This is a genomic window from Acinetobacter sp. AOR43_HL, from assembly GCF_027854635.1.
In the GTDB taxonomy this organism is placed as follows: domain Bacteria; phylum Pseudomonadota; class Gammaproteobacteria; order Pseudomonadales; family Moraxellaceae; genus Acinetobacter; species Acinetobacter pittii.
In genome coordinates this window covers 1-57,671 of record NZ_JAKTHX010000032.1, presented here as the reverse complement: position 1 = coordinate 57,671, position 57,671 = coordinate 1, and the positions used below count along the sequence as shown (strand labels likewise).

General features: G+C 38.6%; 53 protein-coding genes and 3 pseudogenes (1 of these 56 running past the window's edge). 36 read left to right on the top strand and 20 right to left on the bottom strand.

The genetic code is table 11. The features are described 5' to 3' along the window. From aroB to MKL33_RS15405, 10 genes are all read left to right on the top strand, one after another. Window positions 1-282 carry the end of a 3-dehydroquinate synthase gene (gene aroB / locus MKL33_RS15450; RefSeq protein ID WP_270907301.1) on the top strand. 801 nt of this gene lie to the left of the window's left edge, so the window shows 282 of its 1,083 coding nt (coding positions 802-1,083); its start codon lies beyond the left edge, outside the window; it ends in the stop codon at window positions 280-282. A gap of 16 nt (window positions 283-298) precedes the next feature. After that, a complete protein-coding gene (locus MKL33_RS15445) occupies window positions 299-1,168 on the top strand; it encodes a hypothetical protein (RefSeq protein WP_002117066.1) in 870 nt (289 codons plus the stop codon). 461 nt (window positions 1,169-1,629) lie between these two features. Then, a complete protein-coding gene (gene gltB, locus MKL33_RS15440; protein ID WP_171259326.1) occupies window positions 1,630-6,105 on the top strand; it encodes a glutamate synthase large subunit in 4,476 nt (1,491 codons plus the stop codon). Window positions 6,106-6,174: 69 nt separating this feature from the next. Further along, complete coding sequence (locus MKL33_RS15435) at window positions 6,175-7,596, top strand: glutamate synthase subunit beta (RefSeq protein WP_002117101.1); 1,422 nt, start codon at window positions 6,175-6,177, stop codon at window positions 7,594-7,596. 176 nt (window positions 7,597-7,772) lie between these two features. After that, on the top strand, window positions 7,773-8,648 hold the full coding sequence (locus tag MKL33_RS15430; RefSeq protein WP_069037146.1) for a metal-dependent hydrolase: 876 nt from the start codon (window positions 7,773-7,775) through the stop codon (window positions 8,646-8,648). A gap of 143 nt (window positions 8,649-8,791) precedes the next feature. Further along, window positions 8,792-9,382 carry a LemA family protein gene (locus MKL33_RS15425; RefSeq protein WP_002117090.1) on the top strand — a complete coding sequence of 197 codons (591 nt, stop codon included), beginning with the start codon at window positions 8,792-8,794 and terminating at the stop codon, window positions 9,380-9,382. 24 nt (window positions 9,383-9,406) lie between these two features. Next, on the top strand, window positions 9,407-10,489 hold the full coding sequence (locus tag MKL33_RS15420; RefSeq protein WP_069037144.1) for a TPM domain-containing protein: 1,083 nt from the start codon (window positions 9,407-9,409) through the stop codon (window positions 10,487-10,489). Further along, the gene (locus MKL33_RS15415) at window positions 10,483-11,043 is read left to right on the top strand and encodes a TPM domain-containing protein (RefSeq protein WP_069037143.1); all 561 of its coding nucleotides are present in this window, start codon (window positions 10,483-10,485) and stop codon (window positions 11,041-11,043) included. Before MKL33_RS15420 ends, MKL33_RS15415 begins: the two co-directional genes overlap by 7 nt. Window positions 11,044-11,391: 348 nt before the next feature. Beyond that, complete coding sequence (locus MKL33_RS15410; RefSeq protein ID WP_069037142.1) at window positions 11,392-11,904, top strand: pilin; 513 nt, start codon at window positions 11,392-11,394, stop codon at window positions 11,902-11,904. Between the two features lie 293 nt (window positions 11,905-12,197). Beyond that, window positions 12,198-13,826, top strand: a complete 1,629-nt coding sequence (locus MKL33_RS15405) for a PglL family O-oligosaccharyltransferase (RefSeq protein ID WP_069037141.1) — start codon at window positions 12,198-12,200, stop codon at window positions 13,824-13,826. Between the two features lie 43 nt (window positions 13,827-13,869). On the opposite strand, the gene bfr is transcribed toward MKL33_RS15405, so the two are convergent. Together bfr and MKL33_RS15395 are read right to left on the bottom strand one after the other, a co-directional pair. Continuing rightward, the gene (gene bfr, locus MKL33_RS15400) at window positions 13,870-14,334 is read right to left on the bottom strand and encodes a heteropolymeric bacterioferritin subunit Bfr (RefSeq protein ID WP_005067113.1); all 465 of its coding nucleotides are present in this window, start codon (window positions 14,332-14,334) and stop codon (window positions 13,870-13,872) included. 243 nt (window positions 14,335-14,577) lie between these two features. Next, window positions 14,578-14,772 (bottom strand): bacterioferritin-associated ferredoxin, encoded by a 195-nt coding sequence (locus MKL33_RS15395; protein WP_009392016.1) that lies wholly within the window; start codon window positions 14,770-14,772, stop codon window positions 14,578-14,580. Window positions 14,773-14,874: 102 nt separating this feature from the next. Here MKL33_RS15395 and MKL33_RS15390 point away from each other — a divergent pair. Then, a pseudogene (locus MKL33_RS15390) lies at window positions 14,875-14,952 on the top strand (hypothetical protein); the annotation flags it as partial. 39 nt (window positions 14,953-14,991) lie between these two features. Here the strand turns inward: MKL33_RS15390 and MKL33_RS15385 are convergent. The 5 genes and pseudogenes from MKL33_RS15385 to gmk form a co-directional block, all read right to left on the bottom strand. Next, entirely contained in the window at window positions 14,992-15,375 is a 384-nt protein-coding gene (locus tag MKL33_RS15385) for a RidA family protein (RefSeq protein ID WP_002116996.1), read from the bottom strand. A gap of 144 nt (window positions 15,376-15,519) precedes the next feature. Then, window positions 15,520-17,625: a RelA/SpoT family protein gene (locus MKL33_RS15380; protein WP_002116807.1), complete on the bottom strand. Its 2,106-nt coding sequence runs from the start codon at window positions 17,623-17,625 to the stop codon at window positions 15,520-15,522. A 15-nt stretch (window positions 17,626-17,640) separates the two neighbouring features. Continuing rightward, window positions 17,641-17,796 (bottom strand): annotated as a pseudogene (locus MKL33_RS15375) (hypothetical protein). A 38-nt stretch (window positions 17,797-17,834) separates the two neighbouring features. Then, window positions 17,835-18,113: a DNA-directed RNA polymerase subunit omega gene (gene rpoZ / locus MKL33_RS15370; protein WP_002116990.1), complete on the bottom strand. Its 279-nt coding sequence runs from the start codon at window positions 18,111-18,113 to the stop codon at window positions 17,835-17,837. Window positions 18,114-18,185: 72 nt separating this feature from the next. Further along, window positions 18,186-18,815, bottom strand: a complete 630-nt coding sequence (gene gmk / locus MKL33_RS15365) for a guanylate kinase (RefSeq protein WP_005804544.1) — start codon at window positions 18,813-18,815, stop codon at window positions 18,186-18,188. 122 nt (window positions 18,816-18,937) lie between these two features. On the opposite strand from gmk, the gene ispH reads away from it, so the two are divergent. The 12 genes and pseudogenes from ispH to rplS all read left to right on the top strand — a co-directional run bounded on the left by ispH (window position 18,938) and on the right by rplS (window position 30,321). Beyond that, complete coding sequence (gene ispH / locus MKL33_RS15360; protein ID WP_002116992.1) at window positions 18,938-19,888, top strand: 4-hydroxy-3-methylbut-2-enyl diphosphate reductase; 951 nt, start codon at window positions 18,938-18,940, stop codon at window positions 19,886-19,888. 169 nt (window positions 19,889-20,057) lie between these two features. Continuing rightward, window positions 20,058-20,531 carry a pilus assembly FimT family protein gene (locus MKL33_RS15355; RefSeq protein WP_069037140.1) on the top strand — a complete coding sequence of 158 codons (474 nt, stop codon included), beginning with the start codon at window positions 20,058-20,060 and terminating at the stop codon, window positions 20,529-20,531. Next, the gene (gene pilV, locus MKL33_RS15350) at window positions 20,525-21,085 is read left to right on the top strand and encodes a type IV pilus modification protein PilV (protein WP_081313918.1); all 561 of its coding nucleotides are present in this window, start codon (window positions 20,525-20,527) and stop codon (window positions 21,083-21,085) included. The genes MKL33_RS15355 and pilV overlap by 7 nt, the downstream gene beginning before the upstream one ends. Beyond that, on the top strand, window positions 21,085-22,086 hold the full coding sequence (locus tag MKL33_RS15345; RefSeq protein WP_069037138.1) for a PilW family protein: 1,002 nt from the start codon (window positions 21,085-21,087) through the stop codon (window positions 22,084-22,086). Before pilV ends, MKL33_RS15345 begins: the two co-directional genes overlap by 1 nt. Then, on the top strand, window positions 22,083-22,892 hold the full coding sequence (locus MKL33_RS15340) for a PilX N-terminal domain-containing pilus assembly protein (protein ID WP_068526925.1): 810 nt from the start codon (window positions 22,083-22,085) through the stop codon (window positions 22,890-22,892). The genes MKL33_RS15345 and MKL33_RS15340 overlap by 4 nt, the downstream gene beginning before the upstream one ends. Window positions 22,893-22,981: 89 nt before the next feature. Beyond that, window positions 22,982-27,052, top strand: a pseudogene (locus MKL33_RS15335) (pilus assembly protein); the annotation flags it as partial. A gap of 10 nt (window positions 27,053-27,062) precedes the next feature. After that, window positions 27,063-27,545 carry a type IV pilin protein gene (locus MKL33_RS15330; RefSeq protein ID WP_086399355.1) on the top strand — a complete coding sequence of 161 codons (483 nt, stop codon included), beginning with the start codon at window positions 27,063-27,065 and terminating at the stop codon, window positions 27,543-27,545. Next, window positions 27,542-27,967: a type IV pilin protein gene (locus MKL33_RS15325; protein ID WP_014207809.1), complete on the top strand. Its 426-nt coding sequence runs from the start codon at window positions 27,542-27,544 to the stop codon at window positions 27,965-27,967. The genes MKL33_RS15330 and MKL33_RS15325 overlap by 4 nt, the downstream gene beginning before the upstream one ends. A 147-nt stretch (window positions 27,968-28,114) precedes the next feature. Beyond that, the gene (gene rpsP, locus MKL33_RS15320) at window positions 28,115-28,366 is read left to right on the top strand and encodes a 30S ribosomal protein S16 (RefSeq protein WP_000260334.1); all 252 of its coding nucleotides are present in this window, start codon (window positions 28,115-28,117) and stop codon (window positions 28,364-28,366) included. Window positions 28,367-28,386: 20 nt separating this feature from the next. After that, a complete protein-coding gene (rimM, locus tag MKL33_RS15315) occupies window positions 28,387-28,935 on the top strand; it encodes a ribosome maturation factor RimM (protein WP_002116736.1) in 549 nt (182 codons plus the stop codon). 42 nt (window positions 28,936-28,977) lie between these two features. Then, window positions 28,978-29,733, top strand: coding sequence for a tRNA (guanosine(37)-N1)-methyltransferase TrmD (trmD, locus tag MKL33_RS15310; RefSeq protein WP_086399354.1), 756 nt, complete (start codon window positions 28,978-28,980; stop codon window positions 29,731-29,733). A 219-nt stretch (window positions 29,734-29,952) separates the two neighbouring features. Then, entirely contained in the window at window positions 29,953-30,321 is a 369-nt protein-coding gene (rplS, locus tag MKL33_RS15305; RefSeq protein WP_002116654.1) for a 50S ribosomal protein L19, read from the top strand. Between the two features lie 52 nt (window positions 30,322-30,373). Here the strand turns inward: rplS and MKL33_RS15300 are convergent, their stop codons facing one another. Together MKL33_RS15300 and MKL33_RS15295 are read right to left on the bottom strand one after the other, a co-directional pair. Further along, window positions 30,374-31,315 (bottom strand): lipase family alpha/beta hydrolase, encoded by a 942-nt coding sequence (locus MKL33_RS15300; RefSeq protein ID WP_080591800.1) that lies wholly within the window; start codon window positions 31,313-31,315, stop codon window positions 30,374-30,376. A 115-nt stretch (window positions 31,316-31,430) separates the two neighbouring features. After that, window positions 31,431-32,462: a lipase secretion chaperone gene (locus MKL33_RS15295; RefSeq protein WP_086394124.1), complete on the bottom strand. Its 1,032-nt coding sequence runs from the start codon at window positions 32,460-32,462 to the stop codon at window positions 31,431-31,433. Between the two features lie 153 nt (window positions 32,463-32,615). On the opposite strand from MKL33_RS15295, the gene truB reads away from it, so the two are divergent. From truB to MKL33_RS15280, 3 genes are all read left to right on the top strand, one after another. Next, complete coding sequence (truB, locus tag MKL33_RS15290) at window positions 32,616-33,521, top strand: tRNA pseudouridine(55) synthase TruB (protein ID WP_086355293.1); 906 nt, start codon at window positions 32,616-32,618, stop codon at window positions 33,519-33,521. 19 nt (window positions 33,522-33,540) lie between these two features. After that, the gene (locus MKL33_RS15285; RefSeq protein ID WP_000525218.1) at window positions 33,541-34,317 is read left to right on the top strand and encodes a sulfite exporter TauE/SafE family protein; all 777 of its coding nucleotides are present in this window, start codon (window positions 33,541-33,543) and stop codon (window positions 34,315-34,317) included. Window positions 34,318-34,528: 211 nt separating this feature from the next. Further along, window positions 34,529-34,972, top strand: coding sequence for a hemerythrin domain-containing protein (locus MKL33_RS15280; RefSeq protein WP_001019905.1), 444 nt, complete (start codon window positions 34,529-34,531; stop codon window positions 34,970-34,972). Between the two features lie 7 nt (window positions 34,973-34,979). On the opposite strand, the gene MKL33_RS15275 is transcribed toward MKL33_RS15280, so the two are convergent. The 3 genes from MKL33_RS15275 to serA all read right to left on the bottom strand — a co-directional run bounded on the left by MKL33_RS15275 (window position 34,980) and on the right by serA (window position 38,149). After that, window positions 34,980-35,843 carry an EamA family transporter gene (locus MKL33_RS15275; RefSeq protein ID WP_005067148.1) on the bottom strand — a complete coding sequence of 288 codons (864 nt, stop codon included), beginning with the start codon at window positions 35,841-35,843 and terminating at the stop codon, window positions 34,980-34,982. Between the two features lie 90 nt (window positions 35,844-35,933). After that, window positions 35,934-36,818, bottom strand: coding sequence for an EamA family transporter (locus MKL33_RS15270; RefSeq protein WP_032036643.1), 885 nt, complete (start codon window positions 36,816-36,818; stop codon window positions 35,934-35,936). 98 nt (window positions 36,819-36,916) lie between these two features. Continuing rightward, window positions 36,917-38,149, bottom strand: a complete 1,233-nt coding sequence (gene serA, locus MKL33_RS15265) for a phosphoglycerate dehydrogenase (protein ID WP_002116919.1) — start codon at window positions 38,147-38,149, stop codon at window positions 36,917-36,919. Window positions 38,150-38,527: 378 nt separating this feature from the next. Between serA and MKL33_RS15260 the strand changes: the two genes are divergently transcribed. Both MKL33_RS15260 and MKL33_RS15255 read left to right on the top strand, forming a co-directional pair. Then, entirely contained in the window at window positions 38,528-39,937 is a 1,410-nt protein-coding gene (locus MKL33_RS15260) for an FAD-binding oxidoreductase (RefSeq protein WP_002116692.1), read from the top strand. Window positions 39,938-40,031: 94 nt separating this feature from the next. Next, window positions 40,032-40,400 (top strand): hypothetical protein, encoded by a 369-nt coding sequence (locus MKL33_RS15255; RefSeq protein ID WP_016143627.1) that lies wholly within the window; start codon window positions 40,032-40,034, stop codon window positions 40,398-40,400. Window positions 40,401-40,445: 45 nt separating this feature from the next. Here MKL33_RS15255 and MKL33_RS15250 read toward each other — a convergent pair whose 3' ends face one another. Then, window positions 40,446-40,760 carry a putative quinol monooxygenase gene (locus MKL33_RS15250; protein ID WP_270907300.1) on the bottom strand — a complete coding sequence of 105 codons (315 nt, stop codon included), beginning with the start codon at window positions 40,758-40,760 and terminating at the stop codon, window positions 40,446-40,448. Window positions 40,761-40,773: 13 nt separating this feature from the next. After that, on the bottom strand, window positions 40,774-41,361 hold the full coding sequence (locus tag MKL33_RS15245; RefSeq protein ID WP_002117050.1) for an NAD(P)H-dependent oxidoreductase: 588 nt from the start codon (window positions 41,359-41,361) through the stop codon (window positions 40,774-40,776). Window positions 41,362-41,598: 237 nt separating this feature from the next. On the opposite strand from MKL33_RS15245, the gene MKL33_RS15240 reads away from it, so the two are divergent. Continuing rightward, window positions 41,599-41,967: a hypothetical protein gene (locus MKL33_RS15240; RefSeq protein ID WP_075383162.1), complete on the top strand. Its 369-nt coding sequence runs from the start codon at window positions 41,599-41,601 to the stop codon at window positions 41,965-41,967. 369 nt (window positions 41,968-42,336) lie between these two features. Then, on the top strand, window positions 42,337-43,566 hold the full coding sequence (gene craA, locus MKL33_RS15235; RefSeq protein WP_262451984.1) for a chloramphenicol efflux MFS transporter CraA: 1,230 nt from the start codon (window positions 42,337-42,339) through the stop codon (window positions 43,564-43,566). Window positions 43,567-43,605: 39 nt separating this feature from the next. On the opposite strand, the gene yccS is transcribed toward craA, so the two are convergent. From yccS to MKL33_RS15215, 4 genes are all read right to left on the bottom strand, one after another. Continuing rightward, window positions 43,606-45,756 (bottom strand): YccS family putative transporter, encoded by a 2,151-nt coding sequence (gene yccS, locus MKL33_RS15230; protein ID WP_270907299.1) that lies wholly within the window; start codon window positions 45,754-45,756, stop codon window positions 43,606-43,608. Window positions 45,757-45,959: 203 nt separating this feature from the next. Then, complete coding sequence (gene sodC / locus MKL33_RS15225; protein WP_075383285.1) at window positions 45,960-46,529, bottom strand: superoxide dismutase family protein; 570 nt, start codon at window positions 46,527-46,529, stop codon at window positions 45,960-45,962. A 125-nt stretch (window positions 46,530-46,654) separates the two neighbouring features. Then, on the bottom strand, window positions 46,655-47,773 hold the full coding sequence (locus MKL33_RS15220) for an AI-2E family transporter (protein ID WP_206258540.1): 1,119 nt from the start codon (window positions 47,771-47,773) through the stop codon (window positions 46,655-46,657). A 124-nt stretch (window positions 47,774-47,897) separates the two neighbouring features. Beyond that, window positions 47,898-48,542: a ParA family protein gene (locus tag MKL33_RS15215; protein ID WP_005804567.1), complete on the bottom strand. Its 645-nt coding sequence runs from the start codon at window positions 48,540-48,542 to the stop codon at window positions 47,898-47,900. Window positions 48,543-48,700: 158 nt separating this feature from the next. On the opposite strand from MKL33_RS15215, the gene MKL33_RS15210 reads away from it, so the two are divergent. Both MKL33_RS15210 and MKL33_RS15205 read left to right on the top strand, forming a co-directional pair. Further along, window positions 48,701-49,168, top strand: coding sequence for a Holliday junction resolvase-like protein (locus MKL33_RS15210; protein WP_002116954.1), 468 nt, complete (start codon window positions 48,701-48,703; stop codon window positions 49,166-49,168). 139 nt (window positions 49,169-49,307) lie between these two features. Continuing rightward, window positions 49,308-49,871 (top strand): hypothetical protein, encoded by a 564-nt coding sequence (locus MKL33_RS15205; protein WP_017387028.1) that lies wholly within the window; start codon window positions 49,308-49,310, stop codon window positions 49,869-49,871. Window positions 49,872-49,924: 53 nt separating this feature from the next. On the opposite strand, the gene MKL33_RS15200 is transcribed toward MKL33_RS15205, so the two are convergent. Then, the gene (locus tag MKL33_RS15200) at window positions 49,925-50,455 is read right to left on the bottom strand and encodes a hypothetical protein (protein ID WP_270907298.1); all 531 of its coding nucleotides are present in this window, start codon (window positions 50,453-50,455) and stop codon (window positions 49,925-49,927) included. Between the two features lie 26 nt (window positions 50,456-50,481). After that, window positions 50,482-51,270 carry a class I SAM-dependent methyltransferase gene (locus MKL33_RS15195; RefSeq protein ID WP_270907297.1) on the bottom strand — a complete coding sequence of 263 codons (789 nt, stop codon included), beginning with the start codon at window positions 51,268-51,270 and terminating at the stop codon, window positions 50,482-50,484. Between the two features lie 127 nt (window positions 51,271-51,397). Between MKL33_RS15195 and MKL33_RS15190 the strand changes: the two genes are divergently transcribed. The 4 genes from MKL33_RS15190 to MKL33_RS15175 all read left to right on the top strand — a co-directional run. Further along, window positions 51,398-52,675, top strand: a complete 1,278-nt coding sequence (locus tag MKL33_RS15190) for a hypothetical protein (protein WP_270907296.1) — start codon at window positions 51,398-51,400, stop codon at window positions 52,673-52,675. Window positions 52,676-53,088: 413 nt separating this feature from the next. Further along, window positions 53,089-54,516 carry an amino acid permease gene (locus MKL33_RS15185; protein WP_005078414.1) on the top strand — a complete coding sequence of 476 codons (1,428 nt, stop codon included), beginning with the start codon at window positions 53,089-53,091 and terminating at the stop codon, window positions 54,514-54,516. Window positions 54,517-55,553: 1,037 nt separating this feature from the next. Continuing rightward, window positions 55,554-56,825: a Glu/Leu/Phe/Val family dehydrogenase gene (locus MKL33_RS15180; protein WP_005078412.1), complete on the top strand. Its 1,272-nt coding sequence runs from the start codon at window positions 55,554-55,556 to the stop codon at window positions 56,823-56,825. A gap of 136 nt (window positions 56,826-56,961) precedes the next feature. Further along, window positions 56,962-57,671 (top strand): aminotransferase class III-fold pyridoxal phosphate-dependent enzyme (locus tag MKL33_RS15175; protein WP_270907295.1); only part of this gene is annotated, 710 nt, incomplete at its 3' end.

Genomic DNA, 57,671 nt, shown 5'->3' with positions numbered 1-57,671 from the left:
GCGACAGGCATGGTGATGGCGGCTGATTTATCACAACGTTTAGGTTTGATTTCAAACGATGATGTAGAGCGTACAAAAAAAATTATTCAACGCGCTAATTTGCCGATATCATGTCCAAAAATTCCATTGGATGAATTCCTTGGATATATGGCGCATGATAAAAAAGTTCTCAATGGTCAATTACGTTTAGTGCTGTTAAAGCAACTTGGGCAAGCAGTAATTACTAAAGACTTTGATGTTGAACTCATGAAACAAGCTATTTTGGCAAATCAACACGGATAATAAATTAAGGTAACACATGACTGTATCACGTACACTTTGGCAGAATGTTCAACAATATATCTGGTTGGTGGGTGGTATCGTCTGCTTGTTGCTCGCTTTTATTTTTTGGGTAATGACCGATAGTAAAAAGCTGGTTGAAGTTGAAAAATCAGCTGATTCGGATGCGCCAGTGCAAATTCAGCCAGAGAAGGTAGCAACAACGGCTAATTTAGGGGCTTTAGCTGATGAAGTTAGACCTCTTGATTTAACAACCCGTACGGTTGCTTCTGGTCAACATGAGGCAGAGTTCCGCGGTACAAAATTTATTAATGAAAACAAGAAACAATGGACGCTTGAGCTTTTCCGTGCGTCTGATGAAGATATTATTAAAAACTTTTTAAAAAATCGTCCAGAACGAAATAAATTTATCTACTTCCGTTTAAGTGGAGATAAGCAATCTGAACAATATGTTTTGACATATGGTGTATTTAAACGTTCTGAAGATGCAATTCAGCAGTTAACCCAACTTAATCTTGATTTACCTGAATCAATTAAACCTCAACCGCAACAATTTTCGACCTATGCGCCATTAGTCAATGATTTAGGGGCGGATGAAATGAAAGGTGGTATTAGCCAAACTTATGAAGTGCGGTTACGTCCAGCTGCTCTGCCCAAAATTGATGAGTCCTTACTCATAGGGGGCGGCGTGGCTACACAACCTAAAGTAACGGCTCCAGCAACAAATTCTACAACTCGTACAACGATTATTCGTCGAGATGCTGAGGGGAATGTTGTGGATGTACATCAGTCTAATTCGGCAGTTGATGTGGCTAAAAAGGCTCAACAGAATCGTACAACAGAACCTACAGCAAAAAATGCAACAAATGAGGGCACAAGAGGTAATTAATTATAAGGATGTATTGCACAAATATGGTGCAATAATAATAGTCATATATATTTTTTGATCAACTGTGGTGCATATTTAGTCATTTATTAAAATGATAACGCGAATAAAATCGACCTATTTTCAACAATTATAAATACTTAATTGCAAAAAATAACATTGGCATAGTTTTTGCTTTATTCTTGTGCTTATTAATGTGCTGTAAACTATTTTAGCGCTCTAAAGAGTAAATTCCATGCAGGATCGAGGGGTCGAACTGCTTTAAAAGAGTGCGAAATAAGTCAAAACATTTTTCTAGCAAAAACCAGTGTACGTAAAAATGGAACAGCGTATATTGGCTTATCAGCCCAAAAATTTTTTTTGTGAAACATTGAGCTAACTGTCGTCCGTAGGCACTATCGCAAAAAGAAGTTGTTTGTTTGACGCTCGAAAGAGCCTTATTGAAAGAAGGGTACGCTATGCACATGCCATCGCCTAATACTGTAGCTCCCGCTCAAGGTTTATATCAACCTGATGAGTTTAAGGATAACTGTGGTTTTGGACTGATTGCCCATATGAAGGGTGAATCAAGTCATCATCTAGTTGAAACCGCGATTCACAGTTTAAGTTGCATGACGCACCGTGGTGGTATTGCCGCAGATGGCAAGACGGGAGATGGTTGCGGCTTATTATTGGCGATGCCAAAGCAATTTTTCCGTGATGAAGCAAAAAAACTGAGTGATATTACACTGAGTGAAATTTTTGCTGTGGGTACTGTATTTTTAAATACTGATCCGGCATTAGCGCAACATTCTAAAAATATTTTAACGAAAGAAATCGAGTCAGATGGCCTGCGTGTACTGGCTTGGCGTGTTGTCCCTACAAATAACGATGCATTAGGTGAAATTGCGCTTCAATCTTTACCAGCTTTTGAACAGGTCATTGTGAACTGTCCAATGGGCGTGACTGAAGTCGAATTTAACCGTAAATTATTCTTGGCACGTCGTCGTGCAGAACAACAATTACAAAATGATCCGTCATTCTATGTGACTACGCTTTGTTCGACAGTAATCAGCTATAAAGGCTTGATGATGCCGGCTGCAATTGCTGAGTTCTATACAGACTTAGCTGATGAGCGTTTAAAATCACATATCGTGGTATTCCACCAACGCTTCTCTACTAATACATTACCGCGTTGGCCGTTGGCTCAACCATTCCGTTACCTTGCTCATAATGGTGAAATCAACACAATTACAGCAAACCGTAACTGGGCGTTGGCGCGTACTCCTAAATTTGAAAACCCATTATTACCAGGTCTTACTGAGCTTAACCCAATCGTTAACCGTACGGGTTCGGACTCTTCAAGCTTAGATAACATGCTTGAGATCTTAGTCGGTGGTGGTATGGATTTATTCCGTGCCTTACGTATGCTCGTACCACCAGCTTGGCAAAACGTAGAAACTTTAGATGCAGACTTACGCGCATTCTATGAGTTCAACTCTAAACACATGGAAGCTTGGGATGGCCCAGCTGGTCTTGTTATTCAAGATGGTCGTCATGCGATCTGTATGCTTGACCGTAACGGTTTGCGTCCTGCGCGTTGGGTAATTACCAAAAATGATTACATTACCTTGGCATCTGAAATCGGTGTTTGGGGTTATGAGCCTGAAGACGTAGTTTCTAAAGGTCGTGTAGGTCCTGGCCAAATTTTGGTAGTTGATACCTTAACAGGCAAAGTACTTGATACTAAAGATGTTAGTACACATTTGAAAAACATGCGTCCGTACCGTGAGTGGTTACGTGATCATGCGATTCGTTTAAATGCAAACCCAGAACTTGAAGAACAATTAGTCGATAAAGGCTTAACTGGTGATGCTTTAAAAGCAGCTCAAAAAATGTTTATGGTGACATTTGAAGAGCGTGATCAATTGCTGCGTCCTATTGCTGAAAGTGGACAAGAAGCTGTTGGTTCTATGGGTGATGATACGCCAATGGCTGTATTGTCTCGTCAAGTACGCCACGTAACAGATTACTTCCGTCAACAGTTCGCTCAAGTTACGAACCCGCCAATTGACCCGCTACGTGAGTCAATTGTAATGTCGCTTGAAACCTGTCTAGGTCGTGAGCAGAATGTATTTGAGCAAGGCCCTGAGCATGCTGACCGTATCATCATCTCTAGCCCTGTATTGTCAAATTCAAAAATGCAGCAAATCCGTAGCATCGAGCGTCCGGGTTATGAAGCAGTTGATATCAATTTAAACTATGCTGAAGAAGAAGGCTTGCAAGCTGCGATCACGCGTATTTGTGAAGAAGCGGCGCAAGCGGTTCGTGATGGCAAAACTTTAATTGTTTTAACAGATAAGAATATCCGTCAAGGTTTACTGCCAGCAAACGCAGCACTTGCAACAGGTGCGGTACATCATTACCTCATCAAAACTGGTCTGCGTACTGATGCAAACATCATGGTTGAAACTGGTTTTGCACGTGATCCGCATCAATTTGCAGTATTACTTGGTTTTGGTGCAACGGCTGTTTACCCATATCTTGCATATGACGTGATCAATGACTTGATCGCTAAAGGTGAGCTTTTAGGTGACCCAATCCATGCTCAAGCAAACTTCCGTAAAGGTATTGAGAAAGGCTTATTAAAAGTTCTTTCAAAAATGGGTATCTCTACAGTTGCTTCTTATCGTGGCGGTCAGCTATTTGAAGCAGTAGGTTTATCATCAGAAGTGGTAGATCAATGTTTCTTAGGTGTTCCAAGTCGTATTCAGGGTGCAACATTTGCTGATCTTGAAAAAGACCAGAAAAAATTAGCAGCGACAGCTTGGTCAAATCGTAAGCCAATTGATCAGGGTGGTTTGCTCAAATTCGTATTTGATAAAGAATACCATGCGTTTAACCCAGATGTGATTAACGCATTACACAAAGCCGTTCGCTCTGGTAAATACGAAGACTTTAAAGAATATGCTGAGCTGGTGAATAATCGTCCAGTAGCGACTATTCGTGACTTATTTAAGTTAAAAACAACGAACTCAATTCCAGTTGAACAAGTTGAATCAGTTGAAGATATCTTGCCTCGTTTTGACTCGGCAGGGATGTCTTTAGGCGCTCTTTCTCCAGAAGCACATGAAGCAATTGCAATCGCGATGAACACGATTGGTGGTCGTTCAAACTCTGGTGAAGGCGGTGAAGATCCTGTTCGTTACGGAACAATTCGTAACTCGAAAATCAAACAGATCGCATCTGGTCGTTTTGGTGTAACTCCTGCATACCTAACTTCTGCTGAAGTATTGCAAATTAAAGTTGCTCAGGGTGCGAAACCAGGTGAGGGTGGTCAGTTACCGGGTGGTAAAGTAAATGGCTTAATCGCACGTTTACGTTACTCAGTACCGGGTGTAACGCTAATTTCACCTCCGCCACACCACGACATTTACTCAATTGAAGATTTGTCTCAGTTAATTTTTGACTTGAAGCAAGTTAACCCGAAAGCAATGGTATCTGTGAAATTGGTATCTGAGCCGGGTGTAGGAACAATTGCAGCAGGTGTTGCTAAAGCATATGCGGACTTCATTACCATTTCTGGTTATGACGGTGGTACGGCGGCATCTCCACTTTCTTCAATTCACCATGCAGGTTCTCCATGGGAATTGGGTCTTAGCGAGGCGCATCAAGCACTTCGTGTAAACGACTTGCGTGGAAAAGTGCGTGTACAAACTGATGGTGGTTTAAAAACTGGTCTTGATGTAATCAAGGCAGCAATTTTAGGTGCTGAAAGTTTCGGCTTTGGTTCAACACCAATGATCGCTTTAGGTTGTAAATACCTCCGTATTTGTCACTTAAATAACTGTGCAACTGGTGTTGCAACTCAACAAGATCATTTACGTCAAGAGCACTACATTGGCGAGCCAGAAATGCTCATCAACTTCTTCCACTTTATTGCGGAAGAAACTCGTGAATGGTTGGCTGCACTAGGTGTTTCTTCATTGAAAGACTTAATTGGTCGTGTTGATTTGCTTGAAGTATTACCGGGCGAAACTGAAAAACATGCTCACCTTGATTTAAGTGCTCTGTTAACTTCTCATCCTTCTGCTGAAGGTAAAGCACAATACTGTCAAGTAGAAGGTAATGCACCATTCGATAAAGGTGTATTGGCTGAGAGAATGGTCACTGAAATGCTGCCTGCAATTGAGTCAAGCGCTGGTGGTCAGTTCAACTTCAACGTCGTGAACTGTGACCGCTCAATCGGTGCTCGTGTTTCGGGTGAAATTGCTCGTCGCTACGGCAACTTGGGTATGGAAGCACATCCAGTTGTAATGAACTTAACTGGTACAGCTGGTCAGTCTCTTGGTGTTTGGAATGCTGGTGGTTTACACATCCGTCTTGAAGGTGATGCAAACGACTATGTAGGTAAAGGTATGGCGGGTGGTCGTATTTCGATTTTCCCACCACAAGGTTCGCCTTTCCAAACACAAAACACAGCAATTATTGGTAATACCTGTTTGTATGGTGCGACTGGCGGTAAGCTTTTTGCAGCAGGTACAGCGGGTGAGCGTTTTGCAGTTCGTAACTCTGGCGCATTTGCTGTAATCGAAGGTGCGGGTGACCACTGCTGTGAATACATGACAGGTGGTGTTGTGACTGTACTTGGTAAAGTAGGCCATAACTTTGGTGCGGGCATGACTGGTGGTTTTGCTTATGTACTTGACCTCGATAATGACTTCGTAGATTACTACAACCATGAATTGATTGATTTAAATCGTATCTCAACAGAATCTATGGAAGATCATAAAGAGTTCTTGTTGCGTATTATCGATGAGCATATCAAAGAAACTGGTAGTGCTTGGGCTTATAAAATCCGCAATGAGTTCGATTTCTACAGCCGTAAATTCTGGCTTGTGAAACCAAAAGCTGCTAACTTGCAAACGCTTTTGAAAACAACACAAGCTGACCCACAATAATTCCACGACTGCAAAGACATAGGCAGGTGCGGGCAACAAGGAAATCCGCGCCTACCCACGGAGAGAGACATGGCAGAACGCCTAAATAATGACTTTCAATTTCTGGATGTACCACGCCAAGATCCAGAGAAAAAAGATATTACTGTCCGCAAAGCAGAATTTGTGGAAATTTATAAGCCTTTTACATCGGAAACTGTCACTAATCAGACACACCGTTGTTTAGGCTGTGGTAACCCATATTGCGAATGGAAATGTCCTGTACATAACTACATTCCAAACTGGTTAAAACTTATCGCTGAAGGCCAAATTTTCCAAGCTGCTGAGCTTTGTCATCAAACCAACACACTACCTGAGGTATGTGGTCGCGTATGCCCACAAGACCGTTTGTGTGAAGGTGCTTGTACCTTAAATGATGGTTTTGGTGCAGTAACCATTGGTAATGCTGAGAAATATATCAATGACACAGCCTTTGCTTTAGGCTGGCGTCCAGATATGTCAGGCGTAAAATGGACTGACAAAAAAGTTGCAATTATTGGTGCCGGTCCTGCTGGTTTAGGCTGCGCAGATATTCTAGCTCGCGGTGGCGTTAAACCAGTTGTATTTGATAAGCGTCCTGAAATTGGTGGTTTACTTACATTCGGTATTCCAGAATTTAAAATGGAAAAAGATGTGATGAAACGCCGCCGTGAAATTTTCACGGGTATGGGCATCGAATTCCGTTTGAATACTGAAATTGGTAAAGACATCACGATTGATGAATTACTTGCAGAATATGATGCGGTGTTCATGGGTATGGGAACTTATACCTACATGAAAGGTGGTTTCCCGGGTGAAGATCTTGATGGTGTTTATGATGCACTTGATTTCTTAATCTCTAACGTGAATCGTTGCCAAGGTTGGGAAAAAGATCCAAGTGAATACATTAGCCTAGATGGTAAAAAAGTTATTGTTCTTGGTGGTGGTGATACCGCTATGGACTGTAACCGTACTTCTTTACGCCAAGGTGCTCACGATGTAACTTGTGCATACCGTCGTGACGAAAGCAATATGCCGGGTTCTGCACGTGAAGTAAAAAATGCCTACGAAGAGGGTGTGAAATTCCTATTCAATCGTCAACCAGTCGAAATCGTTGGTGAAAACGGCAAAGTGACAGGCGTAAAAGTGGTAACGACACAAATGGGTGAACCAGATAGTCGTGGCCGTCGTAGCCCTGAGCCAATTCCGGGTTCTGAGGAAGTATTACCAGCTGATGCAGTTTTACTTGCTTTCGGTTTCCGCCCAAGCCCAGCAGACTGGTTTGGTAATGTGAATATTAATCTTGATGGTTCAGGCCGTGTTGTCGCAGCTGAAAAGCAAGAATTCAAATTCCAGACATCAAACCCGAAAATCTTTGCTGGTGGTGATATGGTACGTGGCTCAGACCTTGTCGTTACTGCGATCTGGGAAGGCCGTCAAGCTGCCGAAGGCATTTTGGATTATCTTGGTGTTTAATAAATTAATTTGTTAAATAACTGAAAAAAGCCTACTTCAAGTAGGCTTTTTTTTTATTGTCTACCATTAGTCACTTTGATGTTTTTGGCAAATATAATAAGCTTTTTTGCCCTTTTTAGCGTTTAAAGCTCGCGACATACTCGAAACTTCCTTCTTCAATACAGTAGGTGTTGAATATGAACATCGCAGGTATGACGGCAGAAAAATCATATTTAAATCGTCGAAAAGCGTTGGGTATTACAGTGCGTCGTCTTGAATTTAATCCAAAGGCGATTAAGCGGCACTATTTTGCAAATTCACCCCTCATGTCGCATTTTTTAACTGCACTCTCATCAACATTTCCTGTAGGAGAGCAGTTTTTTGTAAATAGCGTCCGTAATGTGCGTGATAAAGTCTCAGATCCTCAGCTACAAGCACAAATTGCAGCGTTTATCGGACAAGAGGCCATGCATTCCAAAGCACATGGTGAGTTTAATGAAGCTTGGCGACGGGATAATTATAATCTGGACAGTTTTCAAAATTGGCTAAATGAGCGCGATAAATATTTAAGAACAATTCCACCTAAGCTGCAATTGGCACTCACCTGTGCATTTGAACATTTCACTGCTTTACTTGGGGGATATGTTTTACAACATCCAGAGTTATTAAAAACCCTAGATGAAGATGCGCTAAAACTTTGGGTATGGCATGCGATTGAAGAAATTGAACACCGTTCGGTTGCATTTGATGTTTATCAACACATATATGGTGATGATCGTATCCGTCGCTTACTCATGCGTAGCGTCACTACTGGATTTGCGAGTCTCGCTTTTTATGGGACAACTCGTTTATTTTGGCAAGATAAATGGAATAGCTTACCTAAAATTGGGGGTAATTTATTTGGATTATATTTGCTGATGAAGATGTTTATTCAGTTAATGCCTGAATACTTCGCATATTACAAAAAAGACTTTCATCCGAGTCAGAAAGATTATGGCAGGATGGTTAATTATTGGAAAAGCTCTTTAGCAGAAGAATATCAAATGGCAAGTTTTGAACAAGAAAAAGATTAGCGATTGAGCTAATAGATAACCGGATTTAAAAATCCGGTTTTTTTTAAATCAATAAAATAAAAGCAACACAATAATGCCTAATTCATCATACAATCAGGTAAAGAGGTTAAAAATATAAAGAAAAACTTGAGGATAATGTGACGATGAAAACGTTGAAACAATTTGCGATCGCAACAACACTTGCCAGTACCTTACTGTTTTCGGGATGTGGCTATAACACTCTACAAGTAAAAGATGAGGCTGTAACAGCAGCGTGGTCTGAAGTACAAAACCAATATCAACGTCGTTCAGATTTGGTACCAAATCTTGTGAACGTAGTTAAGGGTTATGCTAAGCACGAAGAGCAAGTATTAACTGAAGTGACACAGGCACGTTCTAATGTGGCAGGTTTAAAAGTTGATAAAGAAGTTTTAGAAGATCCGGCTTTACTTGAAAAATATCAACAGGCTCAAAGTCAATTAACAGGGGCATTATCTCGACTCATTGCTGTTTCGGAAAATTACCCAGATTTGAAAGCCAATACTCAATTCCAAGAATTACAAGTTCAGCTTGAAGGTACTGAAAACCGTATTGCTGTTGCACGTAATCGTTATATTACAACAGTACAAGACTATAACTCATATGTGCGTCAGTTCCCTCAGGCAGTAACAGCAAAAGTAATTGGTATGCATCCAAAAGCCAATTTCTCTGCAGAAGCATCTGCACAACAGGCTCCAAAAGTTTCTTTTGATTAATTTTATAAATCAAAGGAGTGCCGTATGAGAAATACTCTATTGCTTCAATCAAAGCAAATTAAGGTCTTTATCTCGACCTTAATTTTGCTCTGTTGTGGTGTTCTTTTTCAGAATACGGCATGGAGTGAAACTAATATTGCAACTGCTACCGATGAGGCTGATGCAGTAGTTGCTGGCAAAATTATACAAAAGCAACAAACTCAAGCTGCTGCAACTAAATTAGAGGGGCAAGCTGCTTCAAGTCCTGCTCCTCAAGTCCAAGTTACTAATGATATGGCTGATGGGGAATCAATTCGTGGTTTGCCAACTTTAAACCAGCCTGTTATTGATCAAGCCAATATCTTAAGCGAAGCTGAGAAGCAGCAACTTGATCAAAAAATTCTAAGTTTATACCAACAAGGCAAAGCGCAGATTGGTATTGTGATTGTTCCTACCACTGGCCAAGAAGATATCTTTGATTATGCATTACGTGTTGGTGAAAAATGGCAATTGGGATCATCTAAACGTGATAATGGATTACTCATTGCAGTCGCTGTAAATGACCGCCGTATACAAATACTAACTGGTTATGGCCTAGAAGGTGTGTTGCCGGATATTGTGGCAAGTCGGATTATTCGAAACCAAATTACACCTTATTTTAAACAAGCCCAATATGCCCAAGGTTTGAGTGCAGGTCTTGATGAAATAGGAAGAATTTTAAATTTAGATCCAGAAGTAGCACAGCAAGCTGCCCAAGATTTAAAAGAACGTCAGCATCAAGCTGCAGAAGAACAGCAAGCCAAGCAGACAACGCTGACAATGGCTTTATTTATTCTTGTTGCTGGAATTGTGGGTTCGTTTATTGTTGGTCGTCCGCTTAGTGCCTCTACAGCAGGTGTTGCTGCTGCAGTAGCAGGATTTGTAAATGGGGCGGGGCTAGTCACTAGCTTACTACTTGGTTTTGGTATTTTCTTTTTACTCATTACATCAATTGCCCAATTTATTTTACAGGCCATTTTAAGTGGTTCTGGTGGTGGTGGACGCGGAGGAGGCTTCGGCGGAGGTGGCGGAGGCTATGGTGGCGGCGGAGGTCGTTTTGGCGGTGGAGGTGCTTCAGGCTCATGGTAACAACATCAGAAACAACACAAATTATTACTCAACCAAAAATTGAGGAATCTGTAGAGCCAAGCATAAAACGTTGGTTTAAACATTTATGCTATTTACCTGCCAGTAGTCGTTATTTTTCAAAACAAGATAAGCAAGCTATTGCAGACGTTGTACAGCAAGCAGAACATGGGCATGTTGGGGAAATACAGGTTGTAATTGAAGGTCATATTCCATGCTCACAAGCCTACAGACAAAATACTCGTTTAAGAGCACAGCAGTTATTTGCAGAATTGGGCGTTTGGGATACTGCCTTAAATAGTGGCGTATTGTTATACCTAAATTTATGTGAACGAACAGTAGAAATTATATTTGATCGTGGTATTAGAAATACGACTAACGAGCAAGTCTGGCAACAGATTTGTGAAGCAATAGTACAAAAGCTTAAACAACAACAATATCAACAAGCTGTAGTGATTGGCGTACAACAAATTGGAGAGGTATTGTCACGTTTTTATGATGAGAACATGCCAGATCAATCCAATGAATTGGGGAATGCTCCGATTATTCTTAATTAACTCGCCTTGTAATATTCTTATATTGGCTAATTTTCATAATTTTACTTTTAAAGGTGACTGACAAAAAATGTCACCTACTTATTTATTTTTAAAGAGATTTTGTTCACATAAATAAACATAAAATTTGAATTGTGTAATTTATTTTTTTTAATGTGTGAATTGTTTTTATAAAAATTTATATGACATTTTTTGTCAATTACTTACACCTATTTAATATTTAAGAATAGTTAGTTCTGGCATAAGTGTTTGTTTTTTAATTAAAATAAAAGTTGGCATGGATGCTGCAATATAGTTGATAGCTGAAAAAGCTTATATAAAAACATACATACAATCTTTGGGGAAAAGGCTATGAATGCACAAAAAGGTTTTACATTAATTGAACTCATGATCGTAGTTGCCATTATTGGTATTTTAGCTGCGATTGCAATTCCACAGTATCAAAATTATGTTGGGCGTTCAAATGTTGCTTCAGCTGTTCAAACGTTGACGTCTAATAAAACTGGTTTAGAGAACTATGTAATGGAAAATGGTTTCTTCCCAGATGGAAAGAAACCATCACAAGCGGAAGTGAAAGATGCGCAAGGAAATGTAACAACTCCATATTTACCGGATCAACGTATGAAAGAAGGTTTAGGGATTGTTCAGCCTTCTTTTGGTGCAATTACACTTGAACAAAAATCAACAACGGCTGGTACGGGTAATATTGTTCTTACTTTCAATACTGGTAACCCTGGTATTAAAGGCAATAAAGTTCAATTACACCGTGCAGAAGATGGTACATGGACTTGTGAAACAACTATTGATGGAAAATATGCTGCCAAGTCATGTAGTGTTGTTACATCATTAAGTGCCGCATCATAATTTACATTTTCAAAAAAAAATGCACTCAATTGAGTGCATTTTTTTTGATTAAAAGATTATTAGATATTTTCTTTTGTATTTTTCAGAATATAGGTGCTACTCTAAATTTTATATTTAGAAGCTATATAAAATAAATACAATAGTAAAAAATTTAATACAATGATAAAAATTATTTAAGTTTATTGTCATAAGAACAAGTTTCTAAACGGAACGGAAAGATATAAATGGAAGCGAATTTTTCCTACTTTCTTCCATGTATAATTCCCACAAGTTTTGGTCTCTAGCCTTTCACTATGCAAGTATTCTTCCTATTCCTCGCTGCAATCCTGTTAGGTTTTGCATGGTTGTCTCCATTTCACTATAGCCCTTGGGTTATGTTTTCGAGTGAAGTGAGTACTTTTGGGGCTGGATTATGCGTATTAGTCGCTCTAATTCAGCAAAATATTAAAATTCCTAGAGCACAACTATTGTTGTTGCCATTTACTTTAATTCCTATTGTCCAGTGGGGCTTTGGTTTAGTTTTTGATTTAAGTACGGCTTTATTAAGTACATTTTACTTATTAGGTTTTTGGTTTATGGTCTTGGCTGGCTACAACCTATCTTTAGATCAAAAAAAGAGAGATCAAATTTTTTCAGGTTTTAGCTTACTAGTAATTATTACATCGCTATTAACTAGTCTTATAGCAATTTTCCAGTGGCTGAATATTGAATCACATTTAATTTATACACTTCATCTAATTGGTAACCGTCCTTACGGAAATTTTGGTCAACCCAACAACATGGCAACATTCTTAACTATTGGGTTGTTAGGATGTTTATACTTATATGAAAAGAATAAAGTAAAACTTTGGTTGTTATTGCCTTCAGCACTGATTATTTTGTTCACAATTGCTCTAAGTCAATCACGAACATCATGGATCGTTTTTCCATTCTTATTCATTTACTGGATACTTAAACAATTTGGGAAACAAAAAAGATTTGGAGTTTTTCAAGGTTTTTTGTGGTGCGTCGGTTTTTTCGTAATGGCTGGTGTAATTCTACCATTTGCTACTAATTTAATTGAAGCCTGGTCAAGTACTGATGTAACCGAAGCAAGTAGTTTGGTTGAAAGAGCAAGCTCTGGTTATTTGCGTTTTAATATCTGGTCACAAATGTTGCTTGCTGTACAGCAGCACCCTTGGTTAGGTTATGGTTGGAATCAAACTAGTGTGGCACAAATGACGGTTTATCATGCTTTCCCAACAGGAGAGTGGACGACTAGTGCTCATAATGTGCTACTGGATATCATCATCTGGAATGGTATCCCATTAGGCGCTGTAATCATTACTTACTTTGTTTTTTGGTTTCTTTGGCTAAATCAACAGGCTAAAAATACCATCTCAATTATTGCAATTATGATGGTATGTACAGTACTTATTCATGCCATGCTAGAGTTTCCACAGCGCTATGCTTATTTCTTACTTACTTGTGGACTCCTACTGGGTATTGTACAAGCACAAACTACTGTACTTAAGGGAATTATCCTCAACAAACATCTTCTTCGCTTATCATGGGTTGTAAGTTTATTGCTTATTATTGCAATTCTACGTGATTACAATGTCTATGTTCTGAATAGTAATTTGCTTTTTAATAATAAGCGTCCAAACGCTGAATTTATGGGAAGTGGTAAAATTTTTGTTTTAACACAGTTTGAGCAGCGTTTAAGTTGGATAGAACTTAATCCCCAAAATATTTTATCTGAAGGTGATTTGGTTGAATGGGAAAATTTTATAAAGAATAAGCCTACTCCATATAACTTACGTAAATACGCAAAATTGCTCGCTTACAACGGGAAAGTAGAACAGGCACAGCAGCAAATATTTATTTTGCAACATCTTTATAAGCAAAAAATAACGCTATCGGAATTACTAAAAGAGAAGTAATAAAAAAATCCCCTTAAGTATAAGGGGATTTTTTTATGAGAAATTACATTTGGCTCTGGATATAATTTTCAATACCAACATTGCCAATAAGATCAATTTGAGTATCTAGCCAGTCCCAGTATTCTTCTTCTTTTTCTAGAATTTCTTGAACAAGGTCACGAGTGACATAATCTTGCTCTGTTTCAGCTAAAGCAACCGCTTTTTGAATTGCTTCTATATTTTCTTTTACTTTACGAATGTCACAGTGCAGAACTTCTTCTGTGTGTTGACCAATATAAAGCTTACCTAAATGTTGAAGGTTAGGTAGTCCTTCTAAAAATAAAATACGTTCAATGATTTTATCGGCATGTTTCATTTGACGAATTGATTCTTTATATTCAGCAGAGCCAAGCTGCTCAATTCCCCAGTCATTAAACATACGCGAATGTAAAAAGTATTGATTAATTGCAGTTAAATGATGATACAGCACTTGATTGAGCTGATTAATGACATCACGATTGCCTTTCATTGTAGCTACTCCAAAACAATTTCTGCCTCAAACTTAATTAAGGCAATCTATAAATCCATTTTAGTGAACAATCACGGAGATGGCGAGTAATTTATGGAACAGCAAATGAAAATCGCAATCAAAAACAACACAATATTAGAAAGGAGGTTTTCAAGTCAAAAAAAACCGCTTGAATGAGGAACTATAAAGGTTCCGCAAAAAGCGGTGGAGGAGTCAATAAATTTTGTTAAATATTAATTTTTATTATGCAGCTACAGAAATGCGAGCAGCGATTTCTGCTAATTCTTCGCTAATGATAGCGCGGGCTTCTGGTGCACAGCGTCCACAGCATGTACCAAGATCAAGCAAGTCGCGAATTTCACGATAGCTTTCAGCGCCATTTTCAACAGCGTCTTTAATATCCTGATCGGTAATGCCACGACACAAGCAAACGTACATGGGAGTGATCCCCAAATATAAATGCGATAATTGATATTATTGATAATTATTATCGTTTGTCAATGAAATTCATTTAAAATCTCATTTATCATTATTGGGATTTTGAATAAAAAAAGACCACCTAAGCGGAAATCCAAGAAGAATTTAGATTTTTATGCCAAGGTGGTTCGTGTTTTAAAAAACTAAATAGTGAAATTCAGATATTTTAATTTTTGTATCTTATTGATTAATAATTACAATTCCGTCCATTTCTACTAATGCGCCTTTTGGCAAGCTTGCTACACCAAGAGCTGCACGTGCAGGGTAGGGCTGAGCAAAATATTCACCCATAATTTGGTTTACGAGTTGGAAATTTGATAGATCAGTTAAAAAAATATTGAGCTTAGCAATATCTGCAAGTGAACCACCAGCAGCTTCACAAACTGCTTTTAAATTATCAAATACACGGCGAATTTGAGCTTCGATACCTTCTACAAGTTCCATACTGTATGGGTCTAAACCAATTTGCCCTGAAAGATATAACGTATTGTCTACTAAAATAGCTTGAGAGTATGTGCCGATAGCAGCAGGGGCATTTTCAGTATGAATGACTTGGCGGGACATTTGGTTCTCCTTGATTAAATCTATTTCCATCATAATCGATGATAGCTTTGGACAAAAGTATCATCGATTTAATTCATTAAGTGAATTTGGAAAGTTTGATTTTGTTAAGGAAACATAAATCTAGTCAATTGTCTCTATAGAAATTTAGCTTACTTTTGAAATTTCCATTTGCGGAGCAGGAGCGTCTAAACGTTCAATCCGTGGGAAACCATAGTGCATGCGTAAATCACGAATGACTTTTGCAATGTGCTTACGGTTATTCACTACAATATTCACAAAAGTTCTTTGCTCATTTGAGTGAACCATCTCTACACCAGCATTGTTTTTACGGCATTGATAAATCAGATCTGATACTTGTTCATCATTCATCGCCATATAAATAGCAAGGTAGGCTGTAAAACGGACATCATCTACATCATCTGCTTTCCATTGAAGCGGCATAATATTCTCAGGGTGTAGATGTTGTTCATGTAGTAAGTTATGACAGCGAATACGATGCACAATTAACCCGCGACGCGTTAAATGTCCTTGGATTGGATCGCCTAGAATAGGGTTGCAGCAGTGTGCATATTTAACGTCGACTCCTTCAGTACTTTGAATAAGTCGATCTGAGTTTTCTACTTGCGGATGTTTGTCATGAGCAAACAAGTGATTTGCTACAAGCTGAGGTAGTAAATCACCAACCGCAATTTGTTCAAACAATGTATTTTTATTATCGATGTGGCGCCACTGCAATAGATCTAACCAGTCAGCTTCAGAAAGATCATTGATTGAACGATTAAAAAGTTTTAGTGCACGAGAAAGGGCTTGTGCACCAACTAGACGTTGTTCTTCGATATCTTGATCTTTAAGCACATGCTGTAATGCACGACGCGCTTTTTGCGTATTAATAAAGCTTAGCCAGTCTGGGTTTGGTGTCGCTAAAACATCCGTAATAATCTCGATAACCTGACCGCTAACTAAAGGGGTAGAGAGTGGTTTAATCTCTCCATCGACTTTTGCACCAACCGCATGGTTACCTAAAAATAAGCTTGCTGAATAAGCAAAATCAACTACGGTAGCGCCTTGCGGTAGCTCATGCAATTGACCGTGTGGTGTATATACCCAGATTTTTTCTTGGTGTAGATAATCAAGCAAATCATTAAAAGTTGTTTTAGCACATTCACCGTCAATTAATGTATTTAAGTTCTGCATTGAAGCTTGAATGGCAGAGCGGCAAGTTTGCGGCGCATTTTCGCCTAACACTACCCCAAAACGGGCAGCTTTACGCATAAGCTCGGTTTGAATGGTAAGAGATAGTGTTGTTTTTTCGCCTTTAAGTTTAATCAATAAAGACTGATTACCGCCGGGTAATGGTCGACGAATGTGGTCTTGGTACTGGATAACCTGAAAGTTTTCTCTTAATGCTTCTTCTAAGCGGTCACAGTCAGCAATGCTTTGTAGAACTATTTCAAAAGCATGACTATGGGTAAGCTCTTGGAGATCCATCTCGTTTTTAACGAAATGGCGTAATAATTCGATATTGTTATTTTTCTTTTTAATACGGCCTTGAATATGATAATTATGCAGAAGTTCAGCGAGGTTTTGTTCCCAAATACTTTGATATTTACAACGTTCGGGCTTTGTTTGAAGCAAAGCATTTTGAACGTTATCAAACATATCAAGGTCAAGGTTTTGATAACAAAGATTTTCTAAATTATCGCCCATTTCATTCATGCCGACTAATCTTGCCATCGGTACAAATATATCAAAAGTTTCTTGAGCGATGCGGGCACGTTTATCTGGACGTAAAGCACCTAGAGTGGTCATATTATGATAGCGATCTGCTAATTTAATAATGATGACACGTGGATCTTGTAAGGTCGCTTGCAGAATTTTTCGGAATGAAGCTGCTTTATTATATTCTTTATCGCTTGATTGGCTAAGTTTGGTTACACCATCGACTAGCTCTGCAACTGTTAGGCCAAACTTTTCAATAATATCTTCTTTTGTATATTGAGTATCTTCAATAACATCATGCAAAAGTGCTGCCATTAAAGTTTCAGCATCTAAACGCATGTTTGCAAGAATGCAACTTACAGCGATAGGGTGCAGAATATAGGGCTCACCACTTTTACGTGTAATGCCAGTATGCGCTAGATCGGCAAAATCGCAGGCAGCAAGCACTTTTTCGACTTCGCTTACCGATAAGTAAGGGTCGATAATCAATTTGAGCTGTTGCTTGGCTTGGCTGACCTCTTCGCCTGGCATAAATCACCCTTTTTCCTATTGCTGAAAAACTAAATCTATCTGCTTCTTAATGAAAAGCATATTGCGGAACTTGTCAATTTTTTCATTTGAAAAAGTGTATTTTTTTTTCAATGAAAATAATTGCTTTTCTCAATATGTTTAAATATGGGACAAAGCCAAATAAAAAACCATCGCAGAAAAACGATGGTTTTTTTATGAAACAGGGTAAATTAGAAAGAAAAACCTTCTAAATTTAAGCTGTTTGTAGAAAGGGCAAGATCAAGACTAGAAGTTTGGTAATCTTGCTCACGTTGTTTAAGAATTTCTTTCGTAACGTGCCCTGCCGCGATTTCGCGCAAAGAAACTACAGTCGGTTTGTCGTTATCCCATTCTACAGTTGGCTCCATGCCTTGACGTGCCAATTGACGAGCACGTTTACTTGCAACGAGCACAAGCTCAAAACGGTTGTCTACATGATCTAAACAATCTTCAACGGTGACGCGTGCCATAAAAGTTCTCGTTCTGGAATGGTAAATTTGAACAGACTAAATAGTATAAAAGGCTTTCGATCTAGACTCAAGTTATTCCTGTTTCGGTTGAGGAGTAATCAAGTCCTGAATTAAAGCTTGATGACGTTTTGCTTGCTGCGATAGCACCAAACGGTTCGCTGTAATGACAGCTTCAAGCTCATGTAAAGCTTTATTAAAATCATCATTGATAATGATGTAATCAAAGTTCGTGTAATGCTGCATATCTTCTACTGCACAGCTTAAACGATGCTCAATGACTTCAACTGAGTCCGTGCCACGGTTAGATAAACGCTGACGTAAATCAAATTGAGTTGGGGGTAAAATGAATATTTGCTTGGATTCAGGGAAAAGTTTGCGTACTTGTTCTGCACCTTGCCAATCAATTTCAAGTAAGACATCGTGTCCTTGAGCTAGCTGTTGTTTTACCGTAGCTTGAGAAGTGCCATAGTAGTTACCAAATACTTCAGCGTATTCGATAAATCCATCATGGTTGACTTGGTCTAGAAATTCATCTTTTGTAGTGAAGTGATAGTGAACACCATCTAACTCACCGGGACGTTGACCTCGGGTTGTATGCGAGACTGAAACATGTAAATTGCTCACACGGTCAAGCAGGGCTTTTACCAAAGATGTTTTGCCCGTTCCTGATGCAGCAGAAACGACAAACAATAGACCCGACATGATATTTTTCCTGATATGATAAAATATCTTCGCTATTGTAGTGTACCGTGCGTTTAAACTGAATAGTTTTAATTGCAAATATTCAAGAGAAATTCCCCTGTTTTATTAATTTTGAGGCTGTTATGGAAATTGTGTTAGCTAATCCGCGTGGTTTTTGTGCCGGTGTTGATCGAGCCATAGCAATCGTCAATCGGGCTTTAGAATGTTTCAATCCTCCTATTTATGTACGTCATGAAGTTGTACACAATAAATTTGTGGTAGATGACTTACGCCAAAGAGGGGCTGTTTTCGTTGATGAGCTGGACCAAGTGCCAGATGATTCTATTGTAATTTTCAGTGCGCACGGTGTTTCAAAAGCAGTTCAGCAAGAAGCAGAGCGTCGAGGCTTAAAAGTTTTTGATGCAACTTGTCCATTGGTGACTAAAGTACATATTGAAGTAACTAAATATGCTCGCGAAGGGACAGAAGCTATTTTAATTGGTCATGAAGGGCACCCAGAAGTTGAAGGCACAATGGGGCAATATGACAAATTAAAAGGCGGTGATATTTATCTGGTTGAAGATGAAGAAGATGTTGCTGCACTTACCGTACGACATCCTGAAAAACTTGCATTTGTGACTCAAACGACGCTTTCTATTGATGATACAGCTAAAGTTATTGATGCTTTGCGTGCTAAATTTCCGCATATTCAGGGTCCGCGTAAAGATGACATTTGCTATGCAACTCAAAACAGACAAGATGCTGTGCGTGATTTAGCTGAAAAGTGTGATGTGGTTTTAGTTGTAGGTTCACCTAACTCATCAAACTCAAATCGATTACGTGAGCTTGCAGAGCGTATGGGTAAAGCCGCTTACCTTGTAGATAATGCTGATCAGTTAGAGCAGTCATGGTTTAATGAGACGTGTAAAATTGGTGTTACTGCTGGTGCCTCTGCGCCAGAAATTTTGATTAAACAAGTGATTCAACGTTTACAAGATTGGGGTGCTCAAGCACCGAAAGAATTAGATGGACGTGAAGAGAACATAACCTTTAGCCTTCCTAAGGAATTACGTATTCATGTGACTCAAGCGTAAAGTGTGATGTATTTAACATACTGATTTTAAAAAGTTAAACAGATAATTGTTGATATGACAGTTATCTGTTTTTTTATACCCTTTATCTGCTTTGTATTTGTTTTGTAAACATAAGACGTAAAATTTAATTAATAAATAAAAAATTTTAAAGTTTATTTGGGGTGTGGGGATGAGGGGAATTATTCCGCAAGACGGGTTCACCTTGGTTGAGCTTATGGTGACGATTGCGGTTATGGCTATTATCGCGATGATGGCTGCACCATCTATGTCGAATTTATTAGAAAGCAAACGATTAGATGGAAACCAGCGAGATCTAATAAATACTTTATCGGAAGCAAAGAGCCAAGCCATACTTGGTCGACAGAACGTTTCTATTAATCTGAATTCAACAGCTTCAAATACTCCCACTTCCTTGAATTGGAAAGCTGATTCCAATAACAGTCTTGAGCTTAAAAATATCGCTGCTAACGGTACGCAGAGTTCGTTAACAGCGACGACTTTAACTTTTAATGCGAATGGGGTGATAACCAATATCACCCAAGACACACTTTTATCTATCTGTAATTCAAAAATAAATAAAAAGAAAATTCTTATTTTAACAAAGCTTGGCACATTAATTTTTAAAGCTGAGGAGACATGTTAATGCAGGGCTCTAAACAAAAAGCTCAAGTTGGGGTGGGTTTATTAGAGGTGTTGGTTGCCTTAATTTTAATTGCGATAGGGGTTTTAGGATATGTTGCCTTGCAAGTCCGGGCTATGGATGCTTCTTCAGAGGCATTAAGCAAATCTCAAGCGATTATGATCATGAGAGGATTAGCAGAAAACATTCGCATAAATAGTTCTCAAGCTAGTCAGTATCCCGCATTTGTCCGTAGTTATAGCAATTATTCATCTACTACCGCAGCTCCTACGTTGTGTTTCAATGCAGCTTGTACACCTTCTCAGCTTGCCCAATTTGATGCATATCAAGCAGCAAGAAATGCTGATCAACTTGGCATGAAAATTACAATGACAAATTGTCCAGGGGTTACAAGCACAATGGCCCAGCAGAGGCAATGTTTGTTTGTTTTTTGGGGAAAAACCGCTCCGGTAATTACAACAAATGAGGGAGTCACGAGCGCGGATGTGTCGAGCTGTATGAGTACAAATGGCGTTTATGTCAATAATTCGAACTGTTTAATGATGGAGGCATATTAATGGCTCACTCATTTGTATCATGGAAGCAGCGAGGCTTTACATTAATTGAGCTGATGGTTGCATTGGCTTTAGGTCTAATTTTAGTAGCCGCGGCGACTCAATTATTTATTGGTGGACTTCTATCAAGCCGTCTACAAAAAGCAAATGCTGAAATACAAGATAGCGGTATTTTTGGCTTGGAATATATTGCCCGTGATATACGCCTTCTAAATTATGGAAATGTAACCAACCCAATATTAACTGATACAACCCCTTGGGGCGGTGTTGTATTAACTGGCTCAACTGCAACCAATAACAACAATGTTAATTTTGTCCCTAACGTTGGAACAAATACTTATATTGCTGACACATTACTTAGTCGTGGTGCAGGGGATACGGTGAGTAATGTGAGTAATCACTGGAAAGGTCTTTCAAATATACAGAACAGTTCAGATGCTGCTGTGCAAAGTGATCAGCTGACTATCCAATTTATTGCACCTACGAATATGACCAATTGTGAAGGTGTAAATGTACTTGCAGGTGATTTAATTGTAGAGCGTTATTTTTTACGTCTGGATAGCAATGGTAGTTCCCAGCAAGATTATGCACTTGCATGTGATGCAAATACTCCCTCTGCTGTAGCCACAGCTCAACCGACCACTGTTGCTGGGTTAGGCGACGCTGGTCAAATTGTATTGCCGCGTATTGATCATTTCCATGTGCTGTTTGGTGCAAAAAATGCGGCTGGCAATTTTGCTTATTATACCATTCCCCAATATCGCGCTGCTGCACAGGCTGCCCGAGATGCCACACCATCTGTGATGCCGCCACGAATTCTTTCAATACAAATGTCTGTATTAGCGCGCTCTACTAATAATGCCCAAAGCAAAGCAATAGATCCTGAGCAATCTTTTTTTATGTTAGATCAAACCGTGCATGCTTCTGATAATACAACTCGATTCTTACGCCGCACTTATAACTTAACAATTGCTCTACGCAACGCGATGGGGGAAAGTCTATGACCCATTTAATTCATAAGAGTAGATCTAAGGAAAAAGGGGCAACCCTTATTGTTGTGCTTATTATTTTATTGATTGTTATTTCTGTAGGTGTTTTAGCAATAAGAGTGGCTATTGTTTCTTTAAAAGTTGCTACCAATAGTCAAGTGAGCCAATTAAATTTTCAGTCATCTGACACACCTTTAGAACTCATTGTGCAGATGAATCCTACCACCCTAACTAATATTACCAATGTGATTGGTGCCGCGCTTAAAGAGCATGAAAGTAATCCTGGTGCGGAATACAACTTTTGTTATAAGCCTGTTTCTACAGCAACAAATTTTGCTCAGACCAGAGGCGCAAGTTTACTTCGAGCAGGAAGTGCTAATAATGCGGTTGTTGAAGATGGCGGAGTGGCGGGTTTCTGCGATTTAACAAGTGACTATGGTAGTAATCGTCAAGCAGTGGTTACCCAAGTTGCTGTAAGTGTTCCAACAGATGCTGCTAGCGATATTCCTGGCTCAAATTTACCACGAGGAACAAACACCTCGGAAGGTACGCAACTACCTAAAAGCATGTTGTCTACACAACGTATTCGAGTGATTACAACTGCTTTTTTGCCAGCCTATGCTTCTACCTCTATTGAGACTTTACAAAGCGATTGCTTAAGCACAAGTTCGGCAAAAATTAGCGACAATTTTGATACCGCATTAACGGCTAAACAAACATTGGCGGAGTGTTTGGCAAATCATAACGTGCCTTTTAGTACTCAAGTTCAAGAATTTAACTATACCAATAAACTCACTCAAATTACGGCACCAGGTTCATAACGGGGAATATCGTGAAACTAAAATTGAAGAATTTTAAGCCAAATAATTTATGGTATGCCATCTGTTCGAGTTCGGTTGCTTTTACATGGCTAATGACAAGCTCCGTGGTGCAGGCGAGTGATTTACAAATTTATGCTTCACCTACAGCGGGTAAAAAAACCATTGTGATGATGTTGGATACCTCCGGTTCAATGGGGGTAAATAGTAGTAGTAATTCAATTAATGCAGATTATGGAGTGTGTTCAGATCGTACAACTGTGCAAACTGATAGTGGAGGGAGCGGGTCGTATACATATTCCAGAACGTACTGCTCGGTGGCTTATTCGACTTCAACTTCGTCGAATTATCAAAGATTAAAGGACAAGTGTTACAATCCTAATAAAAATGCTGATGGTAGTTATAGCGCTCGAACAGATTCCTTGAAATGCTATGATCGAATATCAAGGCTAAAGGATGGTATGTTTGCATTTTTGGATAGTAATAACTCCAGCTTAACAAATGTCCGGGTGGGATTGGGTCATTATTCCGTCAATGGGTCAGGAAATGCAGGAAAGATATTAGTACCAGCCGCTACTCTTGGTGCTACTAATTCAACCCAAAGGAATGCTATACGTACAGCTGTGATGGGGCTGACTGCAAGTGGAGGAACACCTACAGCCGCTGCATATGCTGAAGCAGCTGCATATTTGATGGGAACAACAACTAACGCACCAGTACAAATTGCAGTTGATGTTTATAGAAAGGAAGAAACAAGAAGTATAAGTAGTTATCAATGTCCTAGCAGCAGCTATCCTTATTTGAGAACCAATGTGGCACCGCCGCTTTGCTATGAAAGATATGAGTCTTGGAGATCTCAACCATATCGAGGTAATAGTACCGAAGCTATACCAGTATATGGTCCTATTATAACTACTTACTATAGATGTGATAGCTTGAATGCTACAGATTTTAGTAATGAAATACAGACTTGTCGTTTTAATGGTTGGGTTTCTTTAGGGGGAACGGCTCCATCTAATCTTGCTCAAGATGGTTATTATACTGACGGAAACAATACTATTTATTACAAACAGGAAATGCAACTAGGAGCTAACTCGTATAGTGGTTTTAGTAGTTCTATTTCTGACTCTAAAAAAGCAGACTTACTTAGTTACGCCTCACCACTGCCAGCGGCTGCTGATCGAGTAAGTTGTGATGGTCAAGGAGTTTATATTCTATCTGATGGTGAGCCGACAAATAAGACTGATTCGACCCTTAATTCTGTTATGAATGCTAGTCTGAGTAGTACGAATTTTGATTGCGCTGCATCAGGTGCACTAAGTAGTACTAACGATTGGCATTGTATGAGTAACTATGCGAAAAGACTTTTTAATGGTGGTGTAATCCAAAGCATAGTTGCTAATGCGACGAATCCTGTCAATGTTCCCATACAAACTGCTTTTGTGGGTTTTGGTAATGACTTTACAAGTTTAGGATCTAGTGATGTCGTTAATGCATGTAAATTGACATCCCGAACTCAAACAGATCGCGCAGGTGATGATGCTTGTTCGCCGAATCAAGGAACAAACGCAATTGCTAATCCAGGTTATGGTAATGGAGGGTTTTTTGCAACGCAAACACCACAAGGTGTGACTGATAGTGTTATCGCATTTATTAATAACTTGGGTGCAGCACCTTTAGCACCGTTAACAACAGGTGTGATCTCTGTTCCTTATGATGCACTAAATCCTAAAAATTTACAGGAATATGGTTACTTACGTGCTTTTGAGCCAAACCCGGCTAACACCTACTTAACATGGCGAGGAAATTTAAAGAAATATCATGTTGTTTTATCGGGAACAAATGCTGGTGCTTTTGAAGCTAATACTGGTGGGTTGGTTTATAACGCAACTGGGGCATTTAGAACGGGTACAAAAGATTATTGGAATAGCTCTACTTATAATGATGGAGGTAAAGTCTTTTTTGGCGGTTCATATGCAAAAGTTCCTTTACCAATTGCTGGACAAAATGAAACACGCGATGAAGAAGGAAATATCACAAAATATTATTACGCAGTACAAACTAAAATCCGCAACTTATTTACTGATGTTTCCGCCGTCGCATCAGATGGTAGCTTAACGAAGCTATCAACTTCTGGAACTAATTTGCTAAAAATTCCAGCTACTCCACCAGAAGGAACTAATCCTTTTGATAGTGTGGCTAATACAGCAAGTTATGTTTTAGGAAAATTTAATGCATCAACGGGACAAGATATTTTAAAAGCTTTCCCAATTAGCTTGAAATTAAAAATATTAAATTATCTAGGTTACTCAACTGATATTAGCGCTACGACTTTACCTTCTTCATTAGTTACATCGAATGAACCATATTTATCGATGGGCGGTAGTATTCACTCTTTACCGGTACAGCTTACCTATAATGGAACATTAGATGAAAATGGGAATTTAACATCTGCGCGTGAACAATCCATTCTCTATGGAACGATGGAAGGTGGTCTGCATATTGTGGATGCCTCAACTGGTGTAGAACAAATGGCTTTCGTTCCCGCTGATATATTAAATAATCCAGTTGCATCAAAAGCTTTAGTGGTTGGTCAAAGTGATGCTTCAGCCCCTGCTCACGGTATGGATGGAGCTTGGATATCTGACCCTGCATATAGTATTACTACAACGGTAAGCGGTAGTTCAGCAGTATCAAAAGTAACTGCAAAGCAAATGAATATTTATGGTGGTATGCGAATGGGGGGCAGCAGTTATTATGGCTTAAATGTCTTAAATCCTGCTTCACCTAAGCTCCTCTTTAGAGTAGGAGCAGACCAAACTGATTATAGTCGTATGGGGCAGAGTTGGTCTAAACCTGTACTTGCAAATATACGTTATAACGGGGTGATTAAACGGGTCATGATTGTTGGTGGTGGCTACGACCAATGTTATGAAAACCCGAATATTACCTTGAGTAACTCTTGCTTTACGAATGGAAAAGCAAAAGGGAATGCTGTTTATATTATTGATGCTAAAACTGGAGAGCGCTTATGGTGGACTAGTGATACAGGCTCTAATATAGATAACTCTAATATGAAGCACAGTATTGTTAGTCGCATTAGTACCTTGGATCGAGATGCTGATGGTTTGGTAGACCATTTATACTTTGGCGATTTAGGCGGACAAATTTTCCGTATCGATCTTAATAATAACCAGACAAAAACAAATTCAACTTATAGCAGTTTCGGTATTCGAGTTGTTCGATTAGCCAATTTAGCAACGAATGACTCAACTTATGATGCCTCGAACGACTATACCGCTGGGAATGCGCCGCGTTTTTATGAACCGCCAACAGTGACAATTCATGATTATGGAATCCGCACTTTTATTACTGTCGGTATTGCTTCAGGTGACCGTAGTACACCTTTAGATGTTTATCCGCTTACAGGTCGTGAGGGGATGTCACCGAGCACAGCATTAAGCGGAAGACCTGTAAACAACGTTTATGGAATTATCGACAAAGACTTTATTAAAAAGAATTTAATGTTTTTAACAGATAGCCAGCTTGAAACGAAAGATATTACTCGATCAACGCTTCGAAAAAATCCACAAATTTTACGGTCTGGGGAAACACGAGTAGCACAGATTTTCTTTCCAAACACTGGGACGGGACAAAACGGTTGGTATCGCTCGCTTTCTAGTATGAGCGATGGCACAGAGAAAGCTAATAATAGTTTCCGTATTAAAGGTGGACTGAAAGCTTTTGAAGAGCCTATGGCAATTACAGGGACTTTAATTGTGCCTGTTTATGATCCACAGGGAACAGGTATTGTAGCGGCAGACCCATGTTTACCCCGTGTAGTAGGTGAAACTGACCAGCAGACGTTCTGTTTACCATTTGGCGCGTGCCTTAATTCTGATGGGTCAATCGATCAAAATAAAGAGAATCACAGTGGGTTTGAAACACAAACGGGGAATACCTGCCCAGTAGGAGTTTCTGAATGTAATGAAAATGTTATTGGCTCTGGTATTCGTGGCGTAACATTTGTACCAACGGAGGATAACCCACCTGCGACTAATAGTTGTGGGAAATTAAAGCTGTCTGGTAATGAGCAAGGGACTGGACAGTGGCAATGTACGAGTCATTTAGTTCCTACGCGTTGGTATGAGCGTTATCGTTAAGGGATGACTGATGAATAAATATTATGTTCTGCGGTTTAATCAGGGGGTTACCTTGATTGAGCTCATGGTTGTCATCGTGATTGTCGCTATTTTTGCTTCGATTGCTATCCCTTCATATCAAAGTTATAGCCGTAGAGCGACGGCTTCTGCTGCTAAAGGTGAAATTCTAAAATTGGCAGAACAGTTGGAACGGCATAAATCCAAGAACTTTACCTATAGAGGATTTACCACCACATCTGTAACTTTGCCACGGGGTGGTTATACGATTGAAATTAGTGATGATACGACGACAGGAAATTTATTGACGAATGCTGCTGCAAATGGGCAAACATGGGTCATTAAAGCGACAACTACAGATTCAAGAAACTTTAATTTTATTGCTAAGAATTCAGGTTTGCGCTGCCAAAGTTTAACAGCTACAGCTGTTGATAATGACTGTGGTGGAACAGTCACTTGCAATGTATGTGAAACAAATAGTGAGAATTGGCAATGAAGAATGGTTTTACCTTAATAGAACTCATGATTGTAGTAGCAATAATTGCAATTTTAGCAGCTATAGCGACACCTTCGTATTTGCAGTATTTACGCAAAGGGCATCGTACAGCTGTTCAGTCTGAAATGATGAATATTGCCCAAACATTAGAATCAGAAAAAGTAGTTCACAATCGTTATCCGTCGAATGCGACGATTACTTCGATTTATGGTTCTAGTGTCAGTCCTCAACAAGGCCAAGCCTTATATAACTTAGCTTTTTCTAGCATAACTGATTCAAGCTGGGTGTTAACTGCTACACCTATTGCTACTAGTTCTCAAGCTGGTGATGGGATCATTTGTCTTAATGATCAAGGGCAAAAATTCTGGGCAAAAGGTGCAACTGATTGTGCGTTATCTGCCACATCAAATTGGCTACAGTAATTTTAAATTCAAAACTGCGGATAACTCAAAAAATAATCTTTCTTTCAGGGCGAAAATCACGTAGAATGTCGCCCTCTATGAAAGGGGTTTGAAGTGTTGCCGATGGTCGGTGCAGGGATAATCCGTAAGAATTATAAGGCTTTTATCATGGTTGTTATTCGTTTAGCACGTGGCGGCGCAAAAAAACGTCCATTCTATCAAATCGTTGTGACTGACAGCCGCAATGCACGTGATGGTCGTTTTATCGAGCGTATCGGTTTCTTTAACCCGACTGCACAAGGTCAAGCAGAAAAACTTCGTTTAGATGCAGACCGTTTTGCTCACTGGGTTTCTCAAGGTGCTCAACCTTCTGAACGTGTTGCTTCTTTAGCTGCTCAAGCTAAAAAAGCTACTGCATAATTTTTTGTAGTAGGTAGCCCATGACATCAACACAGAATGTTCCCGAAGATCGTATTCAGATTGGACAGTTACGTTCAGCTTATGGATTGAATGGGTGGCTCTGGGTGTATTCAAATACAGAACCTATGAGCAACATGTTTGACTACCTGCCTTGGTACATTGAGACCAAGGCCGGTTGGCAAACAATAGATGTAAAACGTTGGAAACCACATGGCAAAGGCCTAGTTGTTGCGTTGAAAGGTGTGAGTGATCGCACTGGGGCGGAAAGCTTGGTTGGCGCTAATATCTGGATTGCTAAGTCTCAACTGCCAAAAGCAGATGTAGATGAATACTACTGGTCAGATTTAAAGGGCTTAACCGTGTTAGGTCTTGATGAAGAAGAACAGGAAGTAAACTTAGGGAAAATTCATGAGTTGTTTGAAACTGGAGCTAATGATGTGATGGTGGTGCATGCTACCCCAGACAGCATTGATTCAGAAGAGCGCATGATTCCTTGGCATAAAGATGTAGTACAACGTGTTGATCTTGAAGCTGGTCGTATTTACGTCAATTGGGGCGTAGATTATTAATCCTTTTAGGATTAATACAGCAGGAAAATAGAGGAGTCTGTGATGTTTTTTGCAGTCATTACGCTTTTTCCTGAAATGTTTGAAGCGATTACAGCCTACGGCATCAGCGGACGTGCGGCAAAACGAGATATTGTACAAGTCACTTGTATTAATCCTCGTGATTTTGCTGAGGGAAACTACAGAAGAGTGGATGAACGTCCATTTGGTGGTGGCCCAGGTATGGTGATGATGGCTGAGCCTTTGGCGAAAGCAATTGCACATGCCAAACAGCTTGCCTTACAAGCAGGACGTGTTCATGTTCCTGTGGTGTATATGTCCCCACAAGGCAAAACCTTAAATGAACAGGCAGTACAGCAGTTTGTTGATTATGACGGCTTAATTGTACTGTGTGGACGTTATGAGGGGGTAGATGAACGTTTGATCCAGCATTATGTTGATCAAGAATGGTCAATTGGTGATTATGTTCTATCTGGTGGTGAACTGCCCGCTATGGTGTTACTTGACAGTATTATTCGCCGTTTGCCGAATGTAATGTCAGATGAACAATCAGCAGTACAAGATTCTTTTGTTGATGGTCTTTTAGATTGTCCGCAATATACAAAGCCTGACCATTTTGAAGGGCTGGATGTGCCAGAGGTATTAAAATCTGGACATCATGGCAACATTGAAAAATGGCGCTTTTTGCAGCGATATCAACGAACTCTAGAGCGTCGACCTGAGTTGGTCGAAAAGGTTGAGTTGACTAAGCAGCAAAAGAAATGGCTAAAAGATATGCAAGTGAATAACGGTAACTCTTAATCGTTATTCTCAAGAACGAAAGTTCTGCAACAAGACGAGAAGCAATGCTTCGAGTTAAAGCATAAAACTATTTAATGAATAGTTTTATGTAAATTTATAGGCTCTTTATAGACATATTGTCGTAAAGGGAAAGATAAACGGGTTGATATGCGCTTTAGCCTCTATCCCCAGCGGAAATTCAGACCTCTTCTGACTCCGCACATATTGGAGATTCCCACAATGAGTGGTAAACATCCTTTAGTTCAAGCTGTTGAAAATGCACAGTTAAAATCTGATATCCCTGCTTTTGCTCCTGGTGACACTGTCATCGTTCAAGTAAAAGTAAAAGAGGGTGATCGTGAACGTCTTCAAGCATTTGAAGGTGTTGTAATCGCTAAGAAAAACCGTGGTTTGAACTCTGCGTTCACAGTACGTAAAATTTCTAGCGGTGTTGGTGTTGAGCGTGTATTCCAAACTCACTCACCAGTTGTTGCTAAAATCGAAGTGAAACGTCGTGGTGACGTTCGTCGTGCTAAACTTTACTATCTTCGTGACTTGTCTGGTAAAGCTGCACGTATTCGTGAAAAATTACCAGCTCGTAAAGCGTAAGCTTATAGCGAGTAAAAAAATGCGCCTTTTGGCGCATTTTTTTGTTTAAAAACTATAGTCCTTGAAGTTTCAAACGGTTTGCGTGTTGACGATAAACTGATACAGGATCGGAAGCGAAAATAGAACGTATACCAAGTACTTGGTTCACTTCATCTAAATGATTCCAGTTGTAATCATCACGAATTGTTTTACCAAATTTGGCACTGCATCGGGAAACAAGTCCATCATTATCACCAAATGGATCGACTACTAAACTACTGCCTGTAAGCGCAATATCAAATGGATCTAATGGGTTGGTCAGCGCTTTATTCCCCGAGAAAGAATACATATAAATACCTTTCTCTTGGTATGTCCCTTCACCACAAGAAGTAGTTGGTACACCCATAGGGAATTGAGCATTAAATTGAGCTGAACCTTGAGTTGATAAGCTATGAGCACCTGCTAAAGAGTCATGCGGATAGCTTGTTGGGTCTAGGCCTCCTGCCCAAGTAATGGCTGCTGAAAACCAGTTTACTAACGTTGCCAGTCCAGACAGAGGAGTACCCTCAACGTTCAGGATCACATCTGCCATTGGTGATCCCTTGTGAGGTGCACCGATCGTGGTGAGTGAGGCAACTTTCTCTGGCATGATACCGGCCACATAGCGAATTGTCGGGCCCCCATGGCTATGACCGATCAAGTTGACTTTAGGCTTACCAGTAATGGCAATAATCTCTTCTACTTGCTGGGCAAGTTGTTCACCACGCACTTCTGTTGAGTTAAAAGGTGACACTCTGGTTGCCCAGACATTTCCTCCATTACGTGCCAGATCAGGAAGAATTTGGTACCAGTAATCGAGACCAAGTGTATCTGTCCCAACTCGGTTAAAACCTGCCATACCGTGGTTAAAAACCAGTGGATATTTGGTTTGTGCATAAGATGAATAGACGAACGAGTTTTTAACTTGTTCAGCATTTGTGGCATGGGCCGCTGAAACACTCAATCCTGAGAGCATTGCAGCGCAAAAAAACGTTAACTTCCTTTTCATTTTTTACTCACTATTTTTATTTTGTATGAAAAGCAGCTTCTTACTGCTAGTGCTTGTTTAGCCAGTTCCTAAAAGAAAAGGCTTAATAATTAAATGGCAGTTCACCTCCCTGATCATGGACCGTTTCAAAAGTTCGAAGTCTTAATTGTTCTTGTGATGAGTTAAATTGTTGTTGGCGTAATTGTTGTATGGCTTGGTTTTTAGCACTATCGCTCATATTGCTTTTAATAATTTCATCTCGTCCACTCAAGTAACTTGTGACCCTTTGCTGCCAAGCACTACGCTGTGTATCTAAAGTTTCTAATCGTTGAGTCGCCTCGGCTCCAACAAGTGCTGTACGCATTTTTCTAAGTTCTTCTGCTGAACCATTGCGCGCTTTAATTTGTTTGGTCAGTGCATGTAAGTCATCAAGTTTAGAGAGCTCTTGTAGGTTCTGTTGCCAGTCTTCTGGTAGTTGTTCAAAGCGTTCTTTAAGCTTTTGCGCCTTTTCAATTTCGCTTAAAGAAGAGTCCTCAAGTATTTGCATACGATCTAGCGTGTAGTTCTGATAGATATCTTCGGTTGAGAAGAGTCCATCAATTTCAGCGGACGAAAAGAAACGTTTTCTTAGATCTTGAATTGAATTAAAGATCTTTTGAAAATAATTTTTATCTTGTTGTTTTGATGGAGGCGTTTGGATTTGAGCAAGCTGTTCACGGTATTTTAAGTAGCGGGTCCATAAATCCAGAATCTGTGAGCGAGCTGGCTCTAAATATTTCCCCTGAATAAATTGTCCAAAGTGATTTTTAATTTGCTCTAAATCATTTTCTCCATATTGAGTAATAAAATATTCAAAGCAGTCACGAGTTTGACTGTTAACAACCAAATGTTGGGAACTATCAATTTTTAACTGACAGTTAACTTCAGTATCTTGCTGACTTTTACTATGGTAAGCATCTGCATTTAGCGATGAATGATTTGTGGGTTGAGCCGATGATAAATTTTGAGCTGTGGTTTCACTGACTTGGGCTAATGTGTTTTTTGAGTCAGGCTTTAACCAATAGACACATGCAATGAGGCTCAAAATAAAAAAACCGAGCACGCACCACAATACCTTCTTCTGCATCCCTTGCATAAAGATATCTTCCTTAAGTTTTAATTTGTTGTTTTTTTACTCGATCATTAATGTGCCATAAAATAAGTGAAAAGGCACCTAAATATTGTGAAAATATCTTGCCGAATTTGCTAACATGTCGGCACTTTTTTCTAGCTTTGTGTTCCAGTAAAAATGACGACAAAAAATCAAAAAATTTCTCGTCGCCATATCAGTGGTGTATTTCTATTAAATAAACCATTAGGCTTAAGTTCAAATGCGGCTTTGCAAAAAGTGCGTTGGTTATATCGCGCCCAAAAAGCAGGCCATACTGGAGCGTTAGACCCCTTGGCGACAGGTTTGCTCCCGATTTGTTTGGGAGAGGCAACCAAGTTCTCACATTATTTGCTGGACTCAACAAAGCGTTATCAAACCACTGTTCGATTGGGACAGACCACAACAACAGGTGATGTGGAAGGGGAGATTTTACAAGAGCGTCCTATTCCTGTGCTTAGCCAAGAACTTATTGAACAAACCTTAGAAAAATTTAGAGGTGATATTCAACAAGTTCCACCCATGTATTCGGCTTTGAAAAAAGAAGGTAAGCCGTTATATGAGTTGGCAAGAAAAGGTATAGAGATTGAGCGTGAAGCGCGTCCAGTCACGATTTATGCTTTAGAGCTTATTGAATTTACCGAAAATAGTATCACTCTGGATGTAACCTGTTCTAAAGGGACTTACATCCGTGTATTAGGTGAAGATATTGGTGAAGCACTTGGTTGTGGTGGGCATTTAACGATGCTAAACCGGACTCAAACAGGACATTTTGAGCTTATTCCGAGTTATACCATTGAATATCTGGAAAGTTTAACAGAAGAGCAAAGAGAAGCATTGTTACTTCCAGTTTATGCTCCGGTTGAGCATTTCCTGAAAATTCAGGTGCCTGAAGGGCGTGAAAAATATTTTTGCAACGGTTTAGAAAGCAATATTGAGCATTCTGCAGAAGCAGAAGTTTTAGTTTTTTCGGGTGAGCGCTGTTTAGGCTTAGCTGAGATTACCGATAAAAAACGGTTGGTACCTAAGCGTATCTTAAATTTGTAGTAGATGTAGAGTATAAAGCATGGGCATGGAATGGGACGTTATCCTTAGTTTGATCTTTTTTGCGTTTACTGCAGGAGCAATTGATGCTGCTGTAGGCGGCGGTGGACTCATCCAGATTCCCGGGATCATGAGTACTTTTCCTAACATGTCGACTGCTACGGTGATTGGTACCAATAAAGTCTCATCCATTTTTGGTACTGCATCGGCGGCTTATACATTTGCTAAAAAAGTAAAGTTGCAATGGAAGCTTTTAGCCGTTATTGCCATTTGTGCCTTGATTAGTTCTTTTGCTGGCGCGGCATGCTTATCACTTATTCCTCAATCGGTATTGCGTCCTTTCGTTTTCGTAATGTTGATTGTGATTGCGATTTATACCCTAGTTAAAAAGAACTTCGGTCAAGTTCATACCGAGCAAAAAATTACCACGAAAATGTTAATTTTAGCTGGTATCGGTAGTTTGGCGATTGGTTTTTACGACGGTATTTTTGGGCCAGGTACAGGTAGTTTCTTTATTTTCTTCTTTATCCGTTTTTTACAAGTTGATTTCTTGCATGCTTCAGCTTTGTCAAAAATCGGTAATTTTATGACTAACTTAGCTGCGCTGAGTTTCCTCATCCCGACTGGTCACGCTATTTTGCATATTGGTTTAATGATGGCGGCGGCTAACGTGCTAGGTTCTATTGTTGGGGTGCGTACTGCACTTAAATATGGCAGTGGTTTTGTGCGAATTATCTTTTTAATTTTGGTAAGTATCCTGATTTGCCGTTTGGGCTATCAAATGTTTGTTACGGGTTAAATAAGATTGAAAGTATGAGCTGTCTCAAAAATGCAGTTCATACTTTTGTGTATCATTTACAGTTAGAAATATAAAAATCATTACAGAAATTTACTAGAAAGAAAACTGTGTAAAAAATAGTCTTATTTTAAGCTACTTAAACATTATAAATTTCAACGTATGATAAACCTTGAAATAAAAAAGATTTTTTAGCTAAAAAATGAGGAAGAGAATGAATATTTTCGAAGCATTAAGAGAAAGCCATGAAAATCAACGTAATCTTTCTGAACAACTCATTCAGACACATGGTTTAACCGAAGAACGAAAAGAATTATTTGATGCATTAAAAAATGAACTTTATGCCCATTCAGTTGCTGAAGATCGTTACCTCTATATTCCTTTAATGTTTGATGATGTCGGTTTAGATATTACGAGACATGCTTTATCTGAACATCATGAAATGGATGAGTTGGTCGAACAACTTGAAAAAACCGATATGAGTAGCCCGAGCTGGTTAGCAACCGCCAAACAGTTGAGTGAAAAAGTCCATCATCATTTAAAAGAAGAAGAGCATAAGTTTTTTCAGCAAGCTGGAAAAATTCTTAAAGACAGCGAAAAAGAGACACTCGGCAATAAATATTTAAAGGAATATAAAAAGTATAAAAAGCAGCAGTAGAGTAAACCTATGCAGCCTTTTTAGTACTTCTTAAAGTAACACCAATAGAGGCCAGCATTACGCAAGCCAAAGCCACCCATTGCAGCATGCTGATTTCTTCGTGAAGCAATAAGAAACCCGTTAATGCTGCCAATGCTGGTGCTAAACTCGTTAGAGTCCCGTAAGTTAATTTATTGAGTTGTTTGAGAGCCATTAAATCGAGTGCATATGGAATTGCAGTCGCTAATACCGCAATAAGTAAGGCTTTACCCCAGTACTGTGTTTCAAGTAATGCAGGAGCATTGTGCCAGATTCCAATTGGCAATAAGGCAAGTGCAGATACACCGATCCCAATCGTTAATGCGTGCATCCCGATATTTTGGGTCACAACTTTATGACCGAAATAGATATAGAAAGCCCAGCAAAGTCCGGCACCTAGTGCACATGCTGCGCCTACATACGAGAAATGGTGTTGAATAGGGTTTTGCCAAGGTACCATGAGTGCAATGCCTAACATGGCAAGTGCTACCCAAATGTAGTCGCTCTTTTGTTTGATAGAAAGAAGCGCAAGACCTAATGGACCAATAAACTCTAATCCAACAGCAATACCTTGGGGTAATTTTCCAAGTGATGTATAAAATAGGATATTCATTAACCCTAAAGATGCGCAGTACATCAATAAATCACGCCATTTTAAATAGGGTAAGCGTGACCAGATTTTCCAAGATCGGAACATAATTGCGACAATAACCGTTGCAAAACTCAGCCTTAAAACTGTAACGGTGAGAGGGTCTAATGTTGCAATGAGCTGCTTAGCAAATGAAGCGCTGATTTGATATGAGACCATCGACAAAATCATATACAGCACAGCAATAATTGGAAGATTTTGCATGGAAAATACTCTAGCGCTTCATCTGATGTCTAAAAATAATGGTGGATAATTATAACGAATACTATGTTTTAGCTGGCAGATTTTATTAAATTAACTTGCTGCTTTTTCACGTTCTTGGCGAGCTTTTTGGGTGGTTACGGTACAACCAACAGAGGCAGTGATAATGGTTGCAAGTGCTAGCCATTGATTCCATAAAAGATATTCACCCAAGAAGATAAATCCAGATAGTGCTGCAACTGCGGGCTCTAGGCTCATCAATGTTCCAAAGCTTAAAGGTGTCAAATTGCGCAGTGCTAACATTTCTAAAGAGAATGGGAGAGCACTGGCTAAAATAGCCAAACCAATAAAATAAAAAAGATAGGGAAGTTCAATCACTTGACCAATCGAGCCTGAAAAAAAGGTAATGGGTAATAAGATGCATGCACCTACACTCATTCCCAAGCACACCGTATGATTACCTGAAATACCAGAAGGTTTTTGCCCAGCAATAATATAAAGCGCCCAACAAGCCCCTGCACTAATTGCAAATAAGACGCCGATCCAATCTAGACTATGTGCCTGATTAAAAGGGAAAAGTAAAATCAGCCCAATAATTGCGAAGCTGACCCAAACAAAATCATATTTTTGGCGTGCGTGGTATAACGCTACACTTAAAGGGCCAATAAATTCAAAAGCAACCGCGATCCCAATCGGTAAGCGTTCGATCGACAGATAAAATAAGGCGTTCATGCCTGCAAGCGCAAATCCATAAGCTAAAATTGCTTTCCATCGAACCTGACTAAAATTAATTCGCCAAATTTGAAAAATAATCGCAAGAATAATTGCACCTAAACATAGGCGCATTGCAGAAACAGTCAGTACAGGGAAGTTCTGAAATAAAATTTTAGCTAAAGATGCGCTACTTTGAACGCTTAACATAGCAAGAATAAGAAAGCCCAAAGCATGCAGCTGAGATTTCTGGTTTAAAGTGGACATTTTATTATTTGATCAATTGGTATACTTTTCACATGATAATGTAAATGCCCATAAAAAAGCCACAGACAATGCTGTGGCTTTTGAATTTGCAGTTCGCATTAGAACAATACGCGCACGCGAATTGTACCTTCAACTTCATGCAACATATCTAAAGCTTCTTGAGAAGCAGAAGCGTCAACATCCATTACGAGGTAACCGATGTCACCTTTAGTCATAAGTGACTGACCAGAAATGTTGATGCCTTGTTCAGCAAACAAGTTGTTGATTTTAGACAATACACCTGGCACGTTTTTGTGGATGTGCAATAAACGGTGTTGACCAGCTGTCAATGGTAATGCGATTTCCGGGAAGTTCACCGCAGAAAGTGTCATACCTTTGTCAGAGTAAGCAACAAATTTCTCTGCAACTTCTAAACCAATGTTTGCTTGAGCTTCCATGGTTGAACCACCAACGTGAGGAGTTAAAATCACGTTGTCTAGGCCGCGAAGTGGAGACTGGAATTCTTCACCATTTGCTTTAGGTTCTTTCGGGAATACGTCAACCGCTGCTCCAGCAATATGACCAGACTTGATTGCATCAGCTAAATCTTCAATCACTACACATGTACCACGTGCAGCATTTAAGAAGATCGCGCCTTCTTTCATTTTCGCAAATTGTTCTTTAGTGAAGAAGTTACGTGTAGACGGAACATCTGGCACATGCAACGTTACAACATCTGCAGTTGCTAAAAGTTCATCTAAAGAACCAACTTGGCGAGCATTACCCATTGGTAATTTGGTTACTGCATCATAATAAATAACATGCATACCCATACTTTCAGCAAGAACTGAAAGTTGAGAACCGATGGAACCGTAACCCACAATACCTAAAGTTTTGCCACGAGTTTCAAAAGAACCGACAGCAGACTTGTCCCAACCACCACGATGACAAGCCGCCGATTTTTCAGGAACACGGCGAAGAAGAAGAATCGTTTCAGCAAGTACAAGCTCTGCAACCGAACGCGTATTTGAATACGGTGCGTTGAATACAGGAATACCACGTGCCATTGCTGCTTTAAGATCAACTTGGTTTGTTCCGATACAGAAACAACCTACTGCGATCAATTTGTTTGCAGCTTCGAAAACTTCTTCAGTCAATTGGGTACGCGAACGAATACCAATAAAGTGAGCATCTTTAATTGCTTCTTTAAGCGCTTCGCCTTCAAGAGCAGTTTTACGATAGTCAATATTGGTGTAACCCGCAGCGTTTAGAGTATCGACTGCGTTTTGATGAACGCCTTCTAACAAAAGGAAACGGATTTTATCTTTAGGTAGTGAAAGATGTTGGCTCATTACGGCTCCGCTACAAAGGCCAAATTTGGTGGCGGTATAATAACATACTGGGCGGTGCTATAGATATTTCGTTTATACCATCGCCTTATGGCAATTTTATCTATGTCTAATCACTTCTGTTTATGGCTTGTCGAGCATTTTAAAATATGCTTGGTAGGGGGATAAATGTGATTTTTCTCTGAAAGCCACATAGAAAGCATTTATTTACGTTAAACATGTTTTGTAGTGACAGTATCTCTATTCTGAACTTTATCGCTTGCGCGGATACATGTAGAATATAGGAGTTCCTTGAACATTATGGCTTTGCTCAGGTGAGAACCTTGAGAATTATGAGGTCATAGTCCCACCACAGTTTACTTCTTGCTAGGTCTGCAAACGATGAATGCTCCAGTCGCTTTAACACCTGAGTTACTCACCCAATTAACAGCAATCGTCGGTGAAAACCGTATTAAAACTGATGCTGATAGTCTCGAAAACTGGGGTAAAGATCATACCAAGCATTTTAATCCGAACCCATCGGTCATCGTTTTTCCGTCAACGACTGAACAAGTTCAGGCAGTTGTAAAGCTTGCGAACCAGTTTAATGTTGCGATTACACCGTCAGGTGGTCGTACTGGTCTCTCTGCCGGTGCGGTAGCAACCAATGGTGAAATTGTCATTAGCATGGACAAAATGAACCAAATTCTTGAGTTCTTCCCGGCAGACCGTATGGTGCGTGTTCAAGCTGGTGTTGTGACTGAGCAATTGCAGAATTATGCAGAAGAACAAGGCATGTATTATCCGGTGGACTTTGCGTCAGCGGGTTCTAGTCAGATTGGCGGTAATATTGGTACCAATGCTGGTGGTATTAAAGTTATTAAATATGGCATGACACGTAACTGGGTACTTGGTTTAACTGTAGTGACTGGTAAAGGTGACATCCTGCGTTTAAACAAAGGCATGGTTAAAAATGCAACTGGTTATGCATTACAGCATTTGTTTATTGGCGGTGAAGGCACATTAGGTTTAGTGACCGAAGCAGAAATTAAACTTGAGCGTCAACCACAAAACTTACAAGTTTTAGTTTTAGGTGTTCCTGATTTTGATGCAGTAATGCCTGTATTACATGCGTTCCAAAAAGACATCGACTTAACTGCATTTGAGTTCTTTGGTGAACTTGCAATGCAAAAAGTTTTAGATCATGGACATGTACAACGCCCATTTGAAACTCAATGCCCGTTCTATGTATTACTTGAGTTTGAAGCTCCATATGAGCCGATTCTCGATAAAGCAATGGAAATTTTTGAGCATTGTATGGAGCAGGGTTGGGTACTTGATGGTGTAATGAGCCAGAGCCTTGACCAAGTAGAAAGCTTATGGCGTTTACGTGAAGATATCTCTGAATCAATCGCGCCATTTATTCCATACAAAAACGATATTTCAGTATTAATTACTCACGTACCTGCATTTATTCGTGAGATTGATGCAATTGTTCAAGAAAACTATCCTGATTTTGAAATTTGCTGGTTCGGTCATATCGGTGATGGTAATTTGCACTTAAATATTTTGAAACCTGAAAACTTAACCAAAGATGAGTTCTTTGCGAAATGTCAGGTGGTTAATAAATATGTGTTTGATACCGTGAAAAAATACGATGGTTCAATCTCTGCCGAGCATGGTGTAGGCATGACGAAAAAGCCATATTTGGAATATTCACGTTCGCCTGAAGAAATTGAATATATGAAAGCTTTGAAAAAAGTATTTGACCCGAATGGTTTGATGAACCCAGGTAAATTATTCGATCTTTAAATTAGATCTATTTTGTAGGACTACATAGTTTCTACAGAGTAACCGACAAAGCCATAGCATCATAAAGCTATGGCTTTTGTTTTTGGTGATAAAAATGCAACGTTTATTTTTAATTTCAGCGCTTTGTGCTGGGCTTTTCACTGGGTGTGCGACGACCAGTAAATTAATCCCTTTTGTGGGTTCTGAAACCCCGATGCAACAAGTACTTAAAGCTCAGCCTGAGATCGTAAAAGAGCATAACAATACCTCAGTTCAGCAAGTATTTAACCGAGTAGAATCTCCAACAGTTTCCCGTATTACCGTGATTCAAACAGGTTTAATGGATGATTCTGTTTCAGCAATCCGAACAGAATATTCATTTAAATTGATTGATGAAAAGTGGCAATTGCAAAATAAACAAAAGAGCTATCAATGCGCGAGAGGGAAAGGCTCTAGAGGCTTTCAAACGCAGCTTTGTTCTTAAAAATAAAAAAGACGATAAATATATCGTCTTTTTTTATGGACTAAATTATACGCCGCTTTCTAAAATTTTAATTTTGACGTCAACAACATCATCTTTAACGGCTGCATGATGTGCTTGCATATGAGGCGTCGCTAAATGCGCTTCAAGATGGGCCACACTTTGCCATTTTTCTAGCATGACAATCGTATCAGGCTCGTGAGTTTGGAAGCTCGCATTTGATTTGTGATCAACTAAAGGTTCATAACCGTGACAACCATCTTCTGCTAAAACAGTTGGAATGATTTTTTGAAAGGCATCCAATACGTTCTGGCGATGCTGTCCACCCGATTTAGTACGAATTTCCGCAATAATGGTTAGCATGGATTTCTCCTTATTAGGCTGCTGCAAATACAGTATTTAAGTGTGCTTTATATTCTTCAACATAACTATCAACGTTAGGCATTTTAATTACGTCATTTACGATAAATGTCGGAAGGGTGCTCATGCCTAAGAACTGATTGGCTTTATGAAATGGTAAATAAACACCATCTACACCTACGCCGTGGAAGAATTGATCTGCATCTTCAAATGCTTCCATTGGAGCATTCCAAGTCAATGACAGCATATATTTTTTGTCATGAATTAGACCACCTGAACCATATTTTTTTGAGGCATCAGAACGGCTACGGCCATCACTTGCATAAAGTGAACCATGACCAGTGGTAAAGACATCATCAATATACTTTTTGACTGTCCAAGGTGCGCCCATCCACCAGCCTGGCATTTGATAAATAACAACATCTGCCCATAAGTATTTTTCAACCTCACTTTCAGCATCATAGTTGCTGTCTGCACGGGTGACTTGAACTTCGTGGCCGAGTTCCGTGAGATGTGTGGTTGCTAGTGTGGTCAAGGTGTCATTTAATTCACCGTTTGAGTGGGCAAATTGTTTAGCACCATTAATCACTAAAATCTTACTCATGGATGTTGCTCTCATTAAATTCCTGTATTTGACGCATACTCTATGAGATTTACTGTTGTAGAAAAATGCATGAATAGGAAAAATATTGTTGATAAAAAATCAATAATTATTATTGGATTTCTATTTAAAATTAATCTATCTCATTAATATCAATAAATTTATACTTATTTACAAAGCTCAAAAGGAAAAAGTGGCCTATTATCTTTAGCATTAATTTTGAGTAAATAGAGGGGAAGAGTGATGAAAAAGAATGGTTTGTTGATTATTTTCAGCTTAAGCATATTAACAGCTTGTGCTCCACCTCAAAAATCTTCTGCTCAACTTGCTGATAGTCCTATACAGGCTGTATTACTCGATCAACCAGATCTTTTAAATGATGCAAGCAATTTAGATATTTCACAGCAAATGAATGCTTCGGATGATCCTTCCAGTGCGCAAGTTACTATTTTGCAAACAGAACCTAGTCCAGATGCGGTGTCGAAAACACGTACTGAATATTTATTAAAACGAGATCAGCAAATCTGGAAAATTGTGAATAAAAAGCAAAGCTATCAATGTACAAAAGGAGAGGAAACTACAGACTTTCAAGTTAATCCTTGCCCATGATGCTTAATTTTTTATCGAATATGTGGATAACTTTGAGTTTGTGCACAAGCATAATTTGCATGCCTTTTTGTGCAAAAAACTGAAATTTAAGCTTCTTGAAATTGCATGATTGCTGATCAATTTAAAAAGTGCTATTGTTGCGCTCGGCAATTGTGCCAATTGGTAAAAAATTACCGAATCTCACGTCATATATTTTTTCTCGTTTTAGACACCTTGTGAATACGGTGTTTCACACTCTAAACATGCACTCTCACGGCATATAACAACTTAACTAAAGATTGATTGACCATACATGTCATCGTCATGACTACATCTTATTTTATAGGTAGTCGTACAGACATATGGCCGCTATTTTGAAGTGTACAACTCATGAAAAATATTCAAACGACAACGTTGAACCGTACAACGTTGATGTTTCCTTTGGCCTTAGTGCTATTTGAATTTGCGGTTTATATTGGTAATGACCTGATTCAGCCAGCCATGTTGGCAATTACTGAAGATTTTGGTGTAAGTGCAACTTGGGCACCCTCTTCAATGTCATTTTATTTATTAGGCGGTGCTACAGTTGCATGGTTACTTGGTCCTTTGTCGGACCGTCTCGGACGTAAAAAAGTACTATTAGCTGGAGTTTTATTCTTTGCTCTATGCTGTTTTTTAATTTTACTGACGACGCAAATCGAGCAATTTCTAGCTTTAAGATTTTTGCAGGGAATTGGCTTAACCGTAATTTCAGCAGTTGGATATGCGGCTATTCAAGAAAGCTTTGCTGAACGTGATGCGATTAAAGTCATGGCACTCATGGCAAATATCTCATTACTTGCACCCTTGCTAGGACCAGTACTTGGCGCTTTCTTAATTGATTATGTGTCATGGCACTGGGGCTTTGTCGCCATCGCAGTATTGGCATTACTCAGTTGGATCGGGTTGAAAAAACAGATGCCAAGCCAGCAAGTCAGTGTAACCAAGCAACCTTTTAGTTATCTTTTTGATGATTTTAAAAAGGTGTTTACCAACCGCCGTTTTTTAGGTTTAAGCCTCGCATTACCTTTAGTGGGTATGCCTTTAATGCTATGGATTGCTTTATCTCCAATCATTTTAGTAGATGAATTAAAGCTCACCAGTGTGCAATATGGCTTAGCTCAATTCCCCGTATTTTTGGGTTTAATCGTAGGCAACATTGTCTTAATCAAAATTATTGACCGTTTGCCTTTGGGTAAAACCGTCATGATGGGTTTGCCGATTATGCTGATTGGGACACTCATTTTAATATTAGGTGTGGTGTGGCAAACCTATCTCATACCTTGTTTGCTTACAGGGATGACGCTCATCTGTTTTGGTGAGGGAATTAGCTTTTCAGTCTTATATCGCTTTGCACTCATGTCATCTGAGGTCTCAAAAGGAACTGTTGCAGCGGCAGTTTCGATGTTACTGATGATGAGCTTCTTTGCAATGATTGAACTTGTACGTTATCTCTATACACAATTTCATTTATGGGCTTTTGCATTGTCTGCATTTACCTTTATTGCTCTTTGGTTTAGCCAACCGCGAAGTGCTTTGAAGCAGGAAATGCAAGAAAGACTGCAACAAGGTAACAATTAAATAAAAATACCGGAGTTGATATTCCGGTATTTTTTTATTCTACTTAATCTCTTGTTCTAAAAGTTTGTCTTTAAGTGTTAATAATTCTGGCAAGGTTTCTAGCAATAAACTGATTTGTTTTAACACGAGTGTGTAATTCTCTGAAAAGTGCTCATGAGTAGTTAGGCTTTGAATTTGCGCTAAAGTCTGCTCAAGGAAATTGAAATCAATATAAGCCGGATCAAATAAGCTCTGTTTAAGAATTTGCTGACAATCCAGTAAGAGTTGTAATACCTGTTGATCATCAATTTTTTGTCGTTGGCTTCCTAACGCTGCTACGTAACTCAGTTGGCTGTGGCTATAAACCAGATAACGAAAAGCATAATGGATGAGTTGAGGGTTCGGGTTCGGTTCAGCACTTAGGCTCGAAATCATGTTGGATAGCTCAATCTGAGCGTTATGCGCAGCACGACGAATTCGGCGGTACTCTATATCCTGATTTTTGCCATATTGATATTGCTCAACAATCACATTGAAATAATCTAAGGTTGCTTTGCTGCTTTTATTAATATTATTGGGGATGTTTCGAAAGTTCCAGTCGGGCCAAATAAAGTTTACGGCAAGCCATGCAATAAAGCAGCCTAATAAGGTATCTATCAGTCGAGGTAAAATAATACTGTAGCCAGCGCCTTTTAAGTTGAAAATTAATAGCACCATAAGGGTAGCCATGAGCGTAGCCAAAGCATATTTCTTTTGGCGTAAGTAAAAAAAGCAAACTCCACAAATAATTGTAATGATGAGCTGGCCTTCAATACTCGGTACAAAATATAAAATAGGTATTCCTAATAAAACACCGAGTAGAGTACCAATCGTTCTTAATTTAAGACGGCTTTTAGTCGCAAAATAAGTAATCTGACAGACAAACAAACTGGTCAGTAAAATCCAGTAGCCATGCTGCGCAAACGGTAATAATGAAATTGCATAACCTGCGGCAAAAACCACAGCAATCCGTATAGCATGCCTAAACAGCGCTGACTGTGGCGTAAGTTGTTGCCGAAGTTTTAAGATAAGATCTGAAAATCCTTGAATATCATCATCAAGTAAATTTAAGTGTTCTTGTCTTGTTTGAGTGCTATTTTCAGGAACAGGTTGGGCATATTGCAATTGTTCAAACTGTTCATGCATTCCTTTTAAATTATCAAAAATAAGTTTTAAATTTTTAACTTCAAAATTTTGTGGATGTTGTTGTATCCAATCTTTTAAAGAACTTTCTAAATGTCCTAATACTTTCTGACTTTCTTGCGAAGGCTGATATGGCTGGTTATATAAAATACATTGAGCTAAGTCTTGGCATGCTTGTGCTTGTAGACGCAGGTTTTTTTGGAAACGGAAAATAAGATCACTACGGCTAAAATTCTGTTGAATATGTTCGTAATGTAAATAATTTGAAGTGGCTTGCTCGTGAATATCTCGTGCGAAAAAATATAGGTTTAGCCAATAGATACTTTTATTACTGACTCTGGAAGCTTTGAGCCGAGTAAGTAGTGAACTGCGTATTTGATTGAGGCTTTGGGCAACTTGCGTATTTTGTAGAGATAATTCATATAAAAGCTGCTCAACATTCTCTTTATTGTCCGGATCAAACAAACGAGCTTTTGCTTGTAGTAGAACAGAAATTTCTTTAAAAATTTGTGAGAGCTTATCTTGTAAGGGAAGTGTCGGTTTAATAATAAAAAATAAAATAGAAGTTAAACCGTACCACAGAGCACCATAAACAAAATAAGTAGGTTGTTGATACCAATGTGCGTATTCGCTTAAACCGAACATACTATAAATAGAGAGCAGAATCGTGCCAAAAGAAATCGTGGCATAACGTTGCCCTAAGGCGCCTAGTAATATGAAAAAAGCGCTTGAGATAGAGAGATATAAAATAAAGAAAATTTTGTAAGGAGCTAAAAAGCCAAGAATACTACTGACTGTAAAAAAGAGCAGGCAGGCATAGACCAAGTTGCGTAATCGAATACTTAAACGATCATCAAAGTCTGTTAATGCTGCTGCAATTGCGCCTAAGGTTACAGGAACAATAAGTTGATTATAGCCCAGCCACAGCAAACCTAAAGTTGTGCCAGTGAGTACAATCAGAATTTGCAGGCAATAAATTAAAATAGAGTTTGTCTTAAAGCTATTAAATATTTGGGTCAGATAATTCACGGCTTTTGTTCTAAATTAGAGAATACGTGAGAAAGCAGTATGTAACTTTAAATTTTTATTACTTCAAAAATATTATTCTTTTTATCTACAAAAGTCAGTCGTTTTTTAAGATTTTATTAGACTTAAACCAAGTTGTAACGATCAATAAATTAACAGAATTGTGGATATCTTTTTAGATACCCACAATTTGTAAAATACATAAATTATTTAATCACACCACATGCAATTCGTGCTCCACCACCGCCAAGAGGTTGAGGTGAGTCTGAATAATTGTCGCCACCCGCATGAATCATAATCGCTCGACCCTGAATATCAGCAAGTTTTAATCGAGGTGCGATTACGGCAGTTGTTGCAACACCTGTATTATCGACAACTAAAACAGGTAGATCGCCTAAATGGCCAGTCGTTGGAGTACCGTGATGAGGGGCTTGGTTCGGGTTATAGTGGCTACCCGCAGCTAAAGCAGCGCCAGGTTTTCCATCTTTTACAGCAGGTGCACAAGAAGCATTTTCATGAATATGGAAACCACGAGTACCACTTGGTAAGTCAGCAAGAGCAGGGGTAATAATTAAACCTTTGTCACTATCTTGAAAGCTAATCGTACCTATTTTTTTGCCAATACCGTTAGCTGTCACTTCATTTACGTCGACCACTTTTTTTGTATGCATTGAGGTTAATGCTTGGGCTGTGTCAGATACAGTTTTAGTTACCGAACTACAGCCAACGGTAAAAAGGGCTGTAAGCGCACAGACTGCGCCAATTTTATTAAACATCTGCATGATTGGATGTCCTTATAAATATATATGATCGTTTGATTCAAACAAACAGAGGTCTGACCTACAAGTTAATTTAAATAGTTAATTTGTATCTAGAAACATTTTTAAATTAAATAACTATGTCACTCTTTGTCATTGGAGGATTCACTCTCAGAATCATAAATCATGGTCGTTTTTGGCATAGGTTCAGGTTCAATCGTTTCATGTAACCATTCACGCCAAATTGCCAGTAAAATAGCCAAAATTACAGGACCAATAAATAATCCGACCAAGCCAAAACTGGCAATACCGCCTAATACACCAAACATAATTAATAAGAACGGAATTTTGGTGGCACCAGAAATGACGAGTGGTCTAATCACATTATCTGAGCTACTGACAATCAGCACACCCCAAACCACAACACCAATTGCCTCCATAGTTTGTCCCTGAGAGAACAACCATAAGCCAACGCCTAAATAAGAAATTGGAGTACCAAATGGAATTAAAGCCAATAAGAAAGTAACAATAGTGAGTACCATAGGATTTGGTACACCTGCTACGAAGTAACTTAATCCAGCTAAAACGGCTTGAGCAATTGCAGTTAAACCCACACCATAGACTACTGCACGAGTTGTTTCAGAAATTGTATCGAGATAATGATGAATACGAGGGCCAATGACCATTTCTAAAGCTTTACTCACTTGAGATAAAATCAGTTGTCCATCACGATAGAAGAAAAATAGGCTAAATACTGCAAAGCCAAGTTTGACAATATTTTTACTAATTTCACCAAGCAGCACACGGCCATAACTTAAATGGCTTTGTACCCAAGCTGCGATATTTTGAATCGTGCTGTTAGGATCGTTATTTAACTCATTGAGTGTACGAGAAATCTCTTTTCCAACAAAAGGAAGGTCACGAATAAAATCTGGAACGCTTAAATGACCCGAAAAAACCTGACGTTGTAAATCAAAATATAAGTTACGTCCCTCATGCTGCAAAATAAAAACCGCACATGTAAAGGGGATGCCAACTACCAAAATGACCAGACTAATCATTAGGGTTGCGTTTAAAGTATTACGTGATTCTCCAAAAAAACGCTGAATTCTTAAATAAATAGGCCAAGTCATATATGCAATGATGGCAGCCCAAAGTACAGGAACAATAAAATATTTCAGGATATTAAATCCTAAAAAAATCAAAATAAAAAACAGCCCAAACAATAAAACGCGCTGTAAATTAGGAGCGTATGGATGCACGAACAATATTTCTCTAATTTTCTACATAGAATAAAGTCATATTAACTGAAAAATAACCTGAGGCAAATTTTAAGGCCGTAATGTAAAGAACCTTATACATCCAGTTTTAAAGGCTAAAATTTCTTTAAAACCACTCAGCTTTATCTTCAATTAACTTGTTTAGAACAGGTTGCCATTGATTTTGGATACTAATAAAGTTTTTTTGCGGTTTATCAAAAATGCTTAAACCTTGCATTGCTAAGCTGCCATACGCAGTGCGTTCAGCAATCCATGCAACAGGTTCCTGTTCAATTTTTTCAAAGAACTGTTGGATATCTTTTGAGCTGGCACTATTTGGTTTTACACGGTTAGCAAGTAGCAAAATCTGTACTTTGCCTTTGCGAATACGTTTAATATCTTGTAAATGCTTCAAAAAGCGACGAGTACTGTCTATGTCAAAAAATGAAGGCTGAAGCGGAGTAATAATGGCATGAGCTTCACTAATAAGTTGTTCAGCATGCTCACCTGAAAGTGCGCCAGGCGCATCAATAATTAAATAGTCCAGATTTTTGGGTGCATCACCAATTGATTTCTCATGACGCCAGTCTAGGCTTTGAATCGTTGCAACGGTATCAGGGCGCTGTTTTAACCATTGTAAAGCCGATTTTTGATTGTCCGAATCTGCTAATGCTACTTTATATCCTTTTTGTGCCAATGCTGTTGCCAACGTAATGGCCGTCATGGTTTTTCCGCATCCGCCCTTTTGATTTGCAATAAGTATCGTTTTCATAAATCCAATTATTTTCAGCAGCACATTTGTTTATGTTTTATACCTTAGCATCTTTTTATGTGAAGGAGATGACCACATTTGACAAAAGTTTAAGCTGTTTCGTTATTTTAGATATGATTAGATCTGTAATCTTAATTCGTGCTTTTTAAGGAAAATTTATGTCTGTATGGCTTGCCATGCTTATTGGTGCTGGTATTGGCATCATTATCACTACTCTTATTTTATCAAATACACGTAATGGACGAATTAAGGCTGAATATGAGCAATATATTGCTGAACTTGAACTAGAGCATCAACAAGCTCTCACTCAAGCACAAAAGAGAAGTGTAAATACAAGTCGTGCGGTGTTGAAAGGAAAAATGGCAGAACAATTTGCTCCAGTTTTACCTGAATTTCAGTATTTACCAAGCGATGCAAAATTCATGGGCGATCCGGTGGACTATATTATTTTTGATGGATACACCGATTTTCGCGATGGCGATGGTACGGCAGAAGACATCAATATTATTTTGCTTGATGTAAAAAGTGGAGGAGCTAGACTTACGAAAGGTCAACAGGCAATTGCACAAGCTGTTCAACAAGGTAAGGTTCGTTTTGAAACGTTAAGAATAGATTTCGAAGATTAACAAGCTGTTTAATTCAGCACAAAAATAGACGAAATTGATCTGTATTGTTACTAAATTTCGATATTTTTTTCATCGCTTAAAGCTATTATAAATTGAAGATCTATTCACTTTGATCGAGCAATATTTGAGGTGTAACACGATGAAAAAACAACGTTTGATGATGGGCTTACTCGCCGCCATTGGCATGAGTTCAACATTTGCATCGACCTCAAGTGAATATAATATTGCCAATGGTTTGAGCCCGATAGAAAAAGATCAATCTATTTCTGTATTACAACCTTTTCAAGGCAATTTCAGAATCTTGGGTTCAAAAGTTTATCAAAATGATGAACAAGCTAAATTTTCTCCTATTGACTATGCCGTAAGTTGGGGATTGTTTGCACAACCTGAAATCGCACGTCATATTTCAGTGAAACAATATGACCGTTATTTAAACTGGAAAATTCCTAAATTACCTGTTCCAGCAGAGCAAGCAATGCAAATGGTGTCTAACATGCACATCATTCCTGCAAACCCTGAGATTGCTCAGCAGATTAAACAGGTTAAACGTGGTGATTTAGTTTATCTAAAAGGTGACCTTGTCGAGATTAAGGACAAAAATTTGGTCTGGAAATCTTCACTTACGCCGACTGATACGGGTGATGGTGCATGTGAGTTATTCCGCGTTCAGGCAATTCATTGGGTTGAAAAGCAAAATATATAATTTGAAAAAAAGCCTTCATAAGTTTGAAGGCTTTTTTATAACCACTACATTGCTTATTTCTGTTGCGATGCTTTCCAATATTTTAATTGATTTTGTGCTTGTAAATAGTCGGCAAGATCATTGATCTGTTCATCTTTATTGGCTTGCTTATCACTCAAGTGTTTTTCTTGGTTTTCCCAATATTGATAAAGTAAACCCTGAATGTAACGGCCCTGCTCAGTTTTTAGATCTAAATCTTTTAACATGGTTAGAGCAGAGCGCACATTATCGAGAGTACGCTGTTGCTCAAACTCTGTAGTGAGGGTTCCAGCTTCATGCATTTTTGCTAATTCACTTTCCATCTCGTCACTCATTTCTGTAAAGCGACGGTCATAATCCTCTAACAGCGCAATATCGTGTGCATCATCAGCAGTGGCAGGGAACGTCTTAACAGGTCTTTCATTCAATTTTTCTAAAACCTGATCGGTAGATGAGGTGGCAGAAGATTGCTCCGTCTTAGCAGGCTCATCCGCTTTTTTACAAGCAGTCAGAAATAGGCTAGAGCAAAGCAGAGACATTAATATGATTTGAGGTGTTTTCTTCATAACTTTCAACCAAACCTATTCACTAATTATTTAACGGGTAACGTACTTTTTTGAAAGTGATATGCATACGTAACATATGGAAAATCAATCTGATCTTGAGGAACTAATCCAGTAAAATCATAAACAATTTTTTCAAACTGTGCTTTGAGTTGTAATTGATCTTTTTTAGTCATTGCAGCAATAAAACTCGTAGAGAGTAAACGTTTACTTACGACTTGTTCGACAGAACCATGTTGTGACTGTGTGAATGTTTGCAGGCTATCAAATATAAATAAATCTTGTTGTTCAAATACGCGTTTCCACTTTCCACTATGATAACGAGGTGTATCGCCTTCAAGTGGAAGTAGGAAATCAGCTAAAGCCTTGACCCAATCTGTACGTTCGTCGCGTTGATTCCAAACGAGCCCTAAATGTCCTTCTGGTTTTAATACTCTATGCATTTCTGTTAGGGTGTCGAGGTTGTCAAACCAGTGAAAAGATTGCGCACAAATAATGGTATCAATTTTATGATTTGCTACAGGAATTGAATGGCTAAAAGCCTGTAATGTTTGAATATCAGGATAAACTTGTTGAAGCTGCTGTAACATCTCGCCAATTGGCTCAACTGCAATAACATCAGCATGTGTTTGTTTTAAGTAGGGTAAGAATTTGCCAGTACCCGATCCAAGATCAATAACAGTAGAGTTTTCCTGTATTTGTAGGCAATTTTGCAGCCAACTTACTATTTCTGCGGGATAATTGGGTCTAACTTGCTGATATAGTTCAGCAGCTGAACTGAAGCCTTTTTGAGCGGCAGGATGTAAGGATTGTGTCATATTTTGCGCTTTTTAATCTGACTGGCATCTATAAAATAAGATACTCCGCAATCATAAATTGGCAAAACACCTATTTTGTTTCATTTTTGACGTTGTATGTGGGAGTAAATTTTCTTTCGGTGTGAGCATGGATAAGCAAATTATTTTTGAAGACGAACACATTAGAGCCATTTTTTTACCAGGCGATTCTAATACATTGGTTCTCTCTTTTGGCGATTTGATTACCCGAGCGAGTGGCTTATCTATCAATGCTGAAAAGTCTCTAATTAAATACCAATATAATATTATTGGGGTAATGCCAAAACAAAAATCATGGTTTCCTCAAGCAAGCATGATTGAGCTGGCAAAAGCAATTTCGCCTATTCTAAAAGGCTTTAAAAATATTGTGGGTTATGGCGGTTCAATGGGCGGCTATGCGGCAATTAAATATTCTAATTTATTGAATATGAACCGTGTGATTGCATTTGTGCCTCAATATTCAATTGACCCTGAACACGTTGAAGACCGACGCTATGCTGAGTTTTTTGATGCTATAGCAAATAAAGACATGCAGATTCAGCCGCAAGATGTCGATTCAGCGCGTGAATACGTTATTGTTTATGACCCATATTTCTCGATTGACCGTGAACATTACTTAAAAATAAAAGAGCTGTTACCGAGCTTACATACGATTCATTTGCCATTTACTGGTCATGAAGCATTGTCTGTATTGGCTAGTTCAAGTTTATTACATGATTTTATTGAACATGATTTCGATGAAATCTATTTTTATCAGCAAGTTCGTAAGGTCAAAAAACAAAGTAAGTTTTACTTCCGTAATGTACTTGCGCATGTTCTTACTCAACATGATGAAATGTTGTTAAAAATATTGCGTCAAAATGATTTTCAGTTAGATGAACGTTATTTTGATAACCCACTTAAACAGGCTATTACACGTAGTCTGATAAAAACAAATCAAGCAACTGAGTTAGACTTTCAAAAGCTTGGTATTAAAGTGCTGCGAATTCAAGAAGATGCAAATTACACAGAAGGCTTGCAGACTAGCTTTGGTTTAATTTTGGTATTTAACCTTATCAATTCAAAGTTTGAAAGTTATACAGTAGATACTCTACTGGTGAATAAATCTTATTTGGTTCCAATTGTGGCTGAGCAAACCGGTGTAGTGCATATTGAATTAAATAATGAAGTTTATTTGTTAGCGATGAATGATCGTAAGATTATTAAATTGTTCAAGAGTGAAGAGCCTTTAACATCGGATATGAGTCCTTTTGTAATCAAAAAATATTCGGATTCTTTTGCGATTAGCTATAAGCAACTAAATTTATCTTGTGATGAACAAGGGCTGTGTGAATTTACGGAAGGTTCAATTCAACCTACAGAACAGTTGACCACCATCAGCTATTAAAACTTTATAGTGTTTAAATAAAGCTCAGACCTTTAGGTTTGGGCTTTATTTTTTGCTTAAAAAATATTTTTTTATAAACTTATTTGTATATTATTTTAAAATTCATTATTTAAATAAATAGTAGGTTTATTATATGGTGATCTGCTGTATTTAAAGTAGGCATAACTAGTAATATATATAAATACTATATTTAAAGATAAATGGGTTTTTCTAATACATAAATTATAGAAATAATATAAGATTAATTAAAATACAGTCCTAGCTATAAAAAAATATAACTAAATGTTTTTATTATATATTTTATTTTTACCTGAAGAGCTTGGTTAAAATAAGTTCACTATTCAAAGATAATTGCATATTTATTTTTTTCTCCTAAAATGATTTTTTACTAAATTGTCGTTACAGTTTTTTATATGCAATCATTAAATTATCGGAATAATGATGCATCGCAACATGGAAGTTCTGCACCTTTGAAACGAGCAATGAGTACTCGACATTTGGTGATGATCTCCCTTGGCGGTGCCATAGGTACAGGTCTTTTTTTAGGGTCTGGTGATGTAATTTCCCAAGCAGGCCCAATTGGCGCAATTATTTCTTATTTTTTGGGCGGTTTAATTGCCTATACCGTGATGTTATGTCTTGGTGAGCTTGCGGTTCATGTACCGGAATCAGGTTCTTTTGGTGAATACGCCCGCCGTTATATTGGTCCGGGTACGGGCTATATGATTACTTGGCTCTATTGGTTAACTTGGACTGCAACTTTGGGGACTGAGTTTACTGCGGCAGCTTTATTGGTGCAGGAGTGGTTTCCATCTACCTCGGTATGGGCTTGGACTCTTTTTTTTGGCGCCTTAGTTTTTTTCCTTAATATCAGTTCAACTCGATTATTTGCCGAATCTGAATTCTGGTTGGCACTCGTCAAAGTTATTACAATCATCTGTTTTATTGGTTTAGGTTTGCTGGCAATTTTTGGTTTTATTCCTTACCACGGACATGAAACAGCGCCATTATTTAGCAACCTGACTGCTCACGGTTGGTTCCCAAACGGTCTCTTCCCAATTTTTGCTACTATGCTGATTGTTAACTTTGCTTTTTCGGGCACAGAATTAATTGGAGTAGCGGCGGGGGAAGCTGAGAATCCAGCACAGACAGTTCCTAAAGCAATCAATGCGGCTATTTGGCGTTTACTGATTTTCTTTGTTGGTACAATTGTGGTGATTAGTTCATTACTGCCGTTCCAGCTTGCAGGCCTTAGTGCAAATGAAGTAAGTAATAGTCCTTTTGTGACGGTATTTAACTATATTGGTATTCCATACGCAGAAGACATTATTCGCTTTGTAATTATTACGGCTTTACTATCTGCTGCAAATTCTGGTTTGTTTGCTGCTTCACGTATGATGTGGTCGCTTTCGGCAAAAAATCAATTACCAAAAATATTTTCTAAATTAACTCCTTCTGGAACACCGATTGTTGCCATTACTGTAACTATGTTTGGTGCAATTCCTGGATTGCTTTCAGAACAATTCGCGCCAGAAACAATTTTTAAGAATTTGTTGGGCGTTGCAGCTTTTACAATGGTTGTGGTTTGGATTGCGATTTGCGTTTCACAGTTTAACTTCCGTAGACAGTGGTATAAGTCGGGTAAAACAGCAAAAGATTTACGCTTCGCGGCACCTCTTTTCCCTCTTACTCCAATTGTAGGTGGGCTGTTCTGTATCGTTACCTGTATCAGTATGGTGTTTGACCCATCTATGCAAGTTGGTTTTATCTGCTGCATTATTTTTATCATTTTATGCTATGCAAGCTACTTCATTTTTTATAGAAAGAAAGATCTAGTGTAAAGCTAAGCTTTTTAGTCGAAAAATGTGTTTTTAAAGGTCCCGAAAGGGGCCTTTTTTGTGCCTTAAAGGAACTGCAAAAGAAAGAATTTCTGTATTTTTTTTAAAAATGAAGTTTTATTTTTAATCATGAAAACAAATATTGTTTTATAAAATTACCATTTATCGGATTCTTATTAATATTTATTTATTATTAATAGTTGATTAAGTCTATGTTTAGCTTGGTTATTTGATAAAGAGGTTTTTTGGATTTTATGAAATATGAATTAGAAATGGACTTATTATAGATTTAATGTAGAGAGAGTATAATTTTTTGACAAATTTATGAAGGTGATTAATTTTTAAGTTGTTGTTATTTATAATTTTAATTTGATGTATTTTTTTAAATTATGATTTTATGTTTTCTATAAATTTTTTTTATTAAAGTTAAGCTTTTTTTAATATTTGTTGTTTTTTTATTATAAAGATTAGTGCGATTTGATTATTTTTTCTCTGCTTATTTATTTTAAAATGTTCTAAATGAGTGTGCTCTATGCTATATTTATTGGAAGATTTTATGGCTATGTTCCGGCTTAATTTTAAGCGGTATGTGTAGAGATAATTAATCTGTAGCATTATTGAACAATGTTTATTTTTAAAAAGACTAATGGAGGGATCTATCGATTAGTCAAAATAATTTTTATGGACATATGATTTTTTTATAAATCATCGTTCTTTTTAACTCCCAAACGGTTATGCCATTTCTTTTGTATTTATATTTCAGCCGACTGGATTAAGTGGGTTGTGGTTAAACTTTGCTTTTATAAAGATAGCTTTATAAACAGTAAGTTAAATGAAAGAAAGCTTGTAAAAGATATCGATATATAAAAGTAGATCATACTTTTAGTATCAACAAATGGAATTTAAAAAATCTAATGCTTTAGAAGAGCAGAAGGTTTAGTAAATAAACTAAGACTTTGTTATTGCAAGGTTTTGGTTGCTGAATAATAAAGACTACAGATTTATCAAATCTGAGTCTATGAAGGTATATAGGAAAAAAGATGTCAGATCTTTCATACGTAAACGAACATAGCGATGCATGGCAAACTTACTTGGCACAAATTGACCGTGTAGCGCCATATTTAGAACACTTAGCTGATTATATCGATACTTTAAAACGTCCTAAGCGTGCGCTTATTGTTGACGTGCCAATCGTGATGGATGACGGTTCGATCCAACACTTTGAAGGCTACCGTGTACAACACAACTTGTCTCGTGGTCCGGGTAAAGGCGGTGTTCGTTACCATCCAAATGTTGATTTGAATGAAGTAATGGCGTTGTCTGCATGGATGACAATTAAAACTGCTGTTTTGAACTTGCCATTTGGCGGTGCAAAAGGTGGTATCCGTGTTGATCCACGTAAATTATCAACTCGTGAATTAGAGCGTTTAACTCGTCGTTATACGACTGAAATTGGCCATATTATTGGGCCTCAAAAAGATATTCCTGCTCCAGATGTTGGTACGAATGCCAATATCATGGGTTGGATGATGGATACTTATTCTACTAGCCAAGGTCACACGGTAACTGGTGTTGTAACTGGTAAACCAGTTCACTTAGGCGGTTCTTTAGGTCGTGTGAAAGCAACTGGTCGTGGCGTATTCGTTACAGGTCGTGAAGTAGCAGCAAAAATTAATTTACCAATTGAAGGCGCGAAAGTTGCTATTCAAGGTTTTGGTAACGTAGGTAGTGAAGCAGCTTTCTTATTTGTTGAATCGAAAGCGAAAGTTACACACGTTCAAGACCACACTGGCACAATTTTCAATGCTGATGGTATTGATCTTGAAGCATTACGTGATCACGTAAATGCAAATCAAGGTGTTGGTGGTTTTGCCGGCGCTCAATCAATTGCTGACGAAGATTTCTGGACAGCTGAAGTTGACATTATTGTTCCAGCTGCACTAGAAGGCCAAATCACTGTTGAACGTGCTCAAAAACTTAAAGCTAAGTTGATTTTAGAAGGCGCAAACGGCCCGACATATCCTAAAGCTGAAGACGTATTAGTTGAGCGTGGCATTGTTGTAGTTCCTGACGTGGTATGTAACGCCGGCGGTGTAACTGTAAGTTACTTCGAATGGGTTCAAGACATGGCGAGCTACTTCTGGAGCGAAGAAGAAATCAACGAACGTTTAGACAAGTTGATGGTTCAAGCTATGGAAGATGTTTGGAATACAGCAAACAGCAACGCTTGTACTTTACGTACAGCAGCTTACATCTTGGCATGTGAGCGTATCTTAAAAGCTCGTAAAGAACGCGGTATTTTCCCAGGCTAATCTGCGGAAATTACTTTTAGAAAAAGTGGTCTGAACAAATATAAAGGATGTTATAGGGTTTATTTGTTCAGCCCCTTTTTCTGAATTATTTAAATTTAAGTGTTATCGAATATATTAAATAAATACTGAGGTAAGCATGGAACAGCCAATTTCTGTAACTCGAAGCAACTTTAACGACTGGATGGTTCCAGTTTTTGCACCGGCAAATTTCATTCCGGTACGTGGCGAAGGTTCACGTATTTGGGATCAAGAAAATAAAGAATATATCGATTTTGCAGGCGGGATTGCAGTAAACGCATTAGGTCATGCGCATCCAGTGGCAGTAAATGCTTTAACAGAACAAGCAACAAAACTTTGGCACGTTGGTAACGGTTATACAAATGAACCCGTTCTACGCCTTGCAAAACAACTCACTGAAAATACATTTGCAGACAAGGTTTTCTTCTGTAACTCAGGTGCAGAAGCGAACGAAGCAGCATTAAAACTAGCTCGTAAAGTTGGACTAGACAGCGGTGTTGCTGGTAAAAGTGGCATTGTGGCATTTAACAATGCTTTCCATGGCCGTACCTTATTTACCGTTTCGGCGGGTGGTCAACCTAAATATTCACAAGACTTTGCACCACTTCCGAACGGTATTAATCATGTTGCCTTTAATGATTTAGAAGCTGCAAAAGCGGTCATTAATGAGCAAACTTGTGCAGTTATTGTTGAGCCGATCCAAGGTGAAGGCGGTGTTATTCCTGCTGACATCGAATTTTTAAAAGGCTTAAGAGCACTGTGTGATGAGTTCGGTGCCTTACTTATTTTTGATGAAGTGCAAACTGGTGTTGGCCGTACAGGTGCACT

Bases quoted from the DNA above. Each gene is read 5' to 3' on its own strand.
- MKL33_RS15405 (WP_069037141.1), top strand. From the start codon at position 12,198: ATGCAAGTATTCTTCCTATTCCTCGCTGCAATCCTGTTAGGTTTTGCA.
- MKL33_RS15385 (WP_002116996.1), bottom strand. From the start codon at position 15,375: ATGTCCCGCCAAGTCATTCATACTGAAAATGCCCCTGCTGCTATCGGC.
- MKL33_RS15185 (WP_005078414.1), top strand. From the start codon at position 53,089: ATGCAATCATTAAATTATCGGAATAATGATGCATCGCAACATGGAAGT.
- gmk (WP_005804544.1), bottom strand. From the start codon at position 18,815: ATGTCGGGTCTATTGTTTGTCGTTTCTGCTGCATCAGGAACGGGCAAA.
- MKL33_RS15420 (WP_069037144.1), top strand. From the start codon at position 9,407: ATGAGAAATACTCTATTGCTTCAATCAAAGCAAATTAAGGTCTTTATC.
- MKL33_RS15300 (WP_080591800.1), bottom strand. From the start codon at position 31,315: ATGCTCTCAGGATTGAGTGTTTCAGCGGCCCATGCCACAAATGCTGAA.
- trmD (WP_086399354.1), top strand. From the start codon at position 28,978: ATGTTTTTTGCAGTCATTACGCTTTTTCCTGAAATGTTTGAAGCGATT.
- rplS (WP_002116654.1), top strand. From the start codon at position 29,953: ATGAGTGGTAAACATCCTTTAGTTCAAGCTGTTGAAAATGCACAGTTA.
- rpsP (WP_000260334.1), top strand. From the start codon at position 28,115: ATGGTTGTTATTCGTTTAGCACGTGGCGGCGCAAAAAAACGTCCATTC.
- craA (WP_262451984.1), top strand. From the start codon at position 42,337: ATGAAAAATATTCAAACGACAACGTTGAACCGTACAACGTTGATGTTT.
- MKL33_RS15210 (WP_002116954.1), top strand. From the start codon at position 48,701: ATGTCTGTATGGCTTGCCATGCTTATTGGTGCTGGTATTGGCATCATT.
- MKL33_RS15355 (WP_069037140.1), top strand. From the start codon at position 20,058: ATGAGGGGAATTATTCCGCAAGACGGGTTCACCTTGGTTGAGCTTATG.
- MKL33_RS15255 (WP_016143627.1), top strand. From the start codon at position 40,032: ATGCAACGTTTATTTTTAATTTCAGCGCTTTGTGCTGGGCTTTTCACT.
- MKL33_RS15325 (WP_014207809.1), top strand. From the start codon at position 27,542: ATGAAGAATGGTTTTACCTTAATAGAACTCATGATTGTAGTAGCAATA.
- MKL33_RS15380 (WP_002116807.1), bottom strand. From the start codon at position 17,625: ATGCCAGGCGAAGAGGTCAGCCAAGCCAAGCAACAGCTCAAATTGATT.
- MKL33_RS15205 (WP_017387028.1), top strand. From the start codon at position 49,308: ATGAAAAAACAACGTTTGATGATGGGCTTACTCGCCGCCATTGGCATG.
- MKL33_RS15180 (WP_005078412.1), top strand. From the start codon at position 55,554: ATGTCAGATCTTTCATACGTAAACGAACATAGCGATGCATGGCAAACT.
- MKL33_RS15215 (WP_005804567.1), bottom strand. From the start codon at position 48,542: ATGAAAACGATACTTATTGCAAATCAAAAGGGCGGATGCGGAAAAACC.
- sodC (WP_075383285.1), bottom strand. From the start codon at position 46,529: ATGTTTAATAAAATTGGCGCAGTCTGTGCGCTTACAGCCCTTTTTACC.
- MKL33_RS15445 (WP_002117066.1), top strand. From the start codon at position 299: ATGACTGTATCACGTACACTTTGGCAGAATGTTCAACAATATATCTGG.
- MKL33_RS15395 (WP_009392016.1), bottom strand. From the start codon at position 14,772: ATGTACGTTTGCTTGTGTCGTGGCATTACCGATCAGGATATTAAAGAC.
- MKL33_RS15195 (WP_270907297.1), bottom strand. From the start codon at position 51,270: ATGACACAATCCTTACATCCTGCCGCTCAAAAAGGCTTCAGTTCAGCT.
- MKL33_RS15190 (WP_270907296.1), top strand. From the start codon at position 51,398: ATGGATAAGCAAATTATTTTTGAAGACGAACACATTAGAGCCATTTTT.
- MKL33_RS15330 (WP_086399355.1), top strand. From the start codon at position 27,063: ATGAATAAATATTATGTTCTGCGGTTTAATCAGGGGGTTACCTTGATT.
- truB (WP_086355293.1), top strand. From the start codon at position 32,616: ATGACGACAAAAAATCAAAAAATTTCTCGTCGCCATATCAGTGGTGTA.
- serA (WP_002116919.1), bottom strand. From the start codon at position 38,149: ATGAGCCAACATCTTTCACTACCTAAAGATAAAATCCGTTTCCTTTTG.
- pilV (WP_081313918.1), top strand. From the start codon at position 20,525: ATGTTAATGCAGGGCTCTAAACAAAAAGCTCAAGTTGGGGTGGGTTTA.
- MKL33_RS15275 (WP_005067148.1), bottom strand. From the start codon at position 35,843: ATGCAAAATCTTCCAATTATTGCTGTGCTGTATATGATTTTGTCGATG.
- MKL33_RS15260 (WP_002116692.1), top strand. From the start codon at position 38,528: ATGAATGCTCCAGTCGCTTTAACACCTGAGTTACTCACCCAATTAACA.
- ispH (WP_002116992.1), top strand. From the start codon at position 18,938: ATGGAAATTGTGTTAGCTAATCCGCGTGGTTTTTGTGCCGGTGTTGAT.
- MKL33_RS15425 (WP_002117090.1), top strand. From the start codon at position 8,792: ATGAAAACGTTGAAACAATTTGCGATCGCAACAACACTTGCCAGTACC.
- rimM (WP_002116736.1), top strand. From the start codon at position 28,387: ATGACATCAACACAGAATGTTCCCGAAGATCGTATTCAGATTGGACAG.
- MKL33_RS15430 (WP_069037146.1), top strand. From the start codon at position 7,773: ATGAACATCGCAGGTATGACGGCAGAAAAATCATATTTAAATCGTCGA.
- MKL33_RS15295 (WP_086394124.1), bottom strand. From the start codon at position 32,462: ATGCAAGGGATGCAGAAGAAGGTATTGTGGTGCGTGCTCGGTTTTTTT.
- bfr (WP_005067113.1), bottom strand. From the start codon at position 14,334: ATGAAAGGCAATCGTGATGTCATTAATCAGCTCAATCAAGTGCTGTAT.
- MKL33_RS15410 (WP_069037142.1), top strand. From the start codon at position 11,392: ATGAATGCACAAAAAGGTTTTACATTAATTGAACTCATGATCGTAGTT.
- MKL33_RS15245 (WP_002117050.1), bottom strand. From the start codon at position 41,361: ATGAGTAAGATTTTAGTGATTAATGGTGCTAAACAATTTGCCCACTCA.
- MKL33_RS15270 (WP_032036643.1), bottom strand. From the start codon at position 36,818: ATGTCCACTTTAAACCAGAAATCTCAGCTGCATGCTTTGGGCTTTCTT.
- rpoZ (WP_002116990.1), bottom strand. From the start codon at position 18,113: ATGGCACGCGTCACCGTTGAAGATTGTTTAGATCATGTAGACAACCGT.
- MKL33_RS15435 (WP_002117101.1), top strand. From the start codon at position 6,175: ATGGCAGAACGCCTAAATAATGACTTTCAATTTCTGGATGTACCACGC.
- MKL33_RS15280 (WP_001019905.1), top strand. From the start codon at position 34,529: ATGAATATTTTCGAAGCATTAAGAGAAAGCCATGAAAATCAACGTAAT.
- MKL33_RS15200 (WP_270907298.1), bottom strand. From the start codon at position 50,455: ATGAAGAAAACACCTCAAATCATATTAATGTCTCTGCTTTGCTCTAGC.
- MKL33_RS15415 (WP_069037143.1), top strand. From the start codon at position 10,483: ATGGTAACAACATCAGAAACAACACAAATTATTACTCAACCAAAAATT.
- MKL33_RS15285 (WP_000525218.1), top strand. From the start codon at position 33,541: ATGGGCATGGAATGGGACGTTATCCTTAGTTTGATCTTTTTTGCGTTT.
- MKL33_RS15340 (WP_068526925.1), top strand. From the start codon at position 22,083: ATGACCCATTTAATTCATAAGAGTAGATCTAAGGAAAAAGGGGCAACC.
- MKL33_RS15345 (WP_069037138.1), top strand. From the start codon at position 21,085: ATGGCTCACTCATTTGTATCATGGAAGCAGCGAGGCTTTACATTAATT.
- gltB (WP_171259326.1), top strand. From the start codon at position 1,630: ATGCCATCGCCTAATACTGTAGCTCCCGCTCAAGGTTTATATCAACCT.
- MKL33_RS15250 (WP_270907300.1), bottom strand. From the start codon at position 40,760: ATGCTAACCATTATTGCGGAAATTCGTACTAAATCGGGTGGACAGCAT.